The organism is Nonomuraea sp. NPDC005650 (assembly GCF_040605375.1).
In the GTDB taxonomy this organism is placed as follows: Bacteria; Actinomycetota; Actinomycetes; order Streptosporangiales; family Streptosporangiaceae; genus Nonomuraea.
Window position 1 is genome coordinate 1 of sequence record NZ_JBEXCR010000071.1, and the last position, 52,682, is coordinate 52,682.

Below are 52,682 nucleotides of genomic sequence, written 5' to 3' on the forward strand. Positions count from 1 at the left end.
GCCAACACGTTCAACAAATTCGATCCGGCCTCGCCGTTCGGCGGTTACAAGGAGTCGGGGTACGGCCGTGAGGGCGGGCTGCACGGATTGGAGGCCTACCTTGACGTGTGAGCATCGCCGTCCCCGCCGCGCCAGGCGGCGGGCGCAGGCCACCAGGGGTCACGCCTTCGCCAGGGCCGGGCGGCCCGTCCGCACCGGCTGGTACGCCCACCGCTGCGGCGTGAGCCGGTGCGGCCAGGTCTTCGTGCCGGTCCAGATGTCGCAGGAGTCCACGTGGAGAGGGCGGGGCGATGAGTAGGTTGTCCGTCAGAAAGACCTACAAGCTGTTCATCGGAGGGGCGTTCCCGCGCTCGGAGAGTGGGAGGTCCTACCCCGTGACCTCGGCCAAGGGCGAATTCCTCGCCAACGCCTCCCGTGCCTCGCGCAAGGACGCCCGCGACGCCGTGGTGGCCGCGCGCAAGGCGTTCTCCGGCTGGTCCGGCGCCACCGCCTACAACCGGGGCCAGATCCTCTACCGGGTCGCCGAGATGCTGGAGGGCCGCCGCGCCCAGTTCGCCGACGAACTCGGCGGCGGCAAGAAGGCGGCGCTGGAGCAGGTGGACGCCGCGATCGACCGGCTGGTCTGGTACGCGGGGTGGTCCGACAAGATCGCCGCCGTGCACGGGGCGGCCAATCCGGTGGCGGGCCCGTACTTCAACCTGTCCTCGCCCGAGCCGACCGGCGTGGTGGCCGTGATCGCGCCCGCCGACCCGCTGCTCGGGCTGGTGTCGGTGGTCGCGCCCGTGATCGTGACCGGCAACACGTGCGTCGTCGTGGCGTCCGAGCGCTCGCCGCTCGTGTCGATCACGCTGGCCGAGGTACTGGCCACGTCCGACCTGCCCGGAGGCGTCGTGAACGTCCTCACCGGGCACCAGGCGGAGCTGGCACCCTGGCTGGCGGCGCACATGGACGTCAACGGGCTCGACCTGACCGGGGTCGAGGACGCCGACCTGGCGCTGAGCTGCGAGCAGGCCGCGGCTGAAAACCTCAAGCGCGTCCTGCGGCCCTCCCGGCAGGACTGGACGGCCGACCCCGGGACCGGCCGGATGACGCGGTTCCTGGAGACCAAGACCGTCTGGCATCCGGTCGGCGTCTGAGCACGGCACTCCACGGCGGGCGCACCGAGGTGCGCCCGCCGGTCGGGGGGCCGGGAGAGGGAGTCGATGAGCCTCGGTGAGTTCCTTCGAGCCCGGCGCGCCCGGCTCAAGCCGCAGGACGTGGGGCTGGGGCCGGGGGTGCGGCACCGGCGCGTGGCGGGGCTGCGCAGGGAGGAGCTGGCGCCGCTGGCGGGCGTGAGCGTCGGCTACTACACCCGGCTGGAGCAGGGGCAGAGCCCGAACGTGTCCGACGAGGTGCTCGACTCCCTCGCCCGCGTGCTGCGGCTGGACGACGACGAGCGGGCCCACCTGCACCGCCTGGCCCGCGCCGTCCGCTCCCACCCGCCGGCCGCGCCGGAGGTGCTCAGGCCCGGGATCAGGCGCATGGTGGAGTCGTTCACCGAGGTGCCGGCCTGGGCGGTGGGGCGGCGGGCCGACGTGCTGGCCTGGAACCGGCCGGCGCACGCGCTGTTCACCCCGCACCTGGACTTCGACGCGCCGGACCGCGAGCCGCGCCCGAACTTCGCCCGGATGGACTTCCTCGACGACCGCTACCGCGAGCTGTATGCCGACTGGGAGGGCAAGGCCCGGGACGACATCGCGTACCTGCAGGTGTCGCTCGGCAAGTTCCCCGGCGACGAGGGGCTGCACGCGCTGGTGGACGAGCTGATGGCCGGGAGCGCCGAGTTCAGGGCCATGTGGGCGGAGCATCCGGTGAGCAACTGCGCCTCCATCTCGCGCGGCTACCGCCACCCCGAGCTGGGCGTCGTCACGCTCACCGCCGAGCTGCTGCGCACGCCCGACGACGAGGGGCAGGGCGTGGTGCTCTTCCAGCCGGAGCCCGGCGCGGAGGAGCGGCTCAGACAGTTGCTGCGGCAGAGCTAGCGCGGCGCAGCAGCAGGGCGCCCCCGGCTGCCCCGAGCAGCGCGACCGCCCCCGCCACCACGAACGCCGTGTGGAGGCCCGTCAGCAGCTCGGCGTCCGCCGACGCGATGGCGGTCAGCCCGGCCACCCCGATCGCCCCGACGAACGTGGGCATCTGCGCGAGGCTGCCCGCCACCCCCTGGTCGGCCGGGTCGAGCCCGGACGTGATCGTGGTGATCGCGGCCACCACGGTCAGCACGTGACCGAAGCCCATCGCCGCCGAGGTCGCCAGCAGCACCCCCAGCCCGCCCGAGGCAGGCAGGAACGCCATCGCCGCCGTCCCCAGGGCCTGCGCGGTCAGGCCGGCCGCCACGGTCGCGGGAGCGCCGTACGCGCCGATCAGCCGGGCCGCCAGCCCGCCCGCGACCAGGGCGGCCACGCCCTCGCCGAGGAACCCGAGCCCCGTCCGCAGCGCGGACCAGCCGAGCACGTCCTGCATGTAGACGCTCAGCAGCAGTGTCGCCCCGCCGCACATCCCGAACGTCACCAGCGCCACCGCCATCCCCCACTTCACCGTGGGGCGGCGCAGCAGCCGCGGCGGCACCAGCGGGGCGGCGTGCCTGGCCTCGACGGCGAGGAAGGCCCCCAGCAGCAGCACGGCGGCCGCGACGCCGGCCCACATGAGCGTGGAGATGCCGTAGACCAGGGCGAACAGCCCGGCGCTCGCCAGCACGGCGCCCGGCACGTCCAGCCGGACGGCACCGTGGTCGGCGCCGCCGGGGAGCACGCCGAACGCGCCCACCAGCACGACCACGCCGATCCCCGCCAGGATGAGCATGGTCCAGCGCCAGCTCAGCCCGCTGGTGACCAGGCCGCCGCCGATGGTCCCGGCCACGAAGCCGAGCGAGAGCAGCGCCCCGTTGACGCCCATCGCCCGCGTACGCTTCGGGCCCTCGGCGAAGGCCGTGGTCATGAGGGCCAGCGCGGTCGGGCCGACCATGGCCGCGGCCACGCCCTGCCCGGCCCTGGCGCCGACCAGCACGCCGGGCACGGGAGCCAGGGCCGCCAGCAAGGAGAAGGCGGTGAACGCCGTCACGCCGGTCGCGAACAGCCTGCGCCGCCCCACCACGTCCGACGCGCGCCCGAACAACGGCATCAACGCGGCCGTCGGCAGCAGGCAGGCCGTCACCACCCACTGCAGGTCGCCCCGCGTGGCGAAACCCAGATCACGGCCGATCTCGGGGAGCGCGACCGTGATGATCGAATAGTCCAGACCTGTCATGAACGTCGCGCCGCACAGCGTGACGAGCACGAGCCACTCACGTGTATTCATGCGGGCCAGGCTGCGGCATGGCCCGCGCGCCGACCAGCGCTCCGCTGGAGGTACACCTGCCAGGTGCACCCTCGGGGGTAGAACTGAGGAGCTCAGGGGCTCAGAACGCGAAGCCGGGCGGCCGGAGCGGCGGGTGGGCGGCCTGGAGCTGGGCGGCCAGGCCGAGGAGGTGGGGTTCGCCGCCGGGCGGGGCGACGATCTGGACGGCGATGGGCAGCGCGCTGGAATGCGTGGCCAGGGGGACCGTGATGGCGGGCCAGCCGCACATGTTCCAGGGGCCGGTGGCGGGGGCGTACCTGACGTTGGTCAGCGCGTTGCGGACGAAGCCGCGCTCGCCCCAGCGCTCGGCCTTCGGCGGGATGGCGGCCAGGGCGGGCGTGATCAGCACGTCGGCGTCCCCGAACCACTGGTCGGCCCCGTAGCCGCTCCAGCGCTCCCGGCCGCGCGCGCCGTCGAGCTTGAACGCGCCGAGCACCCGGCCCGCGCGGGCCAGTCCGCGGGTGCGGCGTTCGAGGCGGCGCCGGTCCAGGCCGTCGGCCGACTCGGCGGCCCTGGTGAGCCAGGTGGCGATCGTGGCGGGGCCGAGCCAGGCGGGCAGCCTGTCGCGGTGCTCGACCACCGTGTGCCCGGCCTGGCGTAGCGTCTCCGCCGCCCCGCGCACCGCGGCCTGGAACTCCCTGTCCATGGGCAGGCCGACCGGGAGCGGCTGGGGCGCGTACGCCACCCGCAGGTCGAACGGCTCGGGGCTGTCCTGGGGCGGCTGCGGCTCCCAGATCTCGTCGTCGTCCGCCCACACCGAGCGCAGCATGGGCGGGCGCGGCTCGACCCGCCGGCCGCCGCGCCAGGACTCGGCGAGCGCCGGGTCGGCCGCCAGCACCGACAGCGCCAGCGCCAGGTCGGACGCGGTCGTCGCCAGTGGGCCGTTCTCCGCGAGCCCGTCCCAGTGGTCGCTCGGCGGGGGCACGAGCCCGGTGCCGGGCTTGATGGCCAGCACGCCGCAGCAGGCGGCAGGGATGCGCAGCGAGCCCATGCCGTCGTTGCCCAGCGCCAACGGCACCATGCCCGCCGCCACGGCCGCGGCGCTGCCCGACGACGACCCGCCGGCGGTCCTGGCCGGGTTCCAGGGGTTGCGTACGATGCCGTACGCGCTGTCGCCGAGCGCGACGAGGCCCAGCTCGGGCAGGTTCGTCAGGCCGACGACCACCGCGCCCGCGGCCCGCAGCCGCGCCACCGTCACGTGGTCCTCCGGCGCGGGCGCGTCCGCCGTGACCGCGGACCCGCCGCGGGTGGCCTCGCCCGCGACCTCCAGGTTGTCCTTCACCGCCACCGGCACGCCGGCCAGCGGCAGCTCCGCCAGGTCGCGCCGTTTCTGTACGGCCCGCGCCTCCTCCACCGCCCGCTCTCTGATCAGCCGGAACGCCCTTACCTTGGAATCCCGCTCCGAGATGGCGTGAAGGTGCTCCTCGACGACGGTCGTGGCCGTGACGTCCCCACGCCGGACGGCCGTCGAGATCTCGACAGCGGACCTGCCTGCCCACAACATGACTAGAGTCTGCATCCTGGCCGCGCGGCTCGATAGGGTCGATCCACGTGAACGGACCATCCCTCGCCCTCCGCCAGCGCTCGCTGGGCGCCCCCGCGACCGAGTTCCCGCTGTTCCCGCCGCTGACGCGGGGGTGTCCAGAAACCAGCACCGACGAGATCGCCTATCCGCTGGAGATCACGTACGACTACGGGCGGGTGGATCGGCGCCTGTTCGAGCAGGAGCCGGGGACCGACATCGCGCGCTGGTCGCCGCTGCTGCCGCCGCTGGAGGCACCCACGCTGGGCGAGGGCGGGACACCGCTGGTGGAGTTCGACGGGATCTTCGTCAAGGACGAGTCCCGCAACCCGACCTGGTCCCACAAGGACCGCCTCAACCGGGTCGCGGTCAGCGCCGCCGTCGCCTCCGGCGCGCCCGGCGTGGTCGTGGCCTCGTCCGGCAACCACGGGGCCTCGGCCGCCGCCTACGCCGCGCGGGCCGGGCTGCCGGCCATCGTGCTGGCCTCGGCGGATTCGCCGCCCGCCGTGCAGGCGTTCGTGCGCGCGTACGGGGCCAAGGTCGTCTCCGTGCCCGCCGAGGCACGCTGGCCGCTGCTGCGGGAGGTCGTGGACCGGCTCGGCTACCACCCGGTCAGCAACCAGACTGTGACGCACACCGGGCACCCGTTCGGGCCCGAGGGCTACAAGACCATCGCCTATGAGCTGTTCCTGCAGCTCGGAGGCGTGCCCGCGGCCGTCTTCACCCCCACCGGCTACGCCGAGCTGCTCTACGGGGTGTGGAAGGGGTTCGTGGAGCTGCGGCTGCTCGGGCTGGCCGACGCCGTGCCGCGGATGTTCTCCTGCGAGACGGCGGCCGGCGGGCCCCACGCGCGGGCGCTGGCCACCGGTGCTCCTGCCGCGATCGTCGAGCTGGGGGCCAGCGACGCGTACGGCATCGCCGGGCCGGTCGGCGGGCACCGCGGGGTGGTGGCCGTGCGCGACAGCGGCGGCGAGGCCCTGCTCCTGACGGACGAGGAGCTGCGGGCGGCGCAGCGGGACCTGGCCGCGCGGGGGCTGTGGCAGGAGCTGTCGGGCGCGGCCGGGCTGGCGGGACATCGGAAGCTGCGGCGGGACTTCGACGGGCCGGTGGTGTGCGTCGCCACGTCGAGCGGGTTCAAGGACTTGGGGGTTGGGGCCGAGCGGTTCCCGGTGCTGGAGCACCCGACCCTAGACGATCTTGCTCCAGACGCGTAGGGGCCCAGACGCGTAGGGGCTCCCGGTCGCGCAGCGCGGCGGTGTCGCTCACCGCCTCCAGGGCGATCGCGGGCCCGCGTCGATGCGGCCGAGCACGTCGGTCATGCTCGTCTCTCCTTGGCGCGCCGGGTGGGAGGCGCGGTCAGCGGGTCCTCCGGCCAGGGGTGCCTGGGGTAACGGCCGCGGAGCTCCGCGCGTACGGAACGGTAGCCGTCGCGCCAGAACGACGCCAGGTCCGCGGTGACGGCCACCGGGCGGCCCGCGGGGGAGAGCAGGTGCACCAGGACGGGCACGCCGGAGATCTCGGGCGTCTCCTGCCGGCCGAACAGCTCCTGCAGCTTCACCGCCAGCACCGGCCGGTCGCCCGAGTAGTCGACGCGGATGTGGGAGCCGCTGGGGACCTCGATGCGTTCGGGGGCCGCCGTCTCCAGGCGCTCGCTCCAGGGGATCAGGCGTTTCAGCGCCGCGGCCACGTCTATGCGCTCCAGGTCGGCCCGGCGGCGAGCCCTGGACAGCTCGGGCTCCAGCCACTGGTCCGCCAGGTCGATGAGCGCGTCCGTAGGGGGCCAGGGGGCGCCGATGGCGCGGTGGCAGAAGGCCAGGCGGTCCCTCAGGTCCTTGGCCTGTTTCGTCCAGGTCAGGACGTCGGGCTCGGTGCGCAGGCCGTACAGGACGGCTTCACGGACGTCGGCGTCCTTGAGCGGGGTCGCGGACAGCTCGATCGCGCCCAGGCGTTCGACCCGGCGGGCGCGCACGTCGCCGCGGCGTTCGCCCGGGGGGACGTGCCAGGCGATCTCGTCCTGGGTGGTGGCGGGGTGCGTCAGCCTGGCGGTCTCCTCGTCGATCTCCACGGCCTGCCTGATGCGGGCCGACGCGGAGCCCGTCTGCCGGTCGGCGACCGCGATGGCCAGCCACTGGGCGGTGTGCAGCTTGGAGCCCTCGGGGAGCTGGGCCTGCGTGCCGGACGCCATGAGGTAGCCGCCGCCCCGCCTTCGGGCCACCCGCTCGGGGAACGCCAGCGCCACCGCCGTCCCGGCCAGCTCGTCATCGGCCACACCACGACGTCCCGCGGCGGCCTGGCCGGTGGTTCGCTGGAGGCGTCTGGTCTCCTGGCGCCAGCGGGCGGCGAAGCCGGTGCCGCCGCGGCGGGCCGTGCGCCAGACCTCCACCAGGTCGTCGCCCGCATCGCGCGGCAGCTGCTCTGACAGCAGGGCCACCACCTCGGCCGCCTGCGGGCCGAGGTCGAGCAGGGCCCTGGCCAGGCGGGGGTGCACGCCCGCGAGCGCCATCCGGCGCCCGCGGTCCGTCACCCGCGCGGCGGGGTCGAGCGCGCCCAGCGCCTCCAGGGTGCGGGCGGCGGCGGACATCGCGGCGGGCGGAGGCGGGTCCAGCAGGGCCAGGCCCGACGCGTCGGGCGCGCCCCAGCAGGCCGCCTGCAACGCGAACCCCGTCAGGTCCGCGAGCGCGATCTCCGGCCGCGCGTGGTCGGCGAGGCGGTCGTGGTCGGCCGCCGACCAGCAGCGGTAGACCGTGCCCGGCGCCTCGCGCCCCGCCCGGCCCGCGCGCTGGCCGGCCGACGCCTTCGAGACCCTGACCGTGGTGAGGGAGCCCAGGCCGCGGGCGTGGTCGGTACGGGGTTCGCGGGCCAGGCCGGAGTCGACCACCACCCGCACGCCGGGGACGGTCAGGCTCGACTCGGCGACGGACGTGGCCAGCACCACCCTGCGGTCCGAGCCCGGCGCGAGCACGGCGTCCTGGACGTGGGCCGGGGCCTGCCCGTGCACCTGCAGGACCGGCACGCCGTCCAGCATCCCGGCGACCTTGCCGATCTCGGCCACGCCGGGCAGGAAGCACAGCACGTCGCCGTCCCGCTCCGCCAGCGCCCTGCGTACCACCGAGGCCACGTGGGACAGGAGCGCGGGGTCGACGCGCAGGCCGTGCGGCGGGGCGACCGGGCGGGAAGGTGGGGCCCACACCGTCTCGACGGGGTACGCGGCTCCGGTGGCCGCGACGATCGGGCCGCCGATCAGCCGGGACCACGGCTCGGCGTCGGCGGTCGCCGACGTGGCCAGGAGGCGCAGGTCGGGCCGGAGCGTGTCGCGTACGTCCAGGAGGAACGCCAGGGAGGTGTCAGCGTCCAGGTGCCGCTCGTGGCACTCGTCGAGCATGACCGCGTCCACCCCGGCCAGCTCCTGGTCCCGCTGGAGGCGCTGGAGCAGGACACCGGTGGTGACGACCTCGACCATCGGGTTCGCGCCCGTGTGGCGCTCGCCCCTGATCGTGTAGCTCACGCCCATCCGCCTGGCCGCCGCGCGTACGGCCAGCCGGCGGGGCTCGGCGACCAGCACCCGCATGCCCGTCTCGGCCAGGGCCAGCGGCACGACCGTCGTCTTGCCCGTGCCGGGCGGGGCCGTGAGCACGGCGCTGCCGCGCCGGTCGAGCGCGGCGAGCAGCTCGGGCAGGACGTCCCGGATGGGCAGCGAGTCGTGGCGCATCAACGCTGTGCGGGCACGTCGGCGCTCGCGCTCAGGGCGGCAGCAGGCGGGTTCAGGTCGGCGGTTGGGCTCAGGACGGCGGCCGGGCTCAGGGCGGCAGTGGCCGGGCCCAGGTCGGCAGGCGGACTCAGGACGGTGGTCGGGATTCCGGCCGCCGAGAGGACCGAGTCGAGCAGGCCGGGGAAGCGGGACTCGAGGTCGTCGCGGCGCAGGCTCATGTACTTCACCCGCCCCTCCTGCTTGGTAAGGACCACGCCGGCCGCGCGCAGGGTGCGGTAGTGGTGCGAGGCGGTCGACTTGTGCACGCCGAGGTCGTCGCCCGCGTCGCCGCAGTTCATCACGCCGCGCAGGGCGAGCCGGACGACGATCTCCAGGCGGACGGGGTCTGACAGCGCCCGCAGGACCTCTGTGAGCTCGATGTCCTCCGTCGCCGGGTGAGGTAGCAGGCGCATGGTCCAACCCTACCTTCGTTTTATTGTTTGACAACAATCCAACTATAAGACAGTTTGATGTGTGTCCAACCGTGCTCTGGAGGCTTGATGACTTCGCGGCTCTACCCGCTTGCTGCCGGAAATTTCGCGATCGGCACAGGCATGTTCGTGACCGCCGGGCTCTTACCGCCCATCTCGAAGGACCTGGGGATCTCGTCCTCCGCGGCGGGCCAGCTCATGACCGTCTTCGCGCTGGCGTACGCGGTGCTGTCGCCCGTCCTCGCCGCCCTGACCGCCCGCCTGTCGCGCAGGACGGTGCTGCTGGTGGCGCTCGGCGTGTTCGTGCTGGGCAACGTCCTGACCGCGCTGGCTCCGACGTACGCGCTGGTCATGGCCACCCGGGTGGTCGCGGCGGCGGGGGCGGCGATGTTCACCCCGACCGCGTCGGGCGTGGCGAACGCGCTGACCGAGCCCGAGCGGCGCGGGCGCGCGCTCGCGCTGGTGATGGGCGGGTTGACGGTCGCCACCGCGATCGGCGTGCCCCTGGGCACCTGGCTGGGCTCGGTCTCGGGCTGGCGCTCCACGCTGTGGCTGGTGGTGGGGCTGGGCGTGATCGGGTTCGCCTGGGTCGCGGCGGTGGTGCCGGCGGTCAGGATCCCGGCGTCGGGGCGGCTGAGGGAGCGCCTCGCGCCGCTCGGCGACCGGCAGGTGCTGGCGGTGCTGGTGACGCAGTTGCTGATGTTCGCGGCGGGCTTCACCGCGTACACCTACATCGGGTCGCTGTTCGACCTGCCGCTGCCCGCCGTGCTGTGGGCGTGGGGGATCGGCGGCATCGTGGGCAACCAGCTCGGCGGGCGCTTCACCGACCTGTACGGGCCGCGCAGGATGGTGCTCCTCGCCCTGGGCGCGAGCACCGTGTTCCTGGCCCTCATCCCCGTCGCGAACCTGGCCCTGCCCGTCGCCCTGGTGTGGGCGTTCCTGTGGGGCGCGCTCGGCTGGCTGGTGGCCCCCGCCCAGCAGTTCAGGACCGTCTCCGTGGTGCCCGGCAACGTGCCGATCGGCCTGGGCCTGCTGTCCTCCGCGCAGTACGTGGGGCTGTTCGTGGCCGGGCTGGCCGGCGGCGCGACGCTCGACTGGTACGGCAGGGCGGGCGTGATCGTGCTGGCCACCGCGTTCGCGCTGGTGGCGCTGCTGTTCACGCTGGCGACCTACCGTCCGGCGGCGGTCTCCCCGAAGGAAGGAGTGTCCGTCGGGTAGCGGGCCGTCGGCCAGAATGGTGATCGTGGCTGACGACATCGACCCGCGGAACGAGCCCGCCCCCTTCGGCGCCGTGGTCCTCCTGACGGTCGCCTCGGCGGTGGCGGTCATGGGGCTCGGCGCGCTCCTGTCCGAGCCGCCGGCGCTGAAGTTCCTCCTGTTCGGCCCGATCGCTCTCGTGGTGTTCGAGGTGATGGTCCACGAGGTGTGGTGGCAGCGCTGGTGGGGCGCGATCCCCGGCGCGGTGGCGGGCCTGGCGCTCTACTTCGAGGGCCGCGTCACGCTGGCCGACCTCATCGGCGACACGTGGGCCCACCCCGTCGCGTACGTCGCCGCCTGGGCCCTCTTCGCCGTCGTCTTCGCCGTCTGCAGCCGCTACCCCCGGACCCTGCGGTCGACCTGATCTTCTCCGCCGCGCAGCGGACCCGGGGTCGGCCCGCAGGCGGACGACGGGCGGCGGGCGCGGCGCCTACCGTCGTCGGCATGTTGAACGACCAGGTGACCTTTCGGCGCGTCGCGGCGGGCGTGCTGCTCGTCGTGGCCCCGCTGCTCCAGGCCGTCGCCGTCGTCGTCGATCCCGGCACCTGGGGCGACGACCGGGAGGCGGTCAGCTACGGCGCGAACCCCGCGCTGGCCCAGACCGAGTCCGCGCTCTACCACTGGAGCTGGATGCTCATGGCCGTGGCCGCGCTCGGCCTGGCCCACCTGACCCGGCGCAAGGCCACGCGGCTCGGCCACGTGGCGGCGGGGATGACGGTGATCGGCTATCTCTCGATGTCCGCGCTGCTGATGATGGACCCCGTGGAGTGGTGGCTGGGGCAGCACCACCCGCCGGAGGAGGCCCAGCGGATCCTCGACGAGATGCTGAACCTGCCCGGGGTGATCTTCGGTTTCCAGCTGCCGTGGATGTTCTTCGCCATCGCCGGCCTGCCGTTGCTGACCGTCGCCGTGTGGCGGGCCGGCTTCGTCGGCTGGTGGGTGCCGCTGCTTGTCTTCGTGGGGTACGTCGTCTCGTTCCCCATCCCGTACGGGCCCGCGACCGTGGTGTTCTGGGCCCTGCCCGCCGTCGCCCTCGGCTGGACCGGGTTGAAGATCCTGCGCATGGGCGACGACGCGTGGGCGGCGTACTATCCGGCTCCGGCCCTCGTGTCAGCCTAGGGTCGGGATCCAGCCCGCGGTGGACGCGAGGATGAGGAAGAAGCCCAGGATGATCCGGTAGATCACGAAGCCGGTGAAGCGGTGGGTGCTGATGTAACGCAGGAACCAGGCCACGGCCAGGTATCCGACGACGAACGAGATGACCGTGGCCAGGATCGTCGGCCCCCACGCGGGGGCCGGGCCCTGACCGATCTCACGCAGCTCGTAGACGCCCGAGCCCAGCACGGCGGGGATGGCCAGCAGGAACGAGTATTTCGCGGCGTCCTCGCGGCGGTAGTCGAGCAGCAGGCCCGCGGTCGTGGTGCCGCCCGAGCGGGACACGCCGGGGATCAGTGCGAGCGCCTGGGCCAGGCCGTACACGATGGCGTGGGGGAAGCTGAGGTGCTTCTCCAGCGTGAGCTTGTTGCGGGCGGTGCGGTCGGCGAACCACAGGAGGAGGCCGAAGACGATCAGCGTGGTGCCCACCAGGCGCAGGTCGCGGAAGACGCCCTCGATCTGGTCCTTGAACGTCACGCCGAGCACCACGATCGGCAGCGAGCCGACGATGATGTACCACCCCATGCGGGCGCCCCACTGGCCGCGCAGGTCCTTGTTGAACAGGGATCTGGTCCAGGTGGAGATGATCTCCCAGATCTCCTTGCGGAAGTAGATCAGCACGGCCAGTTCGGTGCCGATCTGGATGACGGCGGTGAACGCCGCCCCCGGGTCCTGCCAGCCGGCGAAGGCGGAGACCACCCGGATGTGGGCGCTGGAGGAGATCGGCAGGAACTCCGTGAGCCCCTGGACCAACCCCAGAACCACCGCTTCTAGCCAGCCGATCACGACGACAACCTTCCGAGAATGCGGGAGTGACGAGGGTGAGGCTAGCGGATGCGAGGGCCGGTCAGTTGCTCGCGTAGCGTACAGACTCCCGGCCGGCCCCAACGTGTCTCACGTCTCTCGCCCTCGCCGGACTCTCACGGGCGCTGCCACATCGCGGCGGCGGCCGCGGCGTAGTCGGTGAAGTCGCGGGCCGGGCGGCCCAGGGCCTGCCGCACGCCGTCCGCCACGGAGGCGTTGCGGCCGTCCAGAATGCCGGTGAACAGCGCCGCCAGCCCCTCGGCCTCCTCCTGGGGCAGACCGTCCTTGACGGCCGCGGCCACGTACTCCTCCCGGGTCACCTGAACGAATGAGATCTCCCTGCCGGTGGCCACGGACAGCTCCTCGGCCGCCTGCGCGAACGTCAGCAGCCGCGGCCCCGTGAGCTCGTAGAGCCGGCCCGCGTGGCCGTCCCGGCTGAGGGCGGCGGCGGCCACGTCCGCGATGTCGTTCACGTCCACGAACGGCTCGGGCACGTCGGCGACCGGCATCGCGATGACGCCTTCGAGGACCTGGTCGAAGAAGAAGCCCTCGCTGAAGTTCTGCATGAACCAGCTGCAGCGGACGATCGTCCACTCGGCCCCGGACTCCTGGACGGTCCGCTCGCTGGCCTCCGCCTCCGGCTCGCCCCGCCCGGACAGCAGGACCAGCCGCCGCACGCCGCCGCTCACGGCCAGCTCGGTGAACGCCTTGACGTCCTCGTACGCGCCGGGCAGGGCCAGGTCGGGGACGTAGGCGAGGTAGACGGCCGTCACGCCGTCGAGCGCGGGCCGCCACGTGGAGCGGTCCCGCCAGTCGAAGAGGGGCCGGGAGCCGACCCGCACGGGCAGGCCGAGAGCGTTGAGCCGGTCGACCACACGGCGGCCGGTCTTGCCCGTGCCGCTCAGAACCAGAATTGTCATGCATCTAGTAAGCCGCCATACCCATAAGACTCTCCATGGTTGAGAAGCGCATTGGCATATGCGATCGTCTAACCCATGGACCAGCTCGCGGCGCTACTCGACGGCCCGCGGGCCCGTGGCGCCTTCCTGCTCCGCTCGATCCTGGATCCGCCCTGGTCGCTGCGCATCCAGGACGAGGCCCCGCTGTCGTTGATCGCGCAGGTGCGCGGGGAGTCGTGGATCGCGTTCGACTCGGGCGAGCCCGTGCGCCTGTCGCCGGGGGAGGTCGCGATCGCGCGGGGGCCGGCGCCGTACACGGTGGCCTCCGACCCCGACCTCAAGCCGCAGGTCGTCATCCTCCCCGGCCAGCAGTGCCGCACGATCGACGGGGAGTCGCCCTACGACACCATGTCCATGGGCGTGCGCACCTGGGGTAACGACGCGTCGGGCGGCACCGTGCTGCTCACCGGCACGTACAACCTGGAGGGCGAGGTCAGCAGGCGGCTGCTGGACGCGCTGCCGCCGCTGCTCACCCAGCCGGGAGACCCGATCATCTCGCTGCTCGGCGCCGAGATCGTCAAGGACGAGCCGGGCCAGGAGGCGGTCCTCGACCGGCTGCTCGACCTGCTGCTCATCGCGGTCCTGCGCTCGTGGTTCGCCACTCGCGCGGACGAGGCGCCCGGGTGGTACCGCGCGATGGGCGACCCGGTCGTGGGCAGGGCCATGCGCCTGCTGCAGAACAACCCGGCCCACCCGTGGACGGTCGCCGCCCTGGCCGGCGAGGTGGGCGTGTCCAGGGCGTCGCTGGCCAGGCGCTTCACCGATCTGGTCGGCGAGCCGCCCATGTCCTTTCTCACGGACTGGCGCCTCGCGCTGGCCGCCGACCTGCTGCGGGAGCCGGCCTCGACGATCGGCTCGGTGGCCAGGAAGGTCGGGTACGGCAGCCCGTTCGCGCTCAGTGCGGCCTTCAAGCGCGTGCGGGGCATCAGCCCGCAGGAATACCGGACCGGATGAAACCACTGCTGCTGCTGGACGTGGACGGCGTGCTCAACCCGATGGGGCGGCCCACGCCGGACTTCCGGCGTTTCCGGTGCACGATCGACGACGACGTCTACACCGTGCACCTCAACCCGCGCCACGGCCGCAGGCTCCTCGACCTGGCCATCGCGACCGGCTCCGAACTGGTCTGGGCGACGACGTGGGAGCACCACGCCAACGACTGGATCGCTCCCAGGCTCGGCCTCCCCTCGCTGCCCGTCATCCCCCTGGACCCGGACGTGGTCTCGGAGCGCGGGGAGATGTTCAAGACGCAGCACGTGGCCCGGTACGTGGGCCGGCGGCCGTTCGTCTGGTTCGACGACCAGGTGTGGGCGGAGGACGAGGAGTACCTCAGGGTGCGTCAGGGTCTGGCCGACTTCCTGCTCATCCATGTGGACCCGGAGCGGGGACTGACCAGCCGACATCTGGGCATGGCGCATGAGTGGCTGACCCTTACAGGGTTTTCTCAGGGTTCCTGACGGGAGTCCGTGGGCCCGGCCGTCCGTTGAACAGGTAGGTCGTCACACACGGAGGGAACATCATGTACCGCTCACGAGAGCACAGGATTCTGGCCGGCGTCTGCGGCGGACTCGCCGACAAGATGGGCCTGCCCCCCACTCTCGTCCGGATCCTGTGGCTGCTGCTGTCGCTCATCCCCGGGCCGCTCTGGGTCGTCTACGTCGTGATGTGGATCCTCATCCCGGAGGAGCCGAAGGGCTACCGCTCGGCCGCGTAGCGCCCGCCGTGTCTCGACCGAGATCGTCCTGCGTGCCACGCCAGGCGATCTCGGTGCCGAGGTCGGGAGCCGCCCGGGGCGCGTGCGCCGATGCCTGGGACGCGGCTTATCCTCGAAGGATGAGGGCAAGGCCGCTGACACTCATCCAGGATGATCTCGTCGACTACGACCCCGCGATGGAGCGCATGACCGACCTCGTCGGGCAGCGCCAGCGGGACGAGCGGCCGGACACGCTGTGGCTGCTCAGCCACCCGTCGGTCTACACGGTCGGGCGCCGTACGCCGCTGTCCCACCTGCCCGCCCCCGAGCGCGGCATCCCCGTCATGGAGACGGGGCGCGGCGGCCAGCTCACCTACCACGGGCCGGGCCAGCTCGTCGGCTACCTGATCGTCAAGCTCGCCCAGGACCAGGGCATCGTCGACTACGTACGCGAGGTCGAGCTGCGCCTGGTGGAGGCGCTGGGCAAGCTGGGGCTGCCCGCCGAGCGCCGCGACACGCCGCCGGGTTCGGAGCTGCTGACCGGGGTCTGGACGACCGGCACCAGCCGCAAGATCATCTCGATCGGGATGCGGCAGAGCCGGGGCGTCACGAGCCACGGGTTCGCGCTCAACGTGGACGGCGACCTGCAGCCGTGGGACTGGGCGGTCGCCTGCGGCATGCCCGACGTGGACATGACCTCGCTCAAGCGCGAGCTGGGCACGGCCTCGATGGACGAGGTCCGCACGGTCGTGGCCACCGCCTTCGAAGCCTCCTGACCGGCCCTTCAGCCGCGGGGGAAGACCCGCACGCCGGCGTCGTGCCCGCCACCGTCGAGCTTGCCGCCGCAGGTGTAGAGCGTTGCCATGAAGGGACGCCGGCAGGTTGCAAGCAGGCGGGTGCGGCCGCCGGTGGCCGTACCCGCCTGCAGGGTCAGGAGATCGGGACCTCGTCGACCGTACGGCGGGGGCCGGTGAACCAGTGCTTGGCCGACAGGGCCCACCACAGGGCGATGCCGACCAGCACCACCCCGACCGCGATCGGCGCGTAGTTGACCGAGGTCCAGGTGAAGGTCTTGTCGCCGGGCACCCCGGCGGGCGAGATCGGCAGGACGAAGTAGATCGACACGACGACGATCTCGACGCAGGCGATCCAGCAGAGGACCTTGTACTTGCGGCCGAGCGTCCACGGGCCCGGCTTGAAGGCGTCGCCCGCGCGGAGCCGGAGCCAGATCGGGATGAGGAAGGCCAGGTAGAGGCCGACGACCGCGATCGACACGACGGCCAGGAACGCGACCGGCGTGGTCAGTCCGGGAGGCGCGTAGAGGGCGGGCAGGGTGATCAGGGCGGCCACGACGCAGCCTCCGATGATCGCGTTGACCGGGGTGCGGTTGCGGTCCACCTTCGACCACAGCCGCCAGCCGGGCACGCCGCGGTCGCGGGAGAACGCGTACGTCATGCGCGACATCGAGGTCACGCAGCTCATCCCGCAGAAGAACTGGCCGATCGTGGAGATCGCGAAGACCGCCGTGGCCAGCGGGGCCGAGAGCGCGGTCTCGAAGATGGCTCCCACGAAGCCGCCCTGCTTGTTGATCTCGTCCACGTTCGTGGCCGCGAACAGGAACGACAGCAGCAGGATCCAGCCGCCGATCGCCGAGTAGAAGATCGACTGCCACAGCCCGCGGGCGGCGGTCCTGGCCGCGCCCTGGGTCTCCTCCGACACGTGCGCGCAGGCGTCGAAGCCGGTGATCGTGTACTGGGTGAGCAGGAAGCCGAGCGGCAGCACGTAGAACCAGAACGACAGCCCGTCGGAGCCGGAGCCGAAGCCGGAGTTGTTGTTCGTGCCGCCGAAGACGAAGCCGAGCGACTGGTGGTGGTCGGGCGCGAAGATCAGGATCCCGACCACGATCGCGGCGCCCGCGACGTGCCACCAGACCGAGACGTTCTGCAGCAGCGAGATGAGCTTGTGGCTGTAGATGTTGATCAGCGCGTGCGCCACGAGGATGATCACGAACAGCAGGAACGCCTGTGACAGCGTGGCTTCCCACGCGCCGTCGGTGACCAGCTTGAGCGTGGTGTTGAGGAACGTGGCGCAGCCGTAGTCGACCGACGCGGTGACCGCGATGAGGCCGATCAGGTTGAGCCAGCCGGTGAACCAGCCGTGGATCGGCTTGCCCAGCGTGGCGGCCCACCAGTAGATGCCGCCCGCCGTCGGGTACGCCGACACCAGCTCCGACATGCAGAAACCGATGATCAGGATGAACGCGGAGATCAGCGGCCAGCCCCAGGAGATGGCGATCGGGCCGCCGTAGTTCCAGGCTTGACCGAAGGTGGTGAAGCAGCCGGCGAGGATGGAGATGATCGAGAAGGAGATGGCGAAGTTCGAGAAACCGCTCCAGGTGCGGGCCAGCTCCTGCTTGTAGCCGAGCTCGGCCAGTCGCCTGGAATCCTCTTCAGTGGTCATTGAGGTCTCCCTGGGGGGCGCGGAGGACACTCCATTTGGACTACATCTAGACCATTTCTCACGAGAGGACAAGGCGTTACAGGTGGGTTTCGGCCTCGTCAGGGCGCATGGCCAACCTGCAGGACGATCTTCCCGGTGACGGCGCCGCCGAGCTGGGCGGCCTTCGCGTCGTCCAGGTCCTCCCACGAGCCGTGCCGCCCGATTTCGACGGAGAGCTCGCCCGCGGCGACGAGGGCGAGCAGGTGGGCGAGGTCGTCGGCGGGGGCCGTCACGTCGCCGAAGGAGTTGAGGGACCTGGCCCGGCCCAGGGAGAAGGTCGAGTTCGGGGGGAATGTGGCGGGCTGCCCGGAGGCCCAGCCGACGCTCTGGAGGTTGCCGCCGGGCTTCAGCAGGGCCCAGGCGGCGACGAGCGACGGGCCGCCGACCGTCTCGATCGCGATGTCGACCGGCTCGACGCCGTCGAGGCCGACGACCACTTCGACGGGCCCGAGCACTTCGACGGGCCCGAGGCTCGCGACCGCCTCGGCCGGGGCTCCGGCGGCAGGCTCGGCCAGGGTTTCGGTGGCAGGCTTGGCGCGGGTGAGGTGGGCTGTCAGGCGGTGGGCGCGTTCCGGTCTGCTGACGGAGGCCACGACGTGGGCGCTCGCGCGCCTGGCCAGCTGCACGGCCAGCCGCCCCACAGCCCCCGCCGCCCCGGTCACCAGGACGCGTGACCCCGGCGCCGGTCCGGCGGCCCGCAGGGAGCGCAGGGCGGTGAGGCCGGCCATCGGGAGCGCGGCGGCCCGTACCAGGTCCACCTCGTCGGGCGCCACCGCGATCGAGCCGGTGTCGAACGCCGCCCGCTCGGCCCACGCGCCCGCCCCGAACGCCGCCACCCGCGCGCCCGCACGCGGTCCCGTGCCGTCCGCGGCGGCGCGCAGGACGATCCCGGCGGCGTCGTAGCCGAGCACGGTGCCCTGCGGCAGGCGGCCCATGTGCCGCAGGTCGCTGAAGTTGACGGACGCGTGACGGACCTCGACCAGCGCCTGCCCGGGCCCCGGCACGGGCTCGGGCACCTCCGCGAAGCGTCCCTCGGCTTGCGGGCCCACGACCAACGCGCGCATGTTCGTTCCTCTCTGACGCCAGGATGGATTCGGACTGTTGGTCCGCTTTGCTCGCAGGGATAGTATGAGGACTGACGGTCCGCTTGCAAGGGGAGGTAGTGCCGGTGCGGTCAGACGCGACCCGTAATCGGGAGGCGATCCTGCGGGCCACGGAGGAGCTGCTCGCCGCCCACGGCGCCGAGCACATCTCCCTCGACCGGGTGGCCGCGGCGGCGGGGGTCGGCAAGGGCACGCTGTTCCGCCGCTTCGGCAGCCGTACCGGGCTGTTCCAGGAGCTGCTCGCCGAGCGGGCCGCCGCGCTCGCGCTCGCGATCGAGACGCCCGGCTCCGTGCTCGGCCCCGGCGCACCGCCCAAGGCCCGGCTGCTGGCCTTCCTGGACGAGCTGGCCGAGCTGGCCGAGCGGAACCTGGCGCTCTTCGCCGCGCACGAGCGGGCCTGCGCCGAGGACAAGTACCGCGATCCGACCTATCTGCGCTGGCACGCGCATGTGACCGCCCTGGTCGCCGAGGCCCGGCCGGACGGCGGCCTGGACGCGGAGTTCGCCGCCCACGCGCTGCTGGGCTCGTTCGACGCCGACCTGGCCCGGCACGTCATGGCGGACGGCGGGGTGGCGCGGCTGAAGTCCTCGGTCAGGGGCCTGGCCGAGGCCCTGCTCTGACCCTCGGCTACGCCGCGAACGCGTCGGCCGCGGCCTGGCAGAACGCCTTGAGGTCGTCCGGCTTGCGGCTGCTGACCAGGGTGTTCGGCCCTGACGTGCACACCACGACCTCCTGGTCCGTCCACGTCGCCCCCGCGTTGCGCAGGTCGGTCCGCAGGCTCGGCCAGGAGGTGACGGTACGGCCGCGCACGACGTCCGCCTCGATCAGCGTCCAGGGCGCGTGGCAGATGGCGGCCACGGGCTTGCCCAGGTCGAAGAAGGCGCGGGCGAACCGGACGGCCTGCGGCACCATCCGCAGGTAGTCGGGGTTCGCGACGCCTCCGGGGAGCACGAGGCCGTCGAACGAGGCCGGGTCGGCCTCCTCCACCGTGGCGTCCACGGCGAACCGGTCGGCTTTGTCCAGGTGGTTGAACGCCTGGATCTGGCCCCGCCTGGTGGAGACGAGGTTGGGCGTGCCGCCCGCGTGCTTCCCGTCCCCCTTTCCGGGTGGGCGCGTACTATGCGCATTTACCCCTAGGGGGTATAGTGGGCCAGCCAAAGGATCAAGGGTGAAGGAGCGAGCCATGACCGTCACGACGTACCAGGTTGAGGGCATGACCTGCGGCCACTGCGTGAGCGCCGTGACCGAGGAGGTCGGCAAGGTCGCGGGCGTGAGCGGGGTCGAGGTGGACCTGGCGACCAAGGCCGTGACCGTCACGAGCCAGGCGCCGCTCGACCGCGGGCTGATCGACGCGGCGGTGGTGGAGGCCGGCTACGAGCTGGCGGGCGCGATCGAGATGCTGCCGCAAGCAGGGGGTTCGTGCTGCGGTTCGGGTGGCTGCCACTGACGCCGCGTAGGATGCCGCACCGTCCCCTCGGGGGCGCCGGACCACGGCGGCCCCAAGGGGACTGAAAATTTACACCGCAAAAGGAAACGAGAATGAAACAATTTTCCGCAGCGCGTTGACACGCGGTCTCCGTATGGTGTGCCTTTCTCTACACAGGAAAACCCCGCCTGAAGGTGAGGCACATATGAGGAAATGGATCGCGCGCCTGGCAGTGCTGGGTGTCGCGCTGTTAGTGGCGGGTCAGGGCGCGACGGCCGCCCATGCCCAGGAGCCGGCGGCGGGGAAGAAGGTACTGCGCGTCGGGGCCACACAGTCGATGGACTCGATGAACCCGTTCCTGGCGGTCCGCCTGGTCTCGACGTCGATCCACCGCTGGATGTACGGCTTCCTCACGGTGCCCGACTCCAAGACGCTCCAGCCCAGCCCCGACCTGGCCGAGTCGTGGACCACGACGCCCGACGGGCTCACGTGGACGTTCAAGATCCGTGCGGCGAAGTGGTCGGACGGCAAGCCGATCACGGCCGATGACGCGGCCTGGACGTTCAACAAGATCATGACGGACGAGGCCGCCAAGACGGCCAACGGCCCGGCGGTCGAGAACTTCGAGAGCGTCACCGCCAGCGGCCAGGACCTGACGATCAAGCTCAAGGCGCCGCAGGCGTCCATGCTGGACAACCCGATCCCGATCATGCCCAAGCATGTCTGGGAGTCGGTCACCGACATGGCCAACTACGACGCCGAGAAGTACCCGGCCGTCACCAGCGGCCCGTACATCGCGATCGAGCACAAGAAGGACCAGTACGTCAAGCTGCAGGCCAACCCCAACTACTGGCGGGGCAAGCCCAAGCTCGACGAGCTGCAGGTCATCTTCTACGACAACCCGCAGGCCGCCATCGCCGGTCTGAAGAACGGCGACATCGACCTGATCGGCCGGCTCAGCCCGCCCGAGTACCAGGCCATCCAGAACGACCCGAACATCGAGGCGTGGAACACCCAGGGCCGCCGCGCGGCGTACCTGCAGATCAACCACGGCGCCACCACCACCGACAACAAGCCCGTCGGTGACGGCCACCCGGCCCTGAAGGACGTCAAGGTCCGCCAGGCGCTGCACTTCGCCATCGACAAGCAGAAGCTGGTCGACGAGGTCCAGAACGGCCTGGCCAAGCCCGCCGACGGCTCGATCGTGCCGCCGATGTTCAAGGACTTCTTCTGGGAGGCCACGGGCGACGAGAAGGTCACCTACGACCCCGCCAAGGCCAACAAGATCCTTGACGACGCCGGCTACAAGAAGGGCTCCGACGGCATCCGCACGATGCCCGACGGCAAGCGCAAGCTGGAGTTCCGCTTCAGCATCCACACCGACACCCCGATCGAGGACAAGCTCGCCGAGTACCTGACGGGCTTCTTCAAGGAGATCGGCATCACGCTGACCACCAAGAAGCTCGACTCCAGCAAGTTCACCGAGGAGACGGGCGTCACCGGGCTGTTCGACATCGCGATCAGCGGCTGGTCGGTCAACCCCGACCCCGAGGAGGTCCTGGCCACGCACCTGTGCAGCCGCAGGCCGGCCCCGGGCGGCGAGGGCGGCGGCACCGAGTCGTTCTTCTGCGACGAGACCTTCGAGAAGCTCTACCAGGAGCAGCTGAAGGAGCTCGACCGGCCCAAGCGCGCCGAGACCATCAAGAAGATGGAGGAGCGGCTCTACACCGAGGCCCCGGTCATCGCGATCTACTACCCGAACGACCTCGAGGGCTACCGCAAGGACCGGGTCACCAGCATCACCCCGATCCCTGAGGACAAGGGCCTCCTGTACGGCGGCAGCGGCTACTGGCCGTTCTACACCGTGGACGTCAAGGCCGCGGCGGCGAGCGGCGCCAGCGCCGAGGGCGGCTCCAACACCGGCCTCATCGCCGGCGTCGTGGGCGGCGTCGTGGTCATCGGACTGGTGGTCTTCCTCGTGACCAGGCGGCGTAAGAGCGTCGCCGACGAGCGCGAATGACCACTCCGCTGGAAGCAGCAGAGCCCGCCGTCCAGGCGGCGGGCCCTGGTGACGAGCGCTCCACCCACCGCGGCACGCTGCAGTACGCGCTGTCCAAGGTGGGCGGGGCGCTGTTCAGCATCGCCATGGTGATCGTCGGGACGTTCTTCGTGTTCCGGCTGCTGCCCGGCGACCCGGTGCGCAACCTCGCGCAGGGCCGCAACATGACGCCGGACCAGCTCAATCTCGAACGCCACCGACTTGGCCTGGACAAGCCGGTGCTCCAGCAGTTCTTCGACTTCGTGGGCAACACGCTCAGGCTCGACCTGGGCACGTCCTACGAGTACAAGCGCCCGGTCCTGGACCTGATCGGCGAGCGCATCGGCCCGACGGTGCTCCTCGCGGGCACGGGTCTGGTCATCGCCGTCAGCCTCGGCATCTGGCAGGGCACGCGGGCCGGCTGGCGGCCGGGCACCAGGACCGACCGCTTCTCCACCGGCGTGTCGCTGGTGCTCTGGTCGGTGCCCACGTTCTGGCTGGGGCTGCTGCTGATGATGGTGCTCGGCGTCGGCATCGGGCCCATCCCCGGCCTCTTCCCGTTCAGGGGCATCGAGAGCGTGGACGCGCCGGACGGCTTCGCGTACGTGCTGGACGTGGCCTCGCACATGGTGCTGCCGTGCCTGACCCTGGTGGGCGTGGTCTACGCCCAGTATCTGCTGGTCATGCGCTCGTCGCTGCTTGAGGAGATCAGCCAGGACTACGTGACCGTGGCCAGGGCCAAGGGGCTCCGGGACGACGAGGTCCGGCGCCGCCACGCGGTGCCCAACGCCTTGCTGCCCACGGTGACGCTGGTGTTCATGCGCATCGGCTTCGTGGTCGGCGGCGCGGTCACCGTCGAGACGATCTTCACCTGGCCCGGCCTGGGGCAGCTGTTCTACCGCGCGATCAAGGTGCCCGACTTCACCCTCATGCAGGGGACGTTCCTGCTGATCACCGTGGCCGTGATCGTCATGAACACGCTGGCCGACGTGGTCTACCACATGCTCGACCCGAGAGTGAGGTCGGCATGACCAGCGTCGCCGCGGCCCGCAGGAAGCTCGCCATGAGCCGGTTCTGGGCCGACTTCCGCACCCACAGAGCAGGCGTCGCCGGGACGGTGGTCCTGCTCGTCGCCGTGGTGCTCGCGCTGATCGCGCCGCTGTTCATCGACGAGGGCGTGACCAGCGTCGTCGACGCCCCCGGGGACGAGTTTGGCGCGCCGAGCCTGGACTTCCCCTTCGGGACCGACGAGTCCGGCCGCTCGATCCTGCTGATGGTCTGGTGGGGGTCGCGCACCTCGCTGCTCATCGGCTTCCTCGCCGCCGTGCTCAGCATCGTGATCGGCACGGTCGTCGGCATCGCCGCGGGGCACTACCGCGGGTGGGCCGGCGGCCTGCTCATGCGGGTCACGGACTGGTTCCTGGTGCTGCCTTCGCTGGTGACCGCCCTGGTGCTGGCGGCCATCCTGGGCGGCACCACGTTCACGGTGATCATGGCGATCGCGGTCACCTCCTGGCCGTCCACCGCCCGCCTGATCAGGGCCCAGACGCTCGCCGTCGAGGCCAGGCCCTACATCGAGCGGTCGAAGGCGCTCGGCGCCGGGCACTGGCACATCACGACCAGGCACGTGCTCCCCAACGTGGCGCCGCTGCTGCTGGCCAGCACCACGCTGGAGGTGGCCAGCGCGATCGTCACCGAGTCCACGCTGGCCTTCCTGGGCGCCAGCGCGAACAAGACGTCATGGGGGACCATGCTGCGCTCCTCCTACGACTACGGCGCGGCCACGCATGGCGCGTGGTGGTACATCCTCATCCCCGGTCTCGCGATCCTGGTCGTCGTCATGGCGTTCACCCTGGTCGGCCGGGCCCTGGAGGCCGTGCTGAACCCGCGGCTCAGGAGGGCGGCATGAGCGAGCGAAGCGAGGGAACGATCAAGCACAGCACCCTGCTCGAACTCGACGACGTGTCGGTGACGTACCGCATCGCCTCGGGCGAGGTGCCCGCCGTGCGCGGTGTGTCGCTGAAGCTCGACTCCGGAGCGGCACTCGGAGTCGCCGGCGAGTCAGGATCCGGCAAGTCGACGCTGGCCATGGCGCTGTTGCGGCTCCTGCCCCGCGACGTGCGCGTCGAAGGCCGGATCCTGCTCGACGGTGAGGACGTGCTCACCATGAAGTGGGGCCGCATGCGCGCCGTACGGTGGGCGGAGGCCTCGATCGTGTTCCAGGGCGCGCAGCACGGGCTCAACCCCGTGCGCAGGATCGGCGACCAGATCGCCGAGCCGCTGCTCGTCCACGGCCTGGCCAAGCCGGAGGCCGCCCGCAAGCGCGTGGCCGAGCTGCTCGACCAGGTCGGCCTGCCCGCCTGGCGGGCCCGCAGCTACCCGCACGAGCTGTCCGGCGGGCAGCGGCAGCGCGTGATGATCGCGATGGCGCTGGCCTGCTCGCCCCGGCTGATCATCGCCGACGAGCCGACCACCGCGCTCGACGTGATGGTGCAGGCCCAGGTCCTGGGCCTGATCAAGGAGCTGGTCGCCGAGCACGGCATCTCGCTGATCATGATCTCGCACGACCTGTCGGTGCTGGCGGACGTGTGCGACCAGCTCGCGGTCATGTACGCGGGCCGCATGGTCGAGTACGGGCCGTCCGCCGAGGTGTTCCACGACGCCAAGCACCCCTACAGCCGGGCGCTGGCGGCGGCGTTCCCCACAGTGGGCGACCCGGCCTCGCGGCTGGCGCCGAAGGGCCTCGGGGGCGACCCGCCCGACCCGATGCAGCTTCCCGGCGGGTGCTCGTTCCACCCGCGCTGCCCGGTCGCGCTGGACGAATGCGCCACGCTGGATGTGGAGCTGTGGCCCGCGGGTGAGCGCCGTACCGCCGCTTGCGTGCACGTACGCGAGAAGGAGGAGGCCTCATGACCGAGACGCAGACCACCGCCGAGGCGGTCTCGACGGCCCGGCCGAGCCTGTTGGAGGCCCGCGACCTGCACGTGGAGTTCTCCTCCCGCGGTCGCCGCGCCAAGGCCGTGGACGGTGTGAACCTGGCCATCGGCGAGGGCGAGATCGTGGCCCTGGTCGGTGAGTCCGGCTGCGGCAAGACCACGCTGGCGCGCACACTGCTCGGCCTCGAACGCCCCACCTCGGGCGAGGTCCGGTACGGAGGCGCGGCCCTGGACTACGGCTCCAAGGCGCTCAAGGCGTACCGCAGGCAGGTGCAGCTCGTCCTGCAGGACCCGACCGGCTCGCTCAACCCCAGGCACACCGTGTACGAGGCGGTCGCCGAAGGGCCGCGCATCCACGGGCTGCCGGACGAGCGGGAGGTCGTGGCCGAGGCGCTGTCCAGGGCTGGATTGCGCCCGCCCGACCGGTTCTTCCTGCGCTACCCGCACGAGCTGTCCGGCGGGCAGCGGCAGCGCGTGGTGATCGCCGGCGCGCTGGCGCTGAACCCGAAGGTGCTGGTCGCAGACGAGCCGGTGGCCTCGCTGGACGCCTCCGTGCGCGGCGAGATCCTGGCCCTGCTGCTGCGGCTGCGCGACGAGCTGGGGCTGTCGGCGCTGGTCGTCACCCATGACCTGGGCCTGGCCTGGAACATCGCCGACCGGGTGGCGGTCATGTATCTGGGCAGGATCGTCGAGTCGGGGCCGGTGGAGCAGGTGCTGACCGCGCCGCGGCACCCGTACACGCAGGCCCTGATGTCGGTGCTGCCGGAGTCTCCCGAGCGGGTGGTGCTGACCGGCGAGCCGCCGGACCCGACCCGGATCCCGGGCGGGTGCCGCTTCCACGCCCGCTGCCAGGTGCTCGCCTCAGGGAAGGCGGCCGAGGCGGGGGTGGACGCCAGGTGCCGGTCGGAGCTGCTGGACATCCTGCCCGCGGTGCCCGAGGCCCAGGCGGCCTGCTACTACGCGGACGCCGTCGACGCTTAGCCCAGGTCTAGCCCAGGTCGGCGTCGTGGACCAGGATGGCGGCCTGGACCCGGTTGGCCAGGCCCAGCTTGGCCAGCACTCGGCTGACGTGCGCCTTCACCGTCGCCTCGGTCAGGCGTAGCTGGCGGCCGATCTCGGCGTTGGACAGGCCGCGGGCGAGCGCCCTGATCACGTCCTCCTCCCGCCTGGTGAGCTGGGCGAGCTGCCTGCGGGCCACCTCGGCGCGGGAGGGGGCGCGGTTCGCGTACGAGGCGATCAGGCGCTTGGTGACCGAGGGCGAGAGCATGGCCTGGCCGCCGGCGACCGTGCGGACGGCGGCGGCCAGCTCTCTCGGCGGGGTGTCCTTGAGCAGGAACCCGACCGCGCCCAGGCGCAGCGCCTCGTGCACGTACTCGTCGAGGTCGAACGTGGTCAGCATGATCAGTTTGGGTGCGTCCGGCTCGGCCAGGAGCCGCGCGGCGGCGGTCAGTCCGTCCATGCCCGGCATGCGGACGTCCATCAGCACGACCTCCGGCCGCAGCCGCCGCACGGCGGACAGGGCCTCGGCGCCGTCGCGGGCCTCGCCGGCGATCGCGATGTCGCCCGCCGCCTCCAGGATCAGCCTCAGCCCCGAACGGACGAGCTCCTCGTCGTCCACGACCAGCACCCTGATCATGCCGGGATCCTGGCGCTCACGAGGAAACCGCCGCCGTCCTGCGCGCTCGTACGGAGCGTGCCGCCGAGCAGCTCCACCCGCTCCCGCAGCCCCACCAGACCCCAGCCCGAACCGGCCAGTTCCTGGGGCGGCCTTTCGGGTTTCTCGTTGCGCACCTCCACCTCCAGCTCCTCGGTCCGGTAGCGGATGAGCACGTCCGTGGCGGCGTCGCCCGCGTGCTTGTGCACGTTGGTCAGCGCCTCCTGGACCACCCGGTACGCGGTCCGCTCCACGGCCTGCTCGACCGGTCTCGCCTCGCCCTCGTCGTGCCTGGTCACCGTGATGCCCAGGGCACGGGACTGGTCGAGCAGCCGGTCGAGGTCCCCCAGGGCGGGCGGCGGCACGAGCGCGGAGTTCCCGGGTGTGCGCAGGACGCCCAGCACGTCGCGCAGGTTGGCCAGCGCCTCGCGCCCGATCCCGCCGATCAGGGTGGCGGCCCGCTCCGTCTCCTCGTCGGGCGCCCGCAGCTCCAGCGCCCCCGCGTGCAGCACGATGAGCGAGACCCGGTGCGCCACCACGTCGTGCATCTCCCTGGCGATCCTGGCCCGCTCCTGCGCCCTGGCCTGCTCGGCCCGCATGACCTGCTCGTGTTCGAGGCGTTCGGCGCGCTCCCTGGCGGCGTCCAGGCGGGCGCGCACCAGGAGGCCGAGCGCCAGCGGCAGCGCGATCACGGTGACCGCCAGGGCCAGGGCGTTGCCCGTGGTCGCGATCATCAGCTCGTACGGGCCGCTCCGCCGCGTGCCCATGAGCGCGGCGACCCCGCACACGACCGCGCAGCCGCCGACGTACGCGGCCAGGCGCCACCTGCTCAGGGTCAGGCCCGCGTAGTAGCAGGCCACCAGCAGCGGCGGCCACATCACCAGCCACACGTAGCCGACGGCGCCCACCGCGGCCAGCGGCCACCAGGACCGCCGAGCCCGCCAGGCGGCCAGGCCCGCGACCGCGGCGACCGCGACGAGCACCGGGAAGGGCAGGGTCGACGGCACCCCGGCCTCCCCCATCACCACGAGCAGCGAGGCCCCGAACACACCTGCGCCGAGCAGCACGAACCGCATGCCTCACAGCGTATGGGCCGACCGGAAAGGGATATTAAGCCGAAAGTAGTAAGAGCCGACCGACGATCGGGGCGTCCCCGGCGGCGGCCTCCGGCACCAGCCTGGGCCCATGCGTAAAACCCTTGTGACAGTCGTGATGTCCCTGGCCGCCTGCGCCGGAGCCGCTCCGGCGCAGGCGGCCGATCTCGCCCTTCCGAAGCCGACCGGGCCGCGGCCCGTCGGCACGACCAGCCTGCACCTGGTGGATGCGAGCCGCCCCGACCCCTGGAACCCTGAGGCGGCCCGGCGGGAGCTGATGGTCTCGCTCTGGTACCCGGCCGAGAAGGCCGCAGGGCGGCCCGCGCCGTACGTAACGCCCCAGGAGTCGGCCGCCATCCTCAAGGGCTTCCCTGACGTCTCCCCGGACGCGCTCACCAGGACCAGGACGTACGCCAGGCTCGACGCCCCCGTCAGAGGGGGCAGGCTGCCCCTGGTCGTCATGTCGCCGGGCTTCTCCTTCCCGCGCGCCACCCTGACCTCACTGGCCGAGGAGCTGGCCAGCAGGGGATACCTGGTGGCGGCGGTGGAGCACACGTACGAGTCGGTCGCGACCACGTTCCCCGACGGCCGGACCACCACCTGCCTGGCCTGCGTGAAGGGCCAGGACAACGGCAAGGTGGCCGCGAGCCGGGTCGAGGATGTGCGGTTCGTGCTCGGCGACCTGCTCAAGGGCCGGTGGGGCAAGGTGGTCGACCGGTCGCGGATCGCCATGGTCGGCCACTCCATGGGCGGGTACGCCGCCGCCCGGACCATGCTCGCCGACACCCGGATCAAGGCCGGCGTCAACCTGGACGGCACGTTCGAGCTGGACGAGCCGCTCGACCGGCCGTTCATGCTGGTCGGGGCGCCGGCCCACGCGCCCGGCTACGGCTCGTGGGACAAGGCCTGGGTCAACCTGAAGGGCTGGAAGCGCTGGATCACGGTGGCGGGGACCGACCACTCGGCCTTCGTCGACTACGCCGTGCTCAGGCCGGCGCTCGGTCTGCCCGCGCAGGAGCTGGACGGTGCGCGGGCTCTGCGGATCACCCGCGCTCACCTGGTCGGCTTCCTTGACCTGCACCTGCTCGGCAGGCGGACCCCGGTGGAGGACTATCCCGAGGTCACCGATCACGCCCGGAAGGCGTCGGCGTTCTCCGAGGCCCACTGAGCGAAGCCGCGCGCGTCCCGTCCGGTGACCTCGCGCACGGTCGGGACCACCGTGTAGCCGACCTCCGGGGTGCTCCCCAGCGCCTGGACCAGGAACTCGATGGTCTGCTCGCCCATGCCGTCGGCGGCCCACTTGGCGCGCGCCTCGTCCACGGTCAGCTCCACGTACGCGACGTCGCGGCCGATCGACGCCGCCAGGATCTCGACCTTCTGCCTGAGCGTGATCGCCTCGGGGCCCGTCAGCACGTACGTCCTGCCGCCGTGGCCGCCCTGGACCAGCACCGTCGCGGCCACGGCGGCGATGTCGCGCTCGTGCACGAGGGCGCTCAGCCGGTCGCCGAACGGCTCCTTGATGACGCCTTCGGTCTTCACCGTGTGCGCCCACCAGCGCAGTGTGTTGGACATGAACTCGACCGGGTGGAGCAGCGTCCACTCCAGGTCGGTCGCGGCCAGCGCCTGCTCAAGAGGGCCGTCCTCGCGGCCGCCCAGCACGGTGACCCGCCGCACGCCCGCCTGGACGGCCAGCTCCGCGATCGCGGCGCCGTCCGGCAGGGGCGCGTAGTCGTCGCCCGCGAAGTTGATGAAGTGCGCGGCGGTGACGCCCTCGAAGGCGTCCTTCAGCGAGTCGGGCCGGGCGAGGTCTCCGGCGACGACCTCGACGCCCTCGGGGAGTCCGGCCTTGGCGGGGTTCCTGGTCAGGGCGCGTACGTGCTGCCCGGCCGCGAGGAGCTCGTCGACGACGAGACGGCCGACGGTCCCGGTGGCTCCGGTGACGAGGATGGTCATGGCGAACCCCTTTTCTTTGGAACGGAACGTTCTGCTCTTAGACTAGCAGAACGGAACGCTTTATTCCATATAGTTCTTGAGCGTGATGGCGTTCGCGGCGCGGTGGATCGGGCCGGTGATCCTCTCGATCATCCGGTCGCGGCCGGGCAGGTGCGGGAGCAGCCTGATCATCCGGGTCTGGAACCAGACGGCCGCGGCCGAGCCGATCACCATGCCCTTGACGTTGGCCGGGCCGAGCGCCTGGTTGGCCTCGACGTACCCGCGCATCTCGCGCTCGTAGCCCTCCGTCCCGCCGCCCTTCGCCAGCTCGCCCGCCAGCACGTACGCGCCCACGAGCGCCAGGCTCGTGCCCTGTCCCGAGGCCGGCGAGGCACAGTACGCCGCGTCGCCCACCAGTACGACGCGCCCCTCGGACCAGCGGTTCATGTGGATCTGGCTGACCGAGTCGAAGTAGAAGTCCTCGGCGTCGCGTACGGACTCCAACAGCTCGGGCACCTCCCAGCCGACGCCCGCCATGGCCTTCACCAGCAGGTCCTTCTGGCCCTCGACGTCGCGGTGGTCGTAGGCCAGCGGCTCGGACGACCACATGAACAGGGCCTTGGCGCCGGTGCCCCGGCGGGTGCTGTAGACGTTCGCGGTCCGGCCGGCGGTCACGTGCACGGCCTCCTCGCGGTCCAGGCCCAGCGTGTTGGGGACGGTGCAGATGGAGATGTAGTAGCCGAGGTCGCGGGCGTATCGGGACTCCTCGCCGAAGGCGATCCTCCTGGTGTTGGAGTGCGCGCCGTCGGCCCCGACGACCAGGTCGAACCTGCGGGGCGCCGAGCGCTCGAACGTCACCGTGCCGTCCTCCGCGATGCCCGTGATGGAGTCGCCGAAGACGTACTCGACGTCGTGGCGGGTGAGGTCGTACAGGAGCTCGTTGAGGTCGCCGCGCATGATCTCGGCGTCGTCGCCCGTGCGCCCGCCGAACAGGTCGGCGTCCATGCTCGCGACCTTCCTGCCCCTGGCGTCGTAGTGGGTGGCGATCCGCATGTCCGTGCTCGCCTCGCGAACCGCCGCCATGAGGCCCATGCGCTCGACGACCTGGAGTGCCGCGCCCCGGATGTCGACCTTGTAGCCGCCCTCGCGGATCGCGGGGGACCGCTCGACCACGGTCACGTCGAAGCCGTGCCGCCTGAGCCAGTACGCGGTGGAGGTGCCGGCGATGCTTGCGCCCGAGATGAGGATGCTCTTCGTCATGGCCCTGACGGTACACATGTCTCAGACGCTTGTCTAGGACAGATTTTCCAGACACTTGTGCTAGGCTGTGGGCATGGGAAACAGGGAAGATCTGCTGGCCGGGGCCAAGCGGTGCTTGATCGAGAAGGGTTACTCGCGTACGACGGCGCGCGACATTACCAACGCGTCCGGGGTGAGCCTGGCGGGCATCGGCTACCACTTCAAGTCGAAGGAGGCGCTGATGAACGAGGCGCTCTTCGAGGCGATGCGGGAGTGGGGGGACGACCTGGCGGCGACCCTGTCGACCGACGTCAAGCCGGACGCGACGCCGCTGGAGCGGTTCGAGGCGGCCTGGGACCGGGTGGTGGAGTCGTTCACCCGCCTCCGGCCGCTGTGGCTGACGCAGTTCGAGTTGCTGGGGCAGATTGACCATCTGCCGGAGGTGCGCGAGCAACTGGTGGGTGCCACGGCGGAGGCGCGGCTGGGGCTGGCCGAGCTGTTCGAGGGGGTGGAGCTGGGGGGCGATCCGGAGCGGGAGCGGCTGGTGGGGACGCTCTATCAGGCGTTGCTGACGGGGTTCCTGTCGCAGTGGCTCCTCGACCCGGACAGCGCGCTGTCGGGCCGCGAGGTCGTCACGGCCCTGCGCTCCTTCGCCTCCTGACCCCGCCCGTCCCTACGCCCCATGCGCCGGCCGACGGCCCGCCGCACGCCCGGCGACTGCGGGTCAGAAGGCGCTGATGGTGGCCGGGGCGCGTTCGGCGCGGCTCAGCGTGCGGATGACCGCCGTGGCCCCGTGCCGGTGCACGGCAAGCCGGGCCAGCAGTTCGACGACGGGGTCGATGATCGAGGACGGCAGCTCCGGCGTGTCCAGGCCCACGCTCGCCGCCAGGTCGTCCGAGTGCACGACCAGCTCCATCAGCCGCGTGAGCAGGAAGTCGTCGAGCCGCAGCGACCAGCCCGCCCACGGCAGGTGCACGACCCGGTCGCCGGGCTCGGCGGGCAGGGCGGCGGTCAGCAGGTCGAGCAGCGCCTCCGTCCGGTCCACCAGCGCCGCGGGCCCGTCCGCGGCGGCGGCCTGGCCGCCGCGCCGGACGCTCACGTTGCTCTCGTGGTCGAGCCCCGCCTGCACCCACGGCGACCTCGAAAAGTGCTCCAGGAGCTCGACCGGCTCACCGGCCTCCCCGTCCGGCGTGAGCACGTCGCGGACCCTGACGAGCTGGTGGGCCAGGTGTCCCGCCAGCCCCGCGACGCTGAACTCGGTCAAGGCGCTCGGCTTGTCCCAGGCGGCCGCCACGGCGGGGTGGCCGAGCAGCGACACCGCCGACGCCGCGGCCACCAGATAGGACTGCCTGATTTCCCCCATTTGCCGCCCTTTCCCTGGTTTAGGTGGTAATCCGGGCCAAGACTATCCCTCCGACAATCAGGGCGAGCGCCGCCAGCCTGCCGGGCGAGACGGGGTCGCCGCTGACCGCGATGCCCAGGGTGATCGCGCCGACCGCGCCGATGCCGGTGAAGACGGCGTACGCGGTGCCGACGGGGAGCGTGTTCATCGCCTGGGAGAGCAGCCAGACGGCGGCGGCCATCAGGACGAGGGACACGAGCGTGGGCACGGGGCGGGTGAAGTTCTGCGTCGGTTTGATGCTCTGCGACCAGGCCACTTCGACGAGGCCGGCGAGGAGCAGGACGAGCCAGTTCACCGGGCCGCCTCCTTGAGCGCCGCGGCCAGGGACTCCTCGTGCCTGTCGCGCAGGTGCGCCAGGGCCGGGTCGAGCCGCGCGTTGACCAGCTCCGCGTGGATGAACGTCACGTCCTCGACCCTGAAGTGCCCCTTGAAGAAGTCGCGCAGGTAGCGCTCCTGGTGGTCGTAGGGCTCGCGGGGCGTGCCCGGCCCGTACGCGCCGCCCCGCGCGCCCGTCACCACGAACGAGCGGCCTTCGAGCGACATCTTCGGGAACGTGATCTGGTCGAGCCAGGCTTTCAACGACGAGGGGATCGAGTAGTTGTACATCGGCGTGCCGATCAGGATCACCTCCGCCGCCACCACCTCGTCGAGCAGCGGCTCCACGACGGCCCACGCCTGCCGCTGGGCGGGCGTCCGCACCGCCTCCCGATATCGCGAAATGTCGGTTATCTCGTGTTCGAGGATGTGGTCGCAGAGCTCGGTCCACGCCTCGCCGATGTGCGGCACCGGCTGCGCGGCCAGGTCCCGGTAGGCGTACCGGCGATCGGGATGCGCGGCCCGCCACGTGTCGGCGTACACGGCGGACAGCCTGCGCGAGAACGACGACGCCCGGCGCGCGCTCGCGTCCAGATGCAGCAACATGATCTCTCCTTGAACGGGTTAAGCGGACACGCTGTCCACTTCAATATAACCGGACGATGCGTCCAGATACAATCGGAGGCATGGAGAGAGCCGACGCCGCGCGGAACCGCGCGCGGATCCTGGAGGCGGCCGCCCAGCTCTTCGCGGAGCGGCCCCCGCAGGACGTGACGATGGAGGACATCGCCAAGAAGGCCGGGGTGGGCCGGGGCACGCTCTACCGCCGCTACCCCGACCGGGCGTCGATCGCGGTCGCGCTCCTCGACGAGCACGAGCGGGCGCTACAGGAGCGGCTGCTGCGCGGCGACCCGCCGCTCGGCCCGGGAGCGCCGCCCGGCGAGCGGCTGGCCGCCTTCTACGCCGCGATGGTGCGCCTGCTGGAGGACCACCGGCACCTGGTCCTCGGCTCGGAAGTGGGCCGCTCGCGCTTCGAGACGGGCGCGTACGGCTTCTGGCGGGCGCACGTGCGCGCGCTCCTGGTCGCCGCCCGCACCCCGGACCCCGACGCCCTGGTGGACGTCCTGCTCGCGCCCCTGGCCCCCGAGGTGTACGGCTACCAGCGCTCGGCGCTCGGCCTGACCCCGGAGGAGATCACGCAGGCGCTGGCCAAGCTCACGGCGACCCTCAGGTCAGGGCCTTCCTGATGGCGGACCTGACGAACGCGCGGGCCAGCCTCCCCCTCCTGAACTGGCTCAGCACCGGCCGCTCCGTGCCGTAGCGGCGGGCCCGGATGTCGGCCACCACGTTCTCCGGGGCCCCCAGCTCGGCGAGCACGTCGAGGGCCTCCCGCTTGGTGATCATCCGCCCTTCCCTGAGCGTGACCGTGGCGCGGGCGACCGTGAGCAGGCCCAGGTCCACCCAGATGTCGCGCAGCCAGCGCCGCCGGGCCCGCGTCTTGCCGAGCCAGTAGTCGCGCAGGTCACCGCGGACGAAGCCGGCCAGCTCCGCGTCCGACACCGGCGGCAGCAGCCCGGCGGGCGGCGGCCCGTACAGCTCCACGGCGCCCTCGTGCAGCTCGCGGCGGGTGACCGCGGTGACGGGGCGGCGGAAGATGCGCTCATGCGCCCAGGTCACGTGCTCGATCGAGGGGTCGGCCAGCTCTTGTCTGGCCATGTACGAGCAGTGCAGCTGGGCGGTCAGCGGCCCGTCGAGCGCCCGGTGGGCGGCCTTGATCCGGCGCCACTGCTCCATCGTCACCGGTGTGTCGACGATCGCGATCAGGTCGAGGTCGCTGCGCCCAGGCTGGTAGTCATCGGTGGCCAGCGAACCGTGCGCCCATAACGCGACCAAGGGCACGGCCGGTTCGACCCCCCGGAGAAAGTCGCTCAGCAGTCGTTCGGTCCCCGCGTGCATACTGGCAACTATGATCGATAAAGGGTCGAGTGGGAAAGCCGCGCAGATCACAGCGGGTCCCCGCGGCTCCGGTCAGGCCCTCACGACGCGTTGAACAGCGCGCTCACCGACTCCCCGTCGTGGATGCGGCGCATGGCCTCGGCCAGCGCGGGCGCGATCGACAGCACCGTGAGCTTGTCGCTGGGCTTGGGCGACGGCACGGTGTTGGTGCAGACGATCTCCATGACCTCCGGCAGCGCGCTCAGGCGCTCCACCGCCCCGCCCGCGAACAGCCCGTGCGTGCAGGCCACCCGCACCGAGCGTGCCCCGCGCTCGCGCAGCCGGTCGAGCAGCTCGATGACCGTGCTGCCCTTGGCGATCTCGTCGTCCAGGATGATCACGTCCTTGCCCCCGACGTCGCCGATCACGGAGCTGATCACCACGCGGTCGTCGCTGAAGCGCTGCTTGGCGCCCATGGCGACCCCGGTGCCGAGCAGGCGGGCGAAGTGGGCGGCCTCCTTGGCGTTGCCGAGGTCGGGGGAGACGACGACCGTGTTGGACAGGTCGTACTGGCGGAAGTGCGCGGCCAGCTCGCGCAGTGCGTGCAGGTGGTCGACGGGGACGCTGAAGAAGCCGTGCACCTGCGGCGAGTGCAGCGTCATCGCCAGCACCCGGCTGGCGCCCGCGGCCACCATCAGGTCGGCGACCAGCCGCGCGCCGATCGAGATGCGCGGGGCGTCCTTTTTGTCCGACCTGGCGTAGGCGTAATGCGGGAGAACGACCGTGGTCCGCGCCGCGGACGCGCCCCGCGCCGCGTCCAGCATCAGCAGCAGCTCGACCAGATGCTCCTGTACGGGTGGCACGAGCGGCTGGATGAGGAACACGTCGCGCTCACGGCAGTTGGCCTGGAGCTGCACTTCGAGGACGTCGTTGGCGAAGCGCTCGATGCGCACCGGGTGGAGTGGCGTGCCCAGGTGCTTGCAGATCTCTTCCGCCAGCTCAGGATGGGCACTACCAGAGAAAACCGTGATGTCTCGCACGATTCCGTAAGCATAGCCACCCGACCTCGGCGTTCACGAGAGCGACCCGGTGCTGTGCTCAAACAAGCAGCAGATCAGGGGTCAGCTCGTCGAGATCGGGCAGGACGCGCCAGGCCAGCGCCAGCGCGTCGGGAGCGGGCGGATAACGCGGGTGCGGCACGGCGATCACGCGCATGCCCGCCGCGTGCGCCGACCGCAGCCCGTTGCTCGAATCCTCCACCGCCACGCACTTGCGCGGATCCGCCCCGATCCGCCGGGCGGCCTCCAGGTAGCCGTCGGGCGCCGGCTTGCCGCGGGCGACCTCCTCGGTCGAGACCGTGGCCGCGAAGCACTCCTTGAGCTCGGCCGCGTCCAGCACCACGTCGATCAACCTGCGCGGCGACGAGCTGGCCAGTCCGAGCGTGAGGGCGTCGGACAGCCGCCGCACGGTCTCGACCGCCCCCGGCATCAGCGGCACCTCGTCGCGGTAGCGGGCGGCCATCTGGTCCACCACGCCCCGCGCGATCTCGTCGGGAGTCATCGACACCCCGAGCGAGTGCAGGTACGCGGCCCACTCCCCGGTGCTCATGCCCATGAGCCTGGACTGCGTGTCGGGCTGCCAGGTGCCGCCGTGCTCGGCGACGAACGCCCGGCGCACCTCCTCCCACACGGGCTCGGAGTCCACCAGCACGCCATCGAGGTCGAACACGCACGCTTCCACCCGACCAGCCAACCACACGGCCTCACGAACCCGAGCCAGGTCTGTCCTTATTGCCCTAGATTCATGCTATTAGGGGTGTTTGTTGAGCTATGTGGGTGTGATTCCCGGGCACTCGGCTAGACATGGCAGACCTTCCATTTCATGACAAGGACGACTTTGCCGACGCGGACCGCGGGTTCATCGCGAAGCTGAGTCCGGCAGTGATCCCAACGGTGGACGGCCGGGTCATCTGGGACAACGACTCCTATGACTTCCTGCAGGGGGAGTGCCCGGCGACGGCCCACCCCAGCCTCTGGCGCCAGGGCCAGCTGTGCGCCAGGCAGGGTCTGTACGAGGTCGCCGAGGGGGTCTACCAGGTACGCGGCCTGGACCTGTCGAACATGACCCTGGTCGAGGGCGAGCGCGGCGTCCTCGTGATCGACCCGCTGATCTCCACGGAGTGCGCCGCCGCCGCGCTGCGGCTCTACCGCGAGCACCGCGGCCACCGCCCGGTCACCGGCGTGGTCTACACGCACTCGCACATCGACCACTTCGGCGGCGTACGCGGCGTCACCGGGGGCGGCGTGCCGATCTTGGCCCCGGAGGGGTTCATGGAGCACGCGGTGTCGGAGAACGTCTACGCGGGCCCCGCCATGACCCGCCGGGCCGTCTACATGTACGGCCCCGCCCTGCCCCGCTCGCCCGAGGGCCAGATCGGCTGCGGTCTGGGCATGACCAACTCGACGGGCACCGTGTCACTCATCCCGCCCACGGTGGACGTCACCCGTACCGGCCAGGAGGAGACCGTCGACGGGGTCCGGATGGTCTTCCAGCTCACGCCCGGCGCCGAGGCCCCCGCCGAGATGAACTTCCTCTTCCCCGACCGCCGCGCCCTGTGCCTGGCCGAGAACGCCACGCACAACCAGCACAACATCCTCACCCTGCGCGGCGCGATGGTCCGCGACGCCCGCGCCTGGGCGCGCTACCTGGACGAGGCCGTCACGCTGTTCGCCGACCGGGCCGACGTCGCGTTCGCCTCGCACCACTGGCCCACCTGGGGCCGCGACGGCATCGTACGGTTCCTGGAGCAGCAGCGGGACATGTACGCGTACCTGCACGACCAGACGCTGCGGCTGCTCAACAAGGGCCTGACAGGACCCGAGATCGCCGAGGTCATGCACATGCCGCCCGAGCTGGAGCTGGCCTGGCACACGCACGGCTACTACGGCTCGGTCAGCCACAACGTCAAGGCCGTCTACCAGCGCTACCTGGGGTGGTTCGACGGGAACCCGGCGCATCTGTGGGAGCACCCGCCGCGGGAGAGCGCCGTCCGGTACGTCGACTGCCTGGGCGGCGGCTCGGCCGTGGTCGCGTTCGCCAGGCGCTACATCGGCGAGAACGACCTGCGCTTCGCCGCCCAGCTGCTCAACCACGCGGTCTTCGCCGACGAGGGCAACAAGGAGGCCCGCGACCTGCTCGCCGAGGTCTACACCCGGCTCGGCCACGGCGCAGAGAACGCCGTGTGGCGCAACTTCTACCTCATGGGCGCCCTGGAGCTGTCAGAGGGCATCGTGCCCGCCACCGTGGACTCCACCTCGCTCGACCTGCTCGGCGCGCTGTCCGTGGAGCAGATCTTCGACTCGCTCGCGATCCGCGTGGACGGGCCGCGTGCCTGGCACGAGCGGCTCTCGATCGACTGGCACCTGACCGACCTGGGGGAGCACTACCGTACGACGCTCTCGAACGGGGCGCTCATCCAGCAGCGGGAGCCCGCGGACGAGAGCGCCGACCTGACGCTCCGGCTGACGAAGGACCAGCTCGTGGGGCTGCTGGCGGGCAAGGGCGTCGGGGGCGTGGAGCGCGAGGGGGACACGGGGGCGCTGCAGCGGCTGGTCGCCGTGCTTGACCGGCCGGTGCCCGACTTCGCCATCGTGACGGCCTGACCGGGGCCCTTCACTCCGGCCGTTCGACCTCGCGGCTCAGCGCCTTGCCGGCCAGCGCCAGCAGCGTCACCACCGCGGCCCCGATGCCCGGCCCGACCACCAGCGGCAGGGTCAGCTCGCCGGCGTGCCACGCCGCCGCCAGGATCGCCGCCGAGGTCAGCACCGTCACCCCGAACATCGCCCCCCACAGCGGCAGCACGTCCAGGTACGCGAACAGCAGTGGAAAGGCCAGCCACACGTACGGCGGCGCCGCCACGGCCAGCACCACCCACCCGGCCGTCACGACCCCGAGCCACACGCCCCGCCGGCCGCCGGACACCACCAGGCCGGCGGCATGGGCGAGGCCGAGCAGCAGACCTCCGGCGGCCACGGCCGCCTGGCCCTCGCGCAGCGAGGTCACCACTGCGAGCACGAGAAGCACGCAGGCCGTGACATGCACAGCCCACCGCAGCAACCGCGACGGAATGTCCATCATTACTCACCAAGAGTAACCCCAGGACCTCGGCGGCGTCACGTCCCGCTGCGCCGCCGGGTGAAGACGGTGATCAGGAAGTACAGCAGCCCGGCCAGCACGAGGGCGATCACCACGCCGATGTTCGCCCCCGCGAACGTGCCCGCCCTCATCTCGTCGCTCATCAGGAAGCCGACGATCCTGGCGATGTTCGGGTCGGCCGACGTGATCAGCCCGAGCCCCACGGCCGACGCCACGACCAGCGACACCAGGCCGGCCCAGTTGAGCGCGGGCGCGCCCGGCCGCAGCAGCCGCTCGTCGTAGGACCTGCCGCCCGCGCGCAGCCGCCACATGTCCACCAGGAAGATCGCCACCCAGGCCGCCATCACCACCCCGATGATCGCCAGGAACGCCTGGAAGGTGCCGAGGAAGCTGCCGGACACGAACAGCAGGTAGTAGCCGCCGAGCACCATGAGCACGCCGTCGATCAGCACCGCGTAGTGCCGCCTGACCGGGACGCCGAGCGCCAGCATCGACAGCCCGGACGAGTAGATGTCCATGATCGCGCCGGCCAGGAAGCCGCCGATGGCGGTCAGCAGGTACGGCAGCAGGAACCACGTCGGCAGCGCCCCGGCCAGCGCGCCCACCGGGTCGCCGCCGGCCGCCTCGGCCAGCTTCGGATCGCCGCCCGCCAGCAGCACGCCGAACACGAGCAGCACCATCGGCGGGACCGCGCCCCCCAGCGTCGTCCACAGCGCCACCGATCTGGGGCGGGAGTTCGCGGGCAGGTAGCGGGAGTAGTCCGCGCCGCAGTTGACCCAGCCCAGGCCCAGCAGCGTCATGGCGAAGACGACCCCGCCGACCCATTCGCCGGGACCCCCTGTGCTCGTCAGCGATCCGCCGAGCTTCGGCAGCATGAGGGCCATGTAGACGACCGTCAGCACGACGAACGCGTACGTCAGGTACCGCTGGACCGCCATGATCATGGCGTGGCCGTACACGCCGACCGCGATCACCACGACGGCCGCGACGGCGAAGCACCCGGCGGTGGCCGTGGTGGCGGGGATGCCGGGCGCGAGCCGCGCGAGGATCGCGGCGCCGCTCTGCGCGGAGAGCGTGACGAGTACGATCTCCCAGCCGACATTTGAGACGTACGAGAGGACAGCGGGCAGTTTGTTCCCCTGGTAGCCGAACGGCGCCCGGCCCAGCGTCATCGTCGGCACGCCCGACCGCGTGCCCGCGACCGCGACCAGGCCCACCAGCAGGAACGACAGCGCGTACCCGACCGCCCCGGTGACGATCGCGGGGATCACGCCCAGGCCGAGACCGACCATGTAGACGCCGAAGGCGACCCCGAACAGGGAGAGGTTGGAGCCCGCCCACGGCCAGAAGAGATCCCCCGGCCGGCCGCGCCGCTCGGCCTCGGGGACCGCGTTGATGCCGTTCTGCTCGACGGCCATCGTGTCCATGATCGGACGTTACTCGCCCTCTGCCCGGTAAGAGAACCCTAAGGAGGGCGGTGAGAATCTGGGCACGACGAGCGCGGAGACCGGGTTCGGCAGGCGGCGGCACGCCCTGGCCGTTTGCCTGGTCGCGGCGTTCATGACCGGCCTGGACGTGAGCATCGTCAACGTGGCGCTGCCGTCGATCCGCGCCGGCCTGCACGCGACGGAGGACGGCCTGCAGTGGACGGTCTCCGGCTACGCGCTGACGTTCGGCCTCCTGCTGATCCCGGCCGGGCGCATGGGGGACGCCAGAAGCCGCAGGACGCTGTTCATGTGGGGTGTGGCGCTGTTCACGCTCTCCAGCGCGGCGTGCGGCCTCGCCTGGAACATGACGGTGCTGATCACGGCCAGGCTCGTGCAGGGCATGGCGGCCGGAGCGGTGAACCCGCAGGTCTCGGGGCTGATCCAGCAGATGTTCCAGCGGCGGGAGCGGGGCCGGGCGTTCGGCGCGCTGGGCGCCGCCATCGGCGTCTCCACGGCCGCCGGGCCGCTGATCGGCGGCGCCCTGGTCACCCTGTCCGGGCCCGAGCTGGGGTGGCGGTGGGTGTTCCTGGTGAACGTGCCGATCGGGCTGGTGCTGCTGCCCCTGGCCTGGCGCGTCCTGCCGGCCCCGCGGCAGGACGCGCCGCGGCGGCGGGAGAGCATGGATCCGGTGGGCGTCCTCCTGCTGGGCGTGGGGGTGGCGGGCCTGCTGCTCCCCTTCATCCAGCGCCACCAATGGGAGGGGAACGCCAAATGGCTCCTCATCCCCGCCTCGCTGCTGGTCCTGGCGGGGTTCGTGACGTGGGAGCGGTTCTACTGGCGGGAGCCCCTCGTGAACCTGGCGCTGTTCAGGAAACGCTCATATCGCCTCGGGACGGGCATAGCGCTGTTCTACTTCGCCGGATTCACCGGCATCTTCTTCATCTTCACCATGTACCTGCAGAGCGGGCTCCACTACACCGCCCTGCTGGCGGGCCTGTCGATCACGCCGTTCGCCCTCGGCTCGGCCTCGGCCAGCGTGGTGGGAGGGCGGCTGGTGTCCCGCGCGGGGCGCCGCGTGGTGGCCATCGGCCTGATCACGGTGATCGTCGGCCTGTCGGCGACGATGGCCGCCACCGTACTGGTGCCGGGGCCCGGTGTCGGCCTGGCCACCGCCCTGCCCCTGCTGGTCGCGGGCGTCGGCAGCGGCCTGGTCATCTCGCCCAACCAGGCCATCACGCTGTCGGAGGTCCCGCCCGCGGGCGGCGGGAGCGCCGCGGGGGTCCTGCAGACGGGCCAGCGGCTGGGCTCGGCGATCGGCATCGCGACGGCCGGCTCCACGTTCTTCGGCTCGCTCGGGGAGGGCTGGGCGACCGCGTTCCGCCACGGCCTCATGGTGATCATGTTGTTCGTCGTCATCGCCCTGTCGGCCGCAGCGTACGATCTCGCCCGTACGCGTTGACGCTCGTTCCGGGACCCCTCCCGGCGGATGGCCTGTAGAAAGGTCTCACCCCTCCGCGGCCGAACTCCACGTGTTGGCCGTGGCAGCCGACGAAAGGGAGACCATGCACCCTCGGATGGCCATCACCGCCCTGACCCTCGCCTGCGCCATGGTCGCACCGCCGGTCCTGGCCGCGGCCCCGGCCGCCGCCGCGGCCAAACCGAACCTGCGGGCCTGCTACGACGGGAAGTGTAAGTTCACGTTCACGAGGGCCGTGAGCTTCCGCGTCTCCAGCGCGTACGGGTTCACCAGCGTGCGCGTCTCCAAGGAGTACATGGGCGGCATCTTCAACCAGGACATGGTCGTCGTGCGGGCCCCGGGCCTGACCTCGTCACTCGGGGAGGGCGCCAGGGGAGAGTTCCGCTCCGGGAACAAGCGCACCCTCAACTTCCGCGTGTTGTCGATCACCGACGGCGGGGCGACGATCCGGTTCGAAGGGTGACCGTCACCCGGCCGTACCGAACACCATGCGGTGTCCGCGTGCGGTGTCCATGTACTCGCGGACACGGTGGATCAGCCCGTCCTTCAGCTCGAAGATCAAGCAGTAGTCGTTGACGTAGGCGTTCCCGTTCGCCAGGGTCGCGCTCATCGTCTCCTCCACGATCACGCGATCGCCCGCCGCGTAGACGCCGCGGAACTCGACGGCGACATCTCGTACGAAGAGCCGGGGGAAGTCGTCGGCGATGAACCGGGCGATCGCCTTCCTGCCGATCATGTGGCTCGGGCCGTCGAGCGCGACGGCGGTCGCGTTGCCCTCGGGGGCCAGCCACTCGGCATCCTCGGTGAAGAAGGCCGCGATCCGCTCGGCGTCGTGAGCGGCGAAGCTCCGCCATGCGCTGATGACGATGTCCCGGTTGTCCTGTGTCATCCCCAAGATCGTAGGGAGGCGCCGGACCTCGGACTGGCGGAAATCGGACCGCATCACCGGTGCCGGGTTGGCTAGGCTTCGACGCGGGGGTGATCACCATCCGGACGAGGCTGCGGAAGCTTCATGCGGGCGGGCGGGAGTTCGTGTGGAAGGGCGAGCTCCACCACGTGTCCGGCGGGCGCGACTGCCACAGGTGCGTCCGCCTGCGGGTCTGGGGTGCCGGGAAGAACAGCCGCGTGCTCCAGGCGGACCTGCTGTCGACGGCGGTCCTGCCGTGGGGCTGCGCGAGCGACGGCTCCTACCCGACGCCGGGGGACGTGCGGAAGGTCGTCGACCATGCCCTGGCGCGTGGCTGGGACCCGGACGCCGCCGGCGGGGTCTTCTTCCTGAGCGAGGAGGAGCACGACGCCGGGTTCGAACTGACGGGCTTCCTGCTCACCGACCGCCTCAGAGACGAGAACGCACCGGACCCGACCGCCCGCGTGCTCGCCGCCTTTGAAAGCGGGGGCTCGGCGTGATCGGGTTCATGGGCGCTGCTGGGACGTGCCGGGTCAGCCTCGCGTCAGGGTGATCCGCCAGCGGGTGAGAACCGCACCGCACAGCGTGGCACCGCCGGCCGCCATGAGCACGATCGCCGGGATTCTCACGAGGTTTCGAACGTCGTCACATCCGCCCGTCGCGGCTTTCGGCTCCCCGTCGGAAAGGAGCTCGTCGCGCGTACGCTCGACGAATGCCGACCCGCACTCGTCCCCATCCGAGGTGACCGGAAGAAGGCCGGTGAGAACGCCGGAGCCGATCAGGAGGAAGGCGACGAACGCCAGCGCTTTGGCATTCATGAGGACGGCCCCCTTCGGGTGGGATGCGACCGCGATGGATCATGCCATGCCGCGGTGACCGGTCGCCACCGAGGGGCACCTACCGGTCGGCCAGCGCGCCGACGCCTTCCGGCGCCCAGGCGTACTCGATCACGGGCAGCTCTACGCCTCCAGGAACGCGCTCCCAGAAATCCCGGGTGGCGCTGCCGCCGCATCGCTCGTAGAAGGCGATGGCCGGGGCGTTGTCCCTGAGCACCTCCAAGTAGACCGCCTTGCCGGGATGGCGAGCGGCCGCCCAGCCGAAGGCGCGGCGCATGAGCAGGCTTCCGATGCCGGAGCGCTTGCGGGTGGGGCGTACGTGGAGGTTGTCGAGCAGGATCCGGTCGTCGGGCTGCGTGATCAGGTAGGTGAAACCTTGGAGCGCGTCGTCCTGCTCGGCGAGCAGCAGGTAGGAGGCGTTCCCATCGCCGCCCGGCCCATCGCCGCCCGGCCCGTCGCCGCCTGGCCCGCCGGACGCGAGCCGGGCGGCCCAGAGCGCCCTGCGGTCCTCCAGGAGCGGGCCGTCGAGATAGGAGGCGGGCATGATCCCGGCGTACGCGGTCTGCCAGCTCTCGGTGTGCAACGCCGCGATGAGGTCGGCGTCGCGCGGTGTGCCCGTTCTGAAGCGCATGGGTCAGTCTGTCAGGATTTCGACCTCAGTCGTTGCCACCACGAAGGCTTGACGACCCGGGCAGTCGTCCCCCGTGGCGCCTCTCCGGTCACGGCGTACTTGAAGAACGACTCAAGATCATGCTCGGCCCCGTCGTGGATCCGCTTGGCGACCTTGTTGTGCGGATAGCCCCGAAGTCCTTCAGGGCTCTCCACGGCGGCGGCGTTCTCGTTCGTGCAGTAGACCCACGCCCAGCCGCAGTGCCGGACGATCATTTCCCCCAGATACGCCCCCGCACCCATGATCACGCTGTGGACGGCCTCAGGAGCGGGCTTCGAAGCGGCGAACTCGGTGCAGTAGTTGTCGAGATGGTGCATGAACGCCGGGTCCCAGTCGAAGGCGTATCCGTCCTGGCGGGTGTGCTCGGCGAAGAGCTCGGCCAGGCGCCGCATGTGCTCGGCGGTCTCGGCGTCGCTGGGTGGCGGGGCCTGCGGCGACTTCCTGCGCACCATCCACTCCTACGTCCCGGTCCGGATCCTGCTCCGATCTTCCCATCGCCCGCATCCGCTGATCCACAGCGTTAGCCTGATGATCGTGGCAACCAGGAACTCGCACTGCTCCTACTGCGGCACGCCCTACCTCCCGGACCAGGACTGGCCGCGAACCTGCACCGCCTGCGGGAACACCAGCTACCTCAACCCGCTGCCCGTCGCCGTGATGGTGCTGCCGGTGGACGAGAGCCTGCTGGTGATCCGCCGCGACATCGAACCGCACCGCGGCGGTCTCGCCCTGCCCGGCGGCTTCATCGACATGGGCGAGTCCTGGCAGCGGGCGGCCGCCCGAGAGCTCCGGGAGGAGACGGGCATCGCCGTCGAGGCGGGCGACGTCCGGCTGTTCGACGTGCTCAGCGCCCCCGACGGCACCGTACTGATCTTCGCTTTGGGGCCGCGTACGAGCTCGGCCGACCTGCCGCCGGTGACCGCCACGGCTGAGACGACGGAGTGGCTGCTGATCGACCGGCCGCAGGAGCTGGCGTTCCCGCTGCACACCCGGATCGTGACGAAGTACTTCGCGTACGGATCCGAAGACACAGTCGGGTAGGGCGGGCCTGGTGTCGTTCCAGCCCGAGCCCACGACCAGCCAGTTGTCCAGCGTCCTGCGTCGTAGCTCAGCCCCGAGAGCGCCACCAGCAGCAACACGTCACGCTGGTCCGCGGGCAGGGAGGCGATGGCCCTGGCCAGGGTGCCTTTGACGCCTTGCGCGCTCACCTTCGCCGTCACCTCGTCCTCATGGCCCCGGGCCGGTTCCGCCTCCGGATGCAGCCGGCCCATCGCACGAAGGACGCGCACCTCGTCGCGGCGGTACCGGCTGATCAGGTTGGTCGCGATGCCGTAGAGCCAGGGGCGGGCGCTGCGGTGGCTCGTGTCGTAGCGGCGACGCTGACGGAAGGCGAGGACGAACGTGTCAGCGGAGACGTCGTCGGCGGCGTGCGGACCGAGCCGGCGGGAGACGTACCGGTGGATCTCGGTGTAGTGCGCGTCGAAACGTTTGGGCTCCTCCCGGGACCGCTCGATCACCACGGCGTCGTCCTGCGACGGTGGGGCTTGCGCCCGTGGGTGTCCGGAAGTCATAGGGCAGGATCATCCCGATGAAGGAGACAACCGAATACGGCCGAGCGGCCCTGGTGAGCACGCGAATCTATGGGCATCGTCCTGTGCCGGCCCGGATGAGCGGCACGGTGCTGTACTCGGACCAGCTGTACTGGCGGCACCGGGGCCCGCGGCGGTATTTCTGGCTGGTCGAGGAGGACCTGCAGCTGATCTACGAACCCTTCGGCTGGCGTGACGAATGGTATGTGGACGTCGTCTCCTTCGAGCGCTCGGAACACGACGGATCACCCCTGTTCACCGTGCACGACCGCTATCTGGATTTCGTGGTCGAGGGAATGGGCCCCACTTACCGGGCGCTGGACCTGGACGAGGCCGGTGAAGCCCTGCTGGACGGCATGCTCACCCCGGCGGATCTGGCCCGGGCATTGTCGGCGGCACAACGCTTCGTCGACTCCTACCTGCACAGGGGCGCCACTTTCCCGCCGCCGCCGGTCAAGGAGTTGTTCTCGCCCGACCACCGATATCCGGATTGGGCCGAAGATCCTGTCGCGGTCTACAGCTCGCCGGCTCCGGACTGATGCTGCTCAGGCAGGTGGCTTTCCGCGTGTGCCCACACCAGGACGTTGTCGTGCCGTTCCCGCTGAAAGAAGGCCAGCACCTCCTCGTCGGAATGCCGCAGGCTGAAGTGCGTCAGAACGAACAGCGTCTCCGGGTGCGCCTCGACCACCGGTTTGAGCCGGCTCCAGACCGTGTGCCCGACCCGGTCGGCGCGCGCCAGCTCGCTGTCGTGCAGAAAGGTGCACTCGGTGATGATGACCGGATAGGTGAACAGCCAGGGATTTCGCTCGAACACCGACACATGCGTATCCCCGAGGAAGGCGAAAAGCGGACGGCGCACCTGCCGGTCGACCTCCACGCCTTCTCGCCGTTTCTGGGCCACGATCCGGCCGAACGCCTCACCGCGCCCGTCCCGTACGAAGGCGTCCCGCAGGTCCTGGAATTCGGGCAGCAGTTCCTTGCCGCTCTCGCTGAACGCGTAACCCACGCAGGGCACCTTGTGCTCGCATCGCACCACGCGAACATGATGGCCACGGGAGCCGAAGGTGAACTCGTCGTCCTGCCGCACGCCGTGCAGACGATAGGCCGGGGCCAGCGCCGGATCGTACGGTGCCGCGTGATTCAGCTCGGCGGACGCGCGCAGGAAAGCCTCCACATAGGGCAGCGCCTCGGCCGGCAGGTAAATGTCGGCCCCGGAGGTTCTGGAGGCGAGGTCGTCGAGATCCTTGGAGTGGTCGTGGTGCGTGTGCGTCAAGAAGACCGTCTCGGGCTGCCGCCCTTCGCACAGCCCGGCGTCCAGGGCACAGCGTAACTCCGGTATGTGGAAGAACGTCTTGTCGTTCGCCCGGGAGTATCCGGTGAGGGTGAACACGGTGCCGGGAATCCGCCACGTCTTCCACTGCCGGAAAGGATGTCCCTTCACCAGCAGGTCCGGATGTTGGGAGGTCTGTGTCATCAGGTGCGCCTTCCAGATGTCTTGACGGCTGCTGGATAGGTTCGCGGTCCGACGGCGAAATTTCCAGCGGATATCTCCGCCCGGCCGTACCGGCTCCGCCTTCCTCCCGCCATCAGCCGAGCGCACAATGGGCCGGTGACGATCGAACCGAGTTTGATCCCCGCACCGGCCCGACTCGAATGGGGCGGGAGCTCTGGCCCGTTCACAGGGGTCGTGCGTACGCGCGTCGATCCGTTGCTCCGACCCGAGGCATATCGACTGACCGTCTCGGCTGACGGCGCCGACATTGCCGGCGGCGACGAGGCCGGTGTCTTTTGGGGACGTCAGACCTTACGGCAACTCCAGGGCCTGGACGCCTTTCGCCGCGCCCCCATCGCACGGGAACCGGTCACGGTGCCGTACGTGACCGTGCACGACGCGCCACGATTCGCCTGGCGCGGATTCATGCTCGACGTCGCCCGCCATTTCCTGCCGAAGGAAGACGTAATGCGTTATGTCGACTTGCTGGCGGCCCACAAACTCAACGTGTTCCACCTGCATCTCACCGATGACCAGGGCTGGCGCGTCCAGATCGAGCGATATCCCAAGCTGACCGAGGTCGGCGCCTGGCGGCCGCGTACCCGCATGGGCTGGGGCGAGCCGGCGATCTGGGAGGAACGGCCGCACGGCGGGTTCTACACCAAGGATGACTTACGCGAGATCGTCGCGTACGCAGGGGAGCGGCACATCACGGTCGTCCCGGAGATCGACATCCCCGGCCATTCGCAGGCGGCCATCGCCGCCTATCCCGAACTGGGAAACACCGACGTCATCGACACCACCGCGCTGGGGGTGTGGACCGAATGGGGAAAGAGCCCCAATGTCCTCGCCCCGACCGACGCCGTACTGCGTTTCTACGAGGGTGTCCTGGAAGAGGTGCTGGAAGTTTTCCCCAGCCTGTTCATCCACCTCGGCGGCGACGAGTGCCTCAAGGGCCAATGGCGCGAGTCACCCACAGCGCAGGTCCGGATCAGGGAGTTGGGCCTCAAGGACGAGGACGAGCTCCAGTCCTGGCTGATCCGCCATTTCAACCGCTGGCTCACCGAGCGCGGACGTCGCCTGATCGGCTGGGACGAGATCCTGGAGGGCGGCCTGGCGGAGGGCGCCGCCGTCGCGTGCTGGCGCTGGTACACGGGCGGCATCGCCGCCGCTGAGGCCGGGCACGATGTGGTGATGTGCCCGCAGCAGGAGGTGTACCTCGACCACGTCCAGTCGCACGATGCCGAGGAGCCGGTCCCGTTCGGATGGGTGCACACGCTGGAGGACGTCTACCGCTTCGAGCCCATACCTCCCCGATTGGCGGGAACGGCGTACGCGGCCCACGTCATCGGCACCCAGGCCAACCTGTGGACGGAAGTCGCCGAAAATCGCGGTCGAGTGGACTATCAGGCCTTTCCCCGACTGGTCGCATTCGCAGAAGTGGCCTGGTCGGACCTGCCGGCTCCCGACGAACGCGACTTCACCGACTTCGAACGCCGAATGAACGCGGCCCACTACGCCCGCCTGGACGCGCTGGGCGTCGCCTACCGCCCACCCAACGGCCCTCACCCCTGGCAACAACGCCCCGGCATCCCCGGCCGCCCGCACCACAAACCCCGCCGCACCTGGCGAATGTCCTGACCTGCGAATCGTCGTCCTACTCGGGGATGATGCCGGACGATGGCACTCATCGGGGAATCGGAATTACGGCCGGGACGATCAGACCCGCTCTCTGTACGAGTGGCTGGATCCGGAGCGGGAGCGCCCCGCAGGCGGAGCCACAACTTCAGAGTGCCTTTCCGCCCTCTTCCGCTGCCTGCCGAACCGCCTCTTTCTTCAAGAGTGGAGGCCAGGTGCTGACAAAATCCCCCACAGTCGAATCCCACGGGCCGACGTTCTCGACGAAGGAGAACGCGACCAACTCGAACAGCCGGGCGTCCGTGGAGTGAAGGGCCTGCTCCAGGAAGTCGAGGCAGCGTCCCACGAGGTCCCGGTGTCCCTGTTGATAAGCGTCAAGGACGAATCTTGTGAGATCTCCAAAGAGCACGTGCGGCAGGACCTCGTCATTTGCGGCGATGTGATCGCGCAGGAACGGCCGGAACTCCGGAACCGCGGCCACGAACCCGTCCACCACATTCTCGTACGCCATGGGTTCCATGTAGCAAGCACCTTTCATCCTGGGTGGGGCCGCCACGTATACACGAGCCGATGAAACGTGATGACATGCCCGAGCCACGAAGCCGAGACGGCATGGGCGCAGTCGTGGGGGAAACAGACGCCGACCCATGGCAAATCGCCGCCGCCACCCAATAGCCGGCCGACCGCATCTCGAGCAATCAGTGGCAGCGAAGGGCTGATGTTCAGCGGGGCCGCAGGAAGCAGCAGCTCCCGGCGGCCCCAATCTTCCACTCACGCGACATGGTTGGAAGGCCTCCAGCCTATGCTTCAAGCGGATGTCTGGCGATGAGCCGCACCGATCCGTCGCCACTACTTCCCACAGGTCAGCGACCTCGTGGTGCAGACCTCGGCCATCATTACCTTGATCATCCGCTGTCATGATTTGCGAGTCTGCCGCATACAACCCAAACGTTCGAGCAGACCCACGGGTCAGCTTCGTCGCCGATCACAGAGTTGTCGAGGATGCCGTCGAGCGATGCTTCGACCTGCGGCCGCACGCGCGTGACGGCCCCCAGGCCGCACGTGCGTGCGGGTGGCCGCGCTCGGGCCGTGCGGCGGTGTGCAGAGCCGCCCTTGATCAGCACACCGTCCGAGGGCGGCAAGCCGATCGACCATCAGGCAAGCAAGATCAAAGACCAGGCTTCGCACCTCCCGCTGGCTCGCTGAGGCCCCATAACAAGGGCCCTGACCGTGGAGGCTCGTGATCGGTACGCTGATCGTCATGGGAACCGGTGAGGCATCTCTGCGGCTGGTGGACGTTACGTCGGCGTTAGAGACGACCCTCACCGCCCTGAGGGTAATGGGAGCAGACCCGAAGTACCGCGTAGGCGGCACAGGTGCCGCTCTGCTGCAAGGCGTTCATCTTCCTGTCGGAGATGTTGACCTCTTGGTGGCTCGGCGTGAGGACGTGGACACGTTCGCCGCCGCCCTCTCGTCTTTTCCCTGTCTGTACGCGGCATCTTGGATCCCCGAGAGTTCGCAGTACTTCACTAGGTACGAGGTGAACGGGGTCCATTTAGAGATCAGCACGGTTGAGCAGGAGACCGACTCCGATGGGATGGAGTGCATTGGCCGTGGCCCGTGGCAGCACTACGTCCTGATCACGTGTGGCTCGTATCGTGTTCCTGTGGTGCGCCTGGAACTGCGGTTGGCCACAGAACTGTTGCGTGACCGGTCCGATCGATACGAGCCTCTTATCGACCACATGGCGACGCAGGGCTTCGACGCAGATCTTCTGCACAGGGCTATGACTGCTCGCGGTCTTTCGATGGAACGCCAGCGTTTGGTTAACGACCGCCTCACCCATTCCTCTCACCGCTCCCGATAGCTCCTAAGGCGGATGGTGAGGCCCTGGTAGAAGGCGTGGGCGAGCATGGTCGCTTCGAGGCGGCGAAGTCGACGAGACGGGCTTCAAAGAGTTCAACGGTGTCTTCCCGGCCGGCGCGTGTGCCGGACAGAGTCAGGAGAGCTGACGGTCCATCGGCAATGCCATGACTCGGCAGCTTGAAGGATGAAGCGACGACGATGACGAAGGCACAGCCGGCGCCCTGGTACCTGCAGGGTGATCATGAGCCGATGGCCCGTAAATAGCCCGCGAAGATCGAACAAGTCCAGACACAATCAAGGCCCGGGTCGGGATTCACATCCCTGCCTGGGTCTCGGCAGATGGAGCGGATGACGGGAATCGAATCCGCGTTGTCAGCCTGGGAACTGCCAGGATCCCGGCTTGTCGAGGCATTGGCCAATCGAATGCTGATCATGTTGCCTACCAGGCGCGTAACCGCGCCCCGTCATGATCGCTTGGACATCAGCGGATTCCTCTGGCGAGAAGATCCTTGGCGGCCTGCGATGCTTTGGCCGGGGAACCTGCGTCAAATGGCGGCTGAGGGTCGTACTCGATCGCGAGCTGGATCGCCTCGGCCGTGGTCTGATCAGCGATACGCGCTGCCAAGGCGAGCGCCATATCAATGCCCGAAGACACCCCAGCAGCGGTCACGATCTTTCCTTGGAACACGACTCTCTCGGGTATATAGGTGGCCCCGAACGACTCCAGGACGTCGACCGCTCCCCAGTGGGTCGTCGCGGAAAGCCCGTTGAGCAGCCCGGCCGCAGCCAGCAGCAGCGAGCCCGTACAAACAGACGTCGTCCAGATATTCCTCTCGTGCATCCGACGGATCCAACCGAGAAGCTCGTCATTCTGGAGAAGTCCTCGACTGCCGGGACCTCCTGGAACGAGCAGCACGTCACAGGAGTCAACATCGGCGAACGCCGCGTCGGCACTGATGGCCAACCACTTGGGAACATCGCGCACAAGCCCAGGCTCCTCGGCGACGAACACGATCTCTGCGCCAGGGAGAAATTTGAGCACCTCGTACGGGCCAACTGCGTCAAGGGCCGTGAACCGATCGAACAACGGGATGGCGATGCGCACGAGGACTCCTCCGGTTGGCTTGATCATGCTACGACGGCGGCGCATTCTCTGTCGTTCCAGATTCGGGCGCTTGCGTTTACCCCCGCCTGCCTGCTCTTCCCCTTCGGGCGGGTCGATATCGGGCGGCCTGGTCTAAGCCACTGACCAACCCCGACTCGCGTGTGGCGATCACCCCGGAGCCGGAGCCGGGAACTCTTTCGGCTGACATGATCCATGCCGAAAATGAGGTTAGTTAGTGTGACCCGCGTGAGCCTGCGAGAGGTGGCAGCCGACCGGTTATCGCGCTTGGTCGCGTGGGCCCGGTCAGCCATATTGGTCGGGAAGATGGGTGGACGCCCCGCGCCCCTCGTCGAAGTGGCCGGTCTGCTGCTCGTGATCCTGCTGTTCTCGCGGCTCCATGCCGCCGTCGGGAGGGACGTCGCAGCCGCCACCGCCAACGCTCTGGCCCTGCAATTCATAGAGCGGGCCCTCCACCTGGACATCGCGCTCAGGGCGAACCGGTGGCTGACCGAGCATCCAGCCCTCATCCAGCCGGCGGTGTACTACTACCGCCTGTACTACCTCGTGATCATCGGTGTACTGCTTTGGGTCTTCGTCCGGCACGCTGACGTCTACATCAAGGTCCGCCGAACCCTCGTCGCGATGGTCGTCCTCGTGCTGCCCGTTTTCTGGGCGCTGCCCATGTCGCCCCCACGGTTCGCCCTACCGGGCGTCGTCGACATCATTGCCGAACACGACATCCTGGGCAGCCATGCCTCACGAGAGGTGGAGAACAGCAAGAACTCGTATTCGGCGATGCCCAGCATGCACGTGGGGTGGTCGTTGTGGTGCGCATATGCCGTGTGGTGCGCGCTGCGGGCATCCCATCCGCGATCGGCTCTGCTGCCGTGGATCTTTCCGCTAGGTATGGCGGTCGCGTCCGAGCTGCGGTGTAAAAGGAAACGAGCGTAGGTTGCCGTGTTGAACCGACCAAAGTTCGCACGACACAAGGACCTACGCTCGTGGC

At 70.5% G+C, this 52,682-nt stretch carries 58 protein-coding genes and 1 pseudogene; 30 read left to right on the plus strand and 29 right to left on the minus strand.

Annotation, left to right across the window (positions count from 1 at the left end; all coding sequences use genetic code 11):
- The 3 genes from ABZS69_RS61960 to ABZS69_RS61970 all read left to right on the plus strand — a co-directional run.
- Positions 1-111, plus strand: a 111-nt coding sequence (locus ABZS69_RS61960; protein ID WP_355376408.1) for an aldehyde dehydrogenase family protein, incomplete at its 5' end; no start/stop codon positions are given.
- A 179-nt stretch (positions 112-290) separates the two neighbouring features.
- A complete protein-coding gene (locus ABZS69_RS61965) occupies positions 291-1,136 on the plus strand; it encodes an aldehyde dehydrogenase family protein (protein WP_355392811.1) in 846 nt (281 codons plus the stop codon).
- Between the two features lie 66 nt (positions 1,137-1,202).
- Complete coding sequence (locus ABZS69_RS61970) at positions 1,203-2,021, plus strand: helix-turn-helix transcriptional regulator (protein ID WP_355392813.1); 819 nt, start codon at positions 1,203-1,205, stop codon at positions 2,019-2,021.
- Here ABZS69_RS61970 and ABZS69_RS61975 read toward each other — a convergent pair.
- Together ABZS69_RS61975 and ABZS69_RS61980 are read right to left on the minus strand one after the other, a co-directional pair.
- Positions 1,996-3,333 carry an MFS transporter gene (locus ABZS69_RS61975; RefSeq protein ID WP_355392816.1) on the minus strand — a complete coding sequence of 446 codons (1,338 nt, stop codon included), beginning with the start codon at positions 3,331-3,333 and terminating at the stop codon, positions 1,996-1,998. The genes ABZS69_RS61970 and ABZS69_RS61975 overlap by 26 nt on opposite strands.
- 100 nt (positions 3,334-3,433) lie before the next feature.
- Positions 3,434-4,876, minus strand: a complete 1,443-nt coding sequence (locus ABZS69_RS61980; RefSeq protein ID WP_355392819.1) for an amidase — start codon at positions 4,874-4,876, stop codon at positions 3,434-3,436.
- A 47-nt stretch (positions 4,877-4,923) separates the two neighbouring features.
- On the opposite strand from ABZS69_RS61980, the gene ABZS69_RS61985 reads away from it, so the two are divergent.
- A complete protein-coding gene (locus ABZS69_RS61985) occupies positions 4,924-6,108 on the plus strand; it encodes a pyridoxal-phosphate dependent enzyme (RefSeq protein WP_355392822.1) in 1,185 nt (394 codons plus the stop codon).
- 101 nt (positions 6,109-6,209) lie between these two features.
- On the opposite strand, the gene hrpB is transcribed toward ABZS69_RS61985, so the two are convergent.
- Both hrpB and ABZS69_RS61995 read right to left on the minus strand, forming a co-directional pair.
- A complete protein-coding gene (gene hrpB, locus ABZS69_RS61990; protein WP_355392824.1) occupies positions 6,210-8,603 on the minus strand; it encodes an ATP-dependent helicase HrpB in 2,394 nt (797 codons plus the stop codon).
- Positions 8,603-9,055: a helix-turn-helix transcriptional regulator gene (locus ABZS69_RS61995; RefSeq protein ID WP_355392827.1), complete on the minus strand. Its 453-nt coding sequence runs from the start codon at positions 9,053-9,055 to the stop codon at positions 8,603-8,605. The genes hrpB and ABZS69_RS61995 overlap by 1 nt, the downstream gene beginning before the upstream one ends.
- A gap of 87 nt (positions 9,056-9,142) precedes the next feature.
- Here ABZS69_RS61995 and ABZS69_RS62000 point away from each other — a divergent pair, with 87 nt between their 5' ends.
- The 3 genes from ABZS69_RS62000 (at position 9,143) to ABZS69_RS62010 (ending at position 11,449) form a co-directional block, all read left to right on the plus strand.
- On the plus strand, positions 9,143-10,291 hold the full coding sequence (locus tag ABZS69_RS62000; protein WP_355392830.1) for an MFS transporter: 1,149 nt from the start codon (positions 9,143-9,145) through the stop codon (positions 10,289-10,291).
- Between the two features lie 25 nt (positions 10,292-10,316).
- Positions 10,317-10,694 (plus strand): hypothetical protein, encoded by a 378-nt coding sequence (locus ABZS69_RS62005; protein ID WP_355392833.1) that lies wholly within the window; start codon positions 10,317-10,319, stop codon positions 10,692-10,694.
- An 80-nt stretch (positions 10,695-10,774) separates the two neighbouring features.
- Positions 10,775-11,449 (plus strand): hypothetical protein, encoded by a 675-nt coding sequence (locus ABZS69_RS62010; protein ID WP_355392836.1) that lies wholly within the window; start codon positions 10,775-10,777, stop codon positions 11,447-11,449.
- On the opposite strand, the gene ABZS69_RS62015 is transcribed toward ABZS69_RS62010, so the two are convergent.
- Positions 11,441-12,271, minus strand: a complete 831-nt coding sequence (locus ABZS69_RS62015; RefSeq protein ID WP_355392839.1) for an undecaprenyl-diphosphate phosphatase — start codon at positions 12,269-12,271, stop codon at positions 11,441-11,443. The genes ABZS69_RS62010 and ABZS69_RS62015 overlap by 9 nt on opposite strands.
- A gap of 134 nt (positions 12,272-12,405) precedes the next feature.
- Positions 12,406-13,209 carry an NmrA family transcriptional regulator gene (locus ABZS69_RS62020; protein WP_355392842.1) on the minus strand — a complete coding sequence of 268 codons (804 nt, stop codon included), beginning with the start codon at positions 13,207-13,209 and terminating at the stop codon, positions 12,406-12,408.
- Between the two features lie 75 nt (positions 13,210-13,284).
- Here ABZS69_RS62020 and ABZS69_RS62025 point away from each other — a divergent pair, with 75 nt between their 5' ends.
- The 4 genes from ABZS69_RS62025 to lipB all read left to right on the plus strand — a co-directional run bounded on the left by ABZS69_RS62025 (position 13,285) and on the right by lipB (position 15,717).
- A complete protein-coding gene (locus ABZS69_RS62025; protein WP_355392845.1) occupies positions 13,285-14,202 on the plus strand; it encodes an AraC family transcriptional regulator in 918 nt (305 codons plus the stop codon).
- A complete protein-coding gene (locus ABZS69_RS62030) occupies positions 14,199-14,705 on the plus strand; it encodes an HAD domain-containing protein (protein ID WP_355392848.1) in 507 nt (168 codons plus the stop codon). The genes ABZS69_RS62025 and ABZS69_RS62030 overlap by 4 nt, the downstream gene beginning before the upstream one ends.
- Positions 14,706-14,767: 62 nt before the next feature.
- Positions 14,768-14,962: a PspC domain-containing protein gene (locus ABZS69_RS62035; RefSeq protein ID WP_355392851.1), complete on the plus strand. Its 195-nt coding sequence runs from the start codon at positions 14,768-14,770 to the stop codon at positions 14,960-14,962.
- A 119-nt stretch (positions 14,963-15,081) separates the two neighbouring features.
- On the plus strand, positions 15,082-15,717 hold the full coding sequence (gene lipB / locus ABZS69_RS62040; protein ID WP_355392854.1) for a lipoyl(octanoyl) transferase LipB: 636 nt from the start codon (positions 15,082-15,084) through the stop codon (positions 15,715-15,717).
- A 154-nt stretch (positions 15,718-15,871) separates the two neighbouring features.
- On the opposite strand, the gene ABZS69_RS62045 is transcribed toward lipB, so the two are convergent.
- Both ABZS69_RS62045 and ABZS69_RS62050 read right to left on the minus strand, forming a co-directional pair.
- Positions 15,872-17,401: an amino acid permease gene (locus ABZS69_RS62045; RefSeq protein WP_355392857.1), complete on the minus strand. Its 1,530-nt coding sequence runs from the start codon at positions 17,399-17,401 to the stop codon at positions 15,872-15,874.
- Positions 17,402-17,499: 98 nt separating this feature from the next.
- Positions 17,500-18,504 carry a zinc-binding dehydrogenase gene (locus ABZS69_RS62050; protein ID WP_355392859.1) on the minus strand — a complete coding sequence of 335 codons (1,005 nt, stop codon included), beginning with the start codon at positions 18,502-18,504 and terminating at the stop codon, positions 17,500-17,502.
- 98 nt (positions 18,505-18,602) lie between these two features.
- Between ABZS69_RS62050 and ABZS69_RS62055 the strand changes: the two genes are divergently transcribed.
- Positions 18,603-19,163, plus strand: a complete 561-nt coding sequence (locus tag ABZS69_RS62055) for a helix-turn-helix domain-containing protein (RefSeq protein ID WP_355392862.1) — start codon at positions 18,603-18,605, stop codon at positions 19,161-19,163.
- Positions 19,164-19,170: 7 nt separating this feature from the next.
- On the opposite strand, the gene ABZS69_RS62060 is transcribed toward ABZS69_RS62055, so the two are convergent.
- The gene (locus tag ABZS69_RS62060) at positions 19,171-19,701 is read right to left on the minus strand and encodes a type 1 glutamine amidotransferase domain-containing protein (protein WP_355392865.1); all 531 of its coding nucleotides are present in this window, start codon (positions 19,699-19,701) and stop codon (positions 19,171-19,173) included.
- A 25-nt stretch (positions 19,702-19,726) separates the two neighbouring features.
- On the opposite strand from ABZS69_RS62060, the gene ABZS69_RS62065 reads away from it, so the two are divergent.
- The 6 genes from ABZS69_RS62065 (at position 19,727) to ABZS69_RS62090 (ending at position 25,924) form a co-directional block, all read left to right on the plus strand.
- Positions 19,727-19,990 (plus strand): cation transporter, encoded by a 264-nt coding sequence (locus tag ABZS69_RS62065; protein ID WP_355392868.1) that lies wholly within the window; start codon positions 19,727-19,729, stop codon positions 19,988-19,990.
- A gap of 184 nt (positions 19,991-20,174) precedes the next feature.
- Positions 20,175-21,989: an ABC transporter substrate-binding protein gene (locus ABZS69_RS62070; protein WP_355392871.1), complete on the plus strand. Its 1,815-nt coding sequence runs from the start codon at positions 20,175-20,177 to the stop codon at positions 21,987-21,989.
- Positions 21,986-23,038, plus strand: a complete 1,053-nt coding sequence (locus ABZS69_RS62075; RefSeq protein ID WP_355392874.1) for an ABC transporter permease — start codon at positions 21,986-21,988, stop codon at positions 23,036-23,038. Before ABZS69_RS62070 ends, ABZS69_RS62075 begins: the two co-directional genes overlap by 4 nt.
- Positions 23,035-23,916 carry an ABC transporter permease gene (locus tag ABZS69_RS62080; RefSeq protein ID WP_355392876.1) on the plus strand — a complete coding sequence of 294 codons (882 nt, stop codon included), beginning with the start codon at positions 23,035-23,037 and terminating at the stop codon, positions 23,914-23,916. The genes ABZS69_RS62075 and ABZS69_RS62080 overlap by 4 nt, the downstream gene beginning before the upstream one ends.
- Entirely contained in the window at positions 23,913-24,920 is a 1,008-nt protein-coding gene (locus tag ABZS69_RS62085; RefSeq protein ID WP_355392879.1) for an ABC transporter ATP-binding protein, read from the plus strand. The genes ABZS69_RS62080 and ABZS69_RS62085 overlap by 4 nt, the downstream gene beginning before the upstream one ends.
- The gene (locus ABZS69_RS62090) at positions 24,917-25,924 is read left to right on the plus strand and encodes an ABC transporter ATP-binding protein (RefSeq protein WP_355392882.1); all 1,008 of its coding nucleotides are present in this window, start codon (positions 24,917-24,919) and stop codon (positions 25,922-25,924) included. The genes ABZS69_RS62085 and ABZS69_RS62090 overlap by 4 nt, the downstream gene beginning before the upstream one ends.
- 7 nt (positions 25,925-25,931) lie before the next feature.
- Here the strand turns inward: ABZS69_RS62090 and ABZS69_RS62095 are convergent, their stop codons facing one another.
- Together ABZS69_RS62095 and ABZS69_RS62100 are read right to left on the minus strand one after the other, a co-directional pair.
- The gene (locus ABZS69_RS62095; protein WP_355392885.1) at positions 25,932-26,579 is read right to left on the minus strand and encodes a response regulator transcription factor; all 648 of its coding nucleotides are present in this window, start codon (positions 26,577-26,579) and stop codon (positions 25,932-25,934) included.
- Complete coding sequence (locus tag ABZS69_RS62100; protein ID WP_355392888.1) at positions 26,576-27,673, minus strand: histidine kinase; 1,098 nt, start codon at positions 27,671-27,673, stop codon at positions 26,576-26,578. Before ABZS69_RS62100 ends, ABZS69_RS62095 begins: the two co-directional genes overlap by 4 nt.
- 109 nt (positions 27,674-27,782) lie before the next feature.
- On the opposite strand from ABZS69_RS62100, the gene ABZS69_RS62105 reads away from it, so the two are divergent.
- Complete coding sequence (locus ABZS69_RS62105) at positions 27,783-28,859, plus strand: alpha/beta hydrolase (RefSeq protein WP_355392891.1); 1,077 nt, start codon at positions 27,783-27,785, stop codon at positions 28,857-28,859.
- Here the strand turns inward: ABZS69_RS62105 and ABZS69_RS62110 are convergent.
- Entirely contained in the window at positions 28,820-29,644 is an 825-nt protein-coding gene (locus ABZS69_RS62110; RefSeq protein WP_355392894.1) for an NmrA family NAD(P)-binding protein, read from the minus strand. The two genes, ABZS69_RS62105 and ABZS69_RS62110, sit on opposite strands and share 40 nt — an antisense overlap.
- 60 nt (positions 29,645-29,704) lie before the next feature.
- The gene (locus tag ABZS69_RS62115; RefSeq protein ID WP_355392897.1) at positions 29,705-30,883 is read right to left on the minus strand and encodes an FAD-dependent monooxygenase; all 1,179 of its coding nucleotides are present in this window, start codon (positions 30,881-30,883) and stop codon (positions 29,705-29,707) included.
- A gap of 73 nt (positions 30,884-30,956) precedes the next feature.
- Here ABZS69_RS62115 and ABZS69_RS62120 point away from each other — a divergent pair, with 73 nt between their 5' ends.
- Positions 30,957-31,523 carry a TetR/AcrR family transcriptional regulator gene (locus ABZS69_RS62120; protein WP_355392900.1) on the plus strand — a complete coding sequence of 189 codons (567 nt, stop codon included), beginning with the start codon at positions 30,957-30,959 and terminating at the stop codon, positions 31,521-31,523.
- A 63-nt stretch (positions 31,524-31,586) separates the two neighbouring features.
- Here ABZS69_RS62120 and ABZS69_RS62125 read toward each other — a convergent pair whose 3' ends face one another.
- From ABZS69_RS62125 to ABZS69_RS62135, 3 genes are read right to left on the minus strand one after another with little or no spacing between them, the layout of a single operon-like run.
- Positions 31,587-32,225 carry a maleylpyruvate isomerase N-terminal domain-containing protein gene (locus ABZS69_RS62125; protein WP_355392903.1) on the minus strand — a complete coding sequence of 213 codons (639 nt, stop codon included), beginning with the start codon at positions 32,223-32,225 and terminating at the stop codon, positions 31,587-31,589.
- Between the two features lie 19 nt (positions 32,226-32,244).
- Positions 32,245-32,559, minus strand: a complete 315-nt coding sequence (locus ABZS69_RS62130) for a multidrug efflux SMR transporter (protein ID WP_355392906.1) — start codon at positions 32,557-32,559, stop codon at positions 32,245-32,247.
- Positions 32,556-33,185 (minus strand): NAD(P)H-dependent oxidoreductase, encoded by a 630-nt coding sequence (locus ABZS69_RS62135; RefSeq protein WP_355392909.1) that lies wholly within the window; start codon positions 33,183-33,185, stop codon positions 32,556-32,558. Before ABZS69_RS62135 ends, ABZS69_RS62130 begins: the two co-directional genes overlap by 4 nt.
- Before the next feature lie 80 nt (positions 33,186-33,265).
- On the opposite strand from ABZS69_RS62135, the gene ABZS69_RS62140 reads away from it, so the two are divergent.
- Positions 33,266-33,826 carry a helix-turn-helix domain-containing protein gene (locus tag ABZS69_RS62140; RefSeq protein ID WP_355392912.1) on the plus strand — a complete coding sequence of 187 codons (561 nt, stop codon included), beginning with the start codon at positions 33,266-33,268 and terminating at the stop codon, positions 33,824-33,826.
- Here the strand turns inward: ABZS69_RS62140 and ABZS69_RS62145 are convergent.
- The 3 genes from ABZS69_RS62145 to ABZS69_RS62155 all read right to left on the minus strand — a co-directional run bounded on the left by ABZS69_RS62145 (position 33,807) and on the right by ABZS69_RS62155 (position 36,242).
- A complete protein-coding gene (locus ABZS69_RS62145; RefSeq protein ID WP_355392915.1) occupies positions 33,807-34,535 on the minus strand; it encodes a nucleotidyltransferase domain-containing protein in 729 nt (242 codons plus the stop codon). The genes ABZS69_RS62140 and ABZS69_RS62145 overlap by 20 nt on opposite strands.
- 80 nt (positions 34,536-34,615) lie before the next feature.
- Positions 34,616-35,554 carry a ribose-phosphate pyrophosphokinase gene (locus ABZS69_RS62150; protein WP_355392918.1) on the minus strand — a complete coding sequence of 313 codons (939 nt, stop codon included), beginning with the start codon at positions 35,552-35,554 and terminating at the stop codon, positions 34,616-34,618.
- Between the two features lie 58 nt (positions 35,555-35,612).
- Complete coding sequence (locus tag ABZS69_RS62155; RefSeq protein ID WP_355392921.1) at positions 35,613-36,242, minus strand: HAD family phosphatase; 630 nt, start codon at positions 36,240-36,242, stop codon at positions 35,613-35,615.
- A 134-nt stretch (positions 36,243-36,376) separates the two neighbouring features.
- Between ABZS69_RS62155 and ABZS69_RS62160 the strand changes: the two genes are divergently transcribed.
- Complete coding sequence (locus tag ABZS69_RS62160; protein WP_355392924.1) at positions 36,377-38,176, plus strand: alkyl sulfatase dimerization domain-containing protein; 1,800 nt, start codon at positions 36,377-36,379, stop codon at positions 38,174-38,176.
- A 10-nt stretch (positions 38,177-38,186) separates the two neighbouring features.
- Here ABZS69_RS62160 and ABZS69_RS62165 read toward each other — a convergent pair whose 3' ends face one another.
- Together ABZS69_RS62165 and ABZS69_RS62170 are read right to left on the minus strand one after the other, a co-directional pair.
- Positions 38,187-38,597 (minus strand): hypothetical protein, encoded by a 411-nt coding sequence (locus ABZS69_RS62165; RefSeq protein ID WP_355392927.1) that lies wholly within the window; start codon positions 38,595-38,597, stop codon positions 38,187-38,189.
- 89 nt (positions 38,598-38,686) lie between these two features.
- The gene (locus ABZS69_RS62170) at positions 38,687-40,096 is read right to left on the minus strand and encodes a cytosine permease (protein WP_355392929.1); all 1,410 of its coding nucleotides are present in this window, start codon (positions 40,094-40,096) and stop codon (positions 38,687-38,689) included.
- 118 nt (positions 40,097-40,214) lie between these two features.
- Here ABZS69_RS62170 and ABZS69_RS62175 point away from each other — a divergent pair, with 118 nt between their 5' ends.
- On the plus strand, positions 40,215-41,555 hold the full coding sequence (locus tag ABZS69_RS62175; RefSeq protein WP_355392967.1) for an MFS transporter: 1,341 nt from the start codon (positions 40,215-40,217) through the stop codon (positions 41,553-41,555).
- 115 nt (positions 41,556-41,670) lie between these two features.
- Positions 41,671-42,036 (plus strand): hypothetical protein, encoded by a 366-nt coding sequence (locus ABZS69_RS62180; protein WP_355392932.1) that lies wholly within the window; start codon positions 41,671-41,673, stop codon positions 42,034-42,036.
- A 3-nt stretch (positions 42,037-42,039) separates the two neighbouring features.
- Here ABZS69_RS62180 and ABZS69_RS62185 read toward each other — a convergent pair whose 3' ends face one another.
- Complete coding sequence (locus tag ABZS69_RS62185; protein ID WP_355392934.1) at positions 42,040-42,462, minus strand: nuclear transport factor 2 family protein; 423 nt, start codon at positions 42,460-42,462, stop codon at positions 42,040-42,042.
- Positions 42,463-42,521: 59 nt separating this feature from the next.
- Between ABZS69_RS62185 and ABZS69_RS62190 the strand changes: the two genes are divergently transcribed.
- Positions 42,522-42,980 carry a hypothetical protein gene (locus tag ABZS69_RS62190; protein WP_355392937.1) on the plus strand — a complete coding sequence of 153 codons (459 nt, stop codon included), beginning with the start codon at positions 42,522-42,524 and terminating at the stop codon, positions 42,978-42,980.
- 33 nt (positions 42,981-43,013) lie between these two features.
- Here ABZS69_RS62190 and ABZS69_RS62195 read toward each other — a convergent pair whose 3' ends face one another.
- The 3 genes from ABZS69_RS62195 to ABZS69_RS62205 form a co-directional block, all read right to left on the minus strand.
- Complete coding sequence (locus ABZS69_RS62195) at positions 43,014-43,298, minus strand: hypothetical protein (RefSeq protein WP_355392940.1); 285 nt, start codon at positions 43,296-43,298, stop codon at positions 43,014-43,016.
- Between the two features lie 79 nt (positions 43,299-43,377).
- Entirely contained in the window at positions 43,378-43,947 is a 570-nt protein-coding gene (locus ABZS69_RS62200; RefSeq protein ID WP_355392943.1) for a GNAT family N-acetyltransferase, read from the minus strand.
- 11 nt (positions 43,948-43,958) lie between these two features.
- The gene (locus ABZS69_RS62205; protein WP_355392945.1) at positions 43,959-44,438 is read right to left on the minus strand and encodes a hypothetical protein; all 480 of its coding nucleotides are present in this window, start codon (positions 44,436-44,438) and stop codon (positions 43,959-43,961) included.
- An 82-nt stretch (positions 44,439-44,520) separates the two neighbouring features.
- On the opposite strand from ABZS69_RS62205, the gene ABZS69_RS62210 reads away from it, so the two are divergent.
- Positions 44,521-45,027 carry an NUDIX domain-containing protein gene (locus tag ABZS69_RS62210; RefSeq protein ID WP_355392947.1) on the plus strand — a complete coding sequence of 169 codons (507 nt, stop codon included), beginning with the start codon at positions 44,521-44,523 and terminating at the stop codon, positions 45,025-45,027.
- Between the two features lie 254 nt (positions 45,028-45,281).
- On the opposite strand, the pseudogene ABZS69_RS62215 reads toward ABZS69_RS62210, so the two are convergent.
- Positions 45,282-45,557: pseudogene (locus ABZS69_RS62215) on the minus strand (sigma factor); the annotation flags it as partial.
- Positions 45,558-45,574: 17 nt separating this feature from the next.
- On the opposite strand from ABZS69_RS62215, the gene ABZS69_RS62220 reads away from it, so the two are divergent.
- Positions 45,575-46,114, plus strand: a complete 540-nt coding sequence (locus ABZS69_RS62220) for a hypothetical protein (RefSeq protein WP_355392950.1) — start codon at positions 45,575-45,577, stop codon at positions 46,112-46,114.
- Here ABZS69_RS62220 and ABZS69_RS62225 read toward each other — a convergent pair.
- Positions 46,090-47,175 (minus strand): MBL fold metallo-hydrolase, encoded by a 1,086-nt coding sequence (locus tag ABZS69_RS62225; RefSeq protein ID WP_355392953.1) that lies wholly within the window; start codon positions 47,173-47,175, stop codon positions 46,090-46,092. The genes ABZS69_RS62220 and ABZS69_RS62225 overlap by 25 nt on opposite strands.
- 87 nt (positions 47,176-47,262) lie before the next feature.
- Between ABZS69_RS62225 and ABZS69_RS62230 the strand changes: the two genes are divergently transcribed.
- Positions 47,263-48,708 (plus strand): beta-N-acetylhexosaminidase, encoded by a 1,446-nt coding sequence (locus ABZS69_RS62230; protein WP_355392970.1) that lies wholly within the window; start codon positions 47,263-47,265, stop codon positions 48,706-48,708.
- A 145-nt stretch (positions 48,709-48,853) separates the two neighbouring features.
- On the opposite strand, the gene ABZS69_RS62235 is transcribed toward ABZS69_RS62230, so the two are convergent.
- Positions 48,854-49,225: a hypothetical protein gene (locus ABZS69_RS62235; protein WP_355392955.1), complete on the minus strand. Its 372-nt coding sequence runs from the start codon at positions 49,223-49,225 to the stop codon at positions 48,854-48,856.
- Between the two features lie 720 nt (positions 49,226-49,945).
- Here ABZS69_RS62235 and ABZS69_RS62240 point away from each other — a divergent pair.
- The gene (locus ABZS69_RS62240; RefSeq protein WP_355392958.1) at positions 49,946-50,572 is read left to right on the plus strand and encodes a hypothetical protein; all 627 of its coding nucleotides are present in this window, start codon (positions 49,946-49,948) and stop codon (positions 50,570-50,572) included.
- Positions 50,573-51,052: 480 nt separating this feature from the next.
- Here the strand turns inward: ABZS69_RS62240 and ABZS69_RS62245 are convergent, their stop codons facing one another.
- Entirely contained in the window at positions 51,053-51,676 is a 624-nt protein-coding gene (locus ABZS69_RS62245) for a DJ-1/PfpI family protein (protein ID WP_355392961.1), read from the minus strand.
- Positions 51,677-51,922: 246 nt separating this feature from the next.
- Here ABZS69_RS62245 and ABZS69_RS62250 point away from each other — a divergent pair, with 246 nt between their 5' ends.
- Positions 51,923-52,627 carry a phosphatase PAP2 family protein gene (locus tag ABZS69_RS62250; RefSeq protein WP_355392964.1) on the plus strand — a complete coding sequence of 235 codons (705 nt, stop codon included), beginning with the start codon at positions 51,923-51,925 and terminating at the stop codon, positions 52,625-52,627.
- The last annotated feature ends 55 nt before the right edge of the window (positions 52,628-52,682 follow it).

Bases quoted from the DNA above. Each gene is read 5' to 3' on its own strand.
- ABZS69_RS61965 (WP_355392811.1), top strand. From the start codon at position 291: ATGAGTAGGTTGTCCGTCAGAAAGACCTACAAGCTGTTCATCGGAGGG.
- ABZS69_RS61970 (WP_355392813.1), top strand. From the start codon at position 1,203: ATGAGCCTCGGTGAGTTCCTTCGAGCCCGGCGCGCCCGGCTCAAGCCG.
- ABZS69_RS61975 (WP_355392816.1), bottom strand. From the start codon at position 3,333: ATGAATACACGTGAGTGGCTCGTGCTCGTCACGCTGTGCGGCGCGACG.
- ABZS69_RS61980 (WP_355392819.1), bottom strand. From the start codon at position 4,876: ATGTTGTGGGCAGGCAGGTCCGCTGTCGAGATCTCGACGGCCGTCCGG.
- hrpB (WP_355392824.1), bottom strand. From the start codon at position 8,603: ATGCGCCACGACTCGCTGCCCATCCGGGACGTCCTGCCCGAGCTGCTC.
- ABZS69_RS61995 (WP_355392827.1), bottom strand. From the start codon at position 9,055: ATGCGCCTGCTACCTCACCCGGCGACGGAGGACATCGAGCTCACAGAG.
- ABZS69_RS62000 (WP_355392830.1), top strand. From the start codon at position 9,143: ATGACTTCGCGGCTCTACCCGCTTGCTGCCGGAAATTTCGCGATCGGC.
- ABZS69_RS62010 (WP_355392836.1), top strand. From the start codon at position 10,775: ATGTTGAACGACCAGGTGACCTTTCGGCGCGTCGCGGCGGGCGTGCTG.
- ABZS69_RS62020 (WP_355392842.1), bottom strand. From the start codon at position 13,209: ATGACAATTCTGGTTCTGAGCGGCACGGGCAAGACCGGCCGCCGTGTG.
- ABZS69_RS62025 (WP_355392845.1), top strand. From the start codon at position 13,285: ATGGACCAGCTCGCGGCGCTACTCGACGGCCCGCGGGCCCGTGGCGCC.
- ABZS69_RS62030 (WP_355392848.1), top strand. From the start codon at position 14,199: ATGAAACCACTGCTGCTGCTGGACGTGGACGGCGTGCTCAACCCGATG.
- ABZS69_RS62035 (WP_355392851.1), top strand. From the start codon at position 14,768: ATGTACCGCTCACGAGAGCACAGGATTCTGGCCGGCGTCTGCGGCGGA.
- lipB (WP_355392854.1), top strand. From the start codon at position 15,082: ATGAGGGCAAGGCCGCTGACACTCATCCAGGATGATCTCGTCGACTAC.
- ABZS69_RS62045 (WP_355392857.1), bottom strand. From the start codon at position 17,401: ATGACCACTGAAGAGGATTCCAGGCGACTGGCCGAGCTCGGCTACAAG.
- ABZS69_RS62050 (WP_355392859.1), bottom strand. From the start codon at position 18,504: ATGCGCGCGTTGGTCGTGGGCCCGCAAGCCGAGGGACGCTTCGCGGAG.
- ABZS69_RS62065 (WP_355392868.1), top strand. From the start codon at position 19,727: ATGACCGTCACGACGTACCAGGTTGAGGGCATGACCTGCGGCCACTGC.
- ABZS69_RS62070 (WP_355392871.1), top strand. From the start codon at position 20,175: ATGAGGAAATGGATCGCGCGCCTGGCAGTGCTGGGTGTCGCGCTGTTA.
- ABZS69_RS62075 (WP_355392874.1), top strand. From the start codon at position 21,986: ATGACCACTCCGCTGGAAGCAGCAGAGCCCGCCGTCCAGGCGGCGGGC.
- ABZS69_RS62080 (WP_355392876.1), top strand. From the start codon at position 23,035: ATGACCAGCGTCGCCGCGGCCCGCAGGAAGCTCGCCATGAGCCGGTTC.
- ABZS69_RS62085 (WP_355392879.1), top strand. From the start codon at position 23,913: ATGAGCGAGCGAAGCGAGGGAACGATCAAGCACAGCACCCTGCTCGAA.
- ABZS69_RS62090 (WP_355392882.1), top strand. From the start codon at position 24,917: ATGACCGAGACGCAGACCACCGCCGAGGCGGTCTCGACGGCCCGGCCG.
- ABZS69_RS62095 (WP_355392885.1), bottom strand. From the start codon at position 26,579: ATGATCAGGGTGCTGGTCGTGGACGACGAGGAGCTCGTCCGTTCGGGG.
- ABZS69_RS62100 (WP_355392888.1), bottom strand. From the start codon at position 27,673: ATGCGGTTCGTGCTGCTCGGCGCAGGTGTGTTCGGGGCCTCGCTGCTC.
- ABZS69_RS62105 (WP_355392891.1), top strand. From the start codon at position 27,783: ATGCGTAAAACCCTTGTGACAGTCGTGATGTCCCTGGCCGCCTGCGCC.
- ABZS69_RS62110 (WP_355392894.1), bottom strand. From the start codon at position 29,644: ATGACCATCCTCGTCACCGGAGCCACCGGGACCGTCGGCCGTCTCGTC.
- ABZS69_RS62115 (WP_355392897.1), bottom strand. From the start codon at position 30,883: ATGACGAAGAGCATCCTCATCTCGGGCGCAAGCATCGCCGGCACCTCC.
- ABZS69_RS62120 (WP_355392900.1), top strand. From the start codon at position 30,957: ATGGGAAACAGGGAAGATCTGCTGGCCGGGGCCAAGCGGTGCTTGATC.
- ABZS69_RS62125 (WP_355392903.1), bottom strand. From the start codon at position 32,225: ATGGGGGAAATCAGGCAGTCCTATCTGGTGGCCGCGGCGTCGGCGGTG.
- ABZS69_RS62135 (WP_355392909.1), bottom strand. From the start codon at position 33,185: ATGTTGCTGCATCTGGACGCGAGCGCGCGCCGGGCGTCGTCGTTCTCG.
- ABZS69_RS62140 (WP_355392912.1), top strand. From the start codon at position 33,266: ATGGAGAGAGCCGACGCCGCGCGGAACCGCGCGCGGATCCTGGAGGCG.
- ABZS69_RS62145 (WP_355392915.1), bottom strand. From the start codon at position 34,535: ATGCACGCGGGGACCGAACGACTGCTGAGCGACTTTCTCCGGGGGGTC.
- ABZS69_RS62160 (WP_355392924.1), top strand. From the start codon at position 36,377: ATGGCAGACCTTCCATTTCATGACAAGGACGACTTTGCCGACGCGGAC.
- ABZS69_RS62170 (WP_355392929.1), bottom strand. From the start codon at position 40,096: ATGGACACGATGGCCGTCGAGCAGAACGGCATCAACGCGGTCCCCGAG.
- ABZS69_RS62180 (WP_355392932.1), top strand. From the start codon at position 41,671: ATGGCCATCACCGCCCTGACCCTCGCCTGCGCCATGGTCGCACCGCCG.
- ABZS69_RS62185 (WP_355392934.1), bottom strand. From the start codon at position 42,462: ATGACACAGGACAACCGGGACATCGTCATCAGCGCATGGCGGAGCTTC.
- ABZS69_RS62195 (WP_355392940.1), bottom strand. From the start codon at position 43,298: ATGAATGCCAAAGCGCTGGCGTTCGTCGCCTTCCTCCTGATCGGCTCC.
- ABZS69_RS62200 (WP_355392943.1), bottom strand. From the start codon at position 43,947: ATGCGCTTCAGAACGGGCACACCGCGCGACGCCGACCTCATCGCGGCG.
- ABZS69_RS62205 (WP_355392945.1), bottom strand. From the start codon at position 44,438: ATGGTGCGCAGGAAGTCGCCGCAGGCCCCGCCACCCAGCGACGCCGAG.
- ABZS69_RS62220 (WP_355392950.1), top strand. From the start codon at position 45,575: ATGAAGGAGACAACCGAATACGGCCGAGCGGCCCTGGTGAGCACGCGA.
- ABZS69_RS62235 (WP_355392955.1), bottom strand. From the start codon at position 49,225: ATGGAACCCATGGCGTACGAGAATGTGGTGGACGGGTTCGTGGCCGCG.